At 70.3% G+C, this 57068-nt stretch carries 48 protein-coding genes (2 of these 48 running past the window's edge); 31 read left to right on the top strand and 17 right to left on the bottom strand.

Annotated features, from left to right (window positions below):
* The 3 genes from E5N76_RS14425 to E5N76_RS14435 form a co-directional block, all read left to right on the top strand.
* On the top strand, window positions 1-331 hold the end of the coding sequence (locus E5N76_RS14425) for an NCS2 family permease (RefSeq protein ID WP_149538012.1). 956 nt of this gene lie to the left of the window's left edge; the window shows 331 of its 1287 coding nt (coding positions 957-1287); the start codon falls outside the window, past its left edge; its stop codon occupies window positions 329-331.
* A 141-nt stretch (window positions 332-472) separates the two neighbouring features.
* The gene (locus tag E5N76_RS14430) at window positions 473-1129 is read left to right on the top strand and encodes a polysaccharide deacetylase family protein (RefSeq protein WP_149538013.1); all 657 of its coding nucleotides are present in this window, start codon (window positions 473-475) and stop codon (window positions 1127-1129) included.
* Entirely contained in the window at window positions 1126-2091 is a 966-nt protein-coding gene (locus tag E5N76_RS14435; RefSeq protein ID WP_187830172.1) for a Bug family tripartite tricarboxylate transporter substrate binding protein, read from the top strand. Before E5N76_RS14430 ends, E5N76_RS14435 begins: the two co-directional genes overlap by 4 nt.
* Window positions 2092-2221: 130 nt before the next feature.
* Here the strand turns inward: E5N76_RS14435 and E5N76_RS14440 are convergent, their stop codons facing one another.
* The 5 genes from E5N76_RS14440 to E5N76_RS14460 all read right to left on the bottom strand — a co-directional run bounded on the left by E5N76_RS14440 (window position 2222) and on the right by E5N76_RS14460 (window position 8616).
* On the bottom strand, window positions 2222-2773 hold the full coding sequence (locus E5N76_RS14440) for a nucleotidyltransferase family protein (protein WP_149538015.1): 552 nt from the start codon (window positions 2771-2773) through the stop codon (window positions 2222-2224).
* Entirely contained in the window at window positions 2770-3654 is an 885-nt protein-coding gene (locus E5N76_RS14445; RefSeq protein WP_149538016.1) for an amidohydrolase family protein, read from the bottom strand. The genes E5N76_RS14440 and E5N76_RS14445 overlap by 4 nt, the downstream gene beginning before the upstream one ends.
* Before the next feature lie 211 nt (window positions 3655-3865).
* Window positions 3866-5119, bottom strand: coding sequence for an MFS transporter (locus E5N76_RS14450; RefSeq protein WP_149538017.1), 1254 nt, complete (start codon window positions 5117-5119; stop codon window positions 3866-3868).
* A gap of 246 nt (window positions 5120-5365) precedes the next feature.
* Complete coding sequence (gene trpE / locus E5N76_RS14455) at window positions 5366-6868, bottom strand: anthranilate synthase component I (RefSeq protein ID WP_149538018.1); 1503 nt, start codon at window positions 6866-6868, stop codon at window positions 5366-5368.
* Window positions 6869-7161: 293 nt separating this feature from the next.
* Window positions 7162-8616, bottom strand: a complete 1455-nt coding sequence (locus E5N76_RS14460) for a 4-hydroxyphenylacetate 3-hydroxylase family protein (RefSeq protein WP_149538019.1) — start codon at window positions 8614-8616, stop codon at window positions 7162-7164.
* A 102-nt stretch (window positions 8617-8718) separates the two neighbouring features.
* Between E5N76_RS14460 and E5N76_RS14465 the strand changes: the two genes are divergently transcribed.
* The 3 genes from E5N76_RS14465 to E5N76_RS14475 all read left to right on the top strand — a co-directional run bounded on the left by E5N76_RS14465 (window position 8719) and on the right by E5N76_RS14475 (window position 12846).
* A complete protein-coding gene (locus E5N76_RS14465; protein WP_149538020.1) occupies window positions 8719-9633 on the top strand; it encodes a LysR family transcriptional regulator in 915 nt (304 codons plus the stop codon).
* A 151-nt stretch (window positions 9634-9784) separates the two neighbouring features.
* Window positions 9785-10360: a GTP cyclohydrolase I FolE gene (gene folE, locus E5N76_RS14470; RefSeq protein ID WP_149538021.1), complete on the top strand. Its 576-nt coding sequence runs from the start codon at window positions 9785-9787 to the stop codon at window positions 10358-10360.
* 299 nt (window positions 10361-10659) lie between these two features.
* Complete coding sequence (locus E5N76_RS14475) at window positions 10660-12846, top strand: TonB-dependent siderophore receptor (RefSeq protein WP_149538022.1); 2187 nt, start codon at window positions 10660-10662, stop codon at window positions 12844-12846.
* Window positions 12847-13087: 241 nt separating this feature from the next.
* Here the strand turns inward: E5N76_RS14475 and E5N76_RS14480 are convergent, their stop codons facing one another.
* Window positions 13088-14044, bottom strand: a complete 957-nt coding sequence (locus tag E5N76_RS14480) for a tripartite tricarboxylate transporter substrate binding protein (protein ID WP_187830173.1) — start codon at window positions 14042-14044, stop codon at window positions 13088-13090.
* Between the two features lie 144 nt (window positions 14045-14188).
* Between E5N76_RS14480 and E5N76_RS14485 the strand changes: the two genes are divergently transcribed.
* Entirely contained in the window at window positions 14189-14935 is a 747-nt protein-coding gene (locus E5N76_RS14485; RefSeq protein WP_149538024.1) for an enoyl-CoA hydratase, read from the top strand.
* 5 nt (window positions 14936-14940) lie between these two features.
* The gene (locus E5N76_RS14490; RefSeq protein WP_149538025.1) at window positions 14941-15561 is read left to right on the top strand and encodes a glutathione S-transferase family protein; all 621 of its coding nucleotides are present in this window, start codon (window positions 14941-14943) and stop codon (window positions 15559-15561) included.
* Between the two features lie 108 nt (window positions 15562-15669).
* Here E5N76_RS14490 and E5N76_RS14495 read toward each other — a convergent pair whose 3' ends face one another.
* The 4 genes from E5N76_RS14495 to E5N76_RS14510 form a co-directional block, all read right to left on the bottom strand.
* Window positions 15670-17199 carry a DHA2 family efflux MFS transporter permease subunit gene (locus E5N76_RS14495; RefSeq protein WP_235907711.1) on the bottom strand — a complete coding sequence of 510 codons (1530 nt, stop codon included), beginning with the start codon at window positions 17197-17199 and terminating at the stop codon, window positions 15670-15672.
* A gap of 157 nt (window positions 17200-17356) precedes the next feature.
* Entirely contained in the window at window positions 17357-18457 is a 1101-nt protein-coding gene (locus E5N76_RS14500; protein ID WP_149538026.1) for an HlyD family secretion protein, read from the bottom strand.
* A 17-nt stretch (window positions 18458-18474) separates the two neighbouring features.
* Window positions 18475-18924, bottom strand: coding sequence for a MarR family winged helix-turn-helix transcriptional regulator (locus E5N76_RS14505; RefSeq protein WP_149538027.1), 450 nt, complete (start codon window positions 18922-18924; stop codon window positions 18475-18477).
* Between the two features lie 361 nt (window positions 18925-19285).
* Window positions 19286-21070 (bottom strand): aminopeptidase P family protein, encoded by a 1785-nt coding sequence (locus E5N76_RS14510; RefSeq protein ID WP_149538028.1) that lies wholly within the window; start codon window positions 21068-21070, stop codon window positions 19286-19288.
* Between the two features lie 173 nt (window positions 21071-21243).
* Between E5N76_RS14510 and E5N76_RS14515 the strand changes: the two genes are divergently transcribed.
* The 7 genes from E5N76_RS14515 to E5N76_RS14545 all read left to right on the top strand — a co-directional run bounded on the left by E5N76_RS14515 (window position 21244) and on the right by E5N76_RS14545 (window position 28154).
* Window positions 21244-21513, top strand: a complete 270-nt coding sequence (locus tag E5N76_RS14515; protein WP_149538029.1) for a DUF1127 domain-containing protein — start codon at window positions 21244-21246, stop codon at window positions 21511-21513.
* 209 nt (window positions 21514-21722) lie between these two features.
* Window positions 21723-22556, top strand: a complete 834-nt coding sequence (gene cysE / locus E5N76_RS14520; RefSeq protein WP_149538030.1) for a serine O-acetyltransferase — start codon at window positions 21723-21725, stop codon at window positions 22554-22556.
* 479 nt (window positions 22557-23035) lie between these two features.
* On the top strand, window positions 23036-24013 hold the full coding sequence (locus tag E5N76_RS14525) for an NADPH:quinone reductase (protein WP_149538031.1): 978 nt from the start codon (window positions 23036-23038) through the stop codon (window positions 24011-24013).
* Window positions 24014-24300: 287 nt separating this feature from the next.
* Window positions 24301-25278 (top strand): Bug family tripartite tricarboxylate transporter substrate binding protein, encoded by a 978-nt coding sequence (locus E5N76_RS14530; protein ID WP_149538032.1) that lies wholly within the window; start codon window positions 24301-24303, stop codon window positions 25276-25278.
* Between the two features lie 266 nt (window positions 25279-25544).
* Entirely contained in the window at window positions 25545-27209 is a 1665-nt protein-coding gene (locus tag E5N76_RS14535) for an NAD+ synthase (RefSeq protein ID WP_149538033.1), read from the top strand.
* Between the two features lie 253 nt (window positions 27210-27462).
* Entirely contained in the window at window positions 27463-27849 is a 387-nt protein-coding gene (locus E5N76_RS14540) for a hypothetical protein (protein WP_149538034.1), read from the top strand.
* The gene (locus tag E5N76_RS14545) at window positions 27846-28154 is read left to right on the top strand and encodes a hypothetical protein (RefSeq protein WP_149538035.1); all 309 of its coding nucleotides are present in this window, start codon (window positions 27846-27848) and stop codon (window positions 28152-28154) included. The genes E5N76_RS14540 and E5N76_RS14545 overlap by 4 nt, the downstream gene beginning before the upstream one ends.
* 151 nt (window positions 28155-28305) lie before the next feature.
* Here E5N76_RS14545 and E5N76_RS14550 read toward each other — a convergent pair whose 3' ends face one another.
* Window positions 28306-29247 (bottom strand): Bug family tripartite tricarboxylate transporter substrate binding protein, encoded by a 942-nt coding sequence (locus E5N76_RS14550; RefSeq protein ID WP_187830174.1) that lies wholly within the window; start codon window positions 29245-29247, stop codon window positions 28306-28308.
* 142 nt (window positions 29248-29389) lie between these two features.
* Between E5N76_RS14550 and E5N76_RS14555 the strand changes: the two genes are divergently transcribed.
* The 3 genes from E5N76_RS14555 (at window position 29390) to E5N76_RS14565 (ending at window position 31479) form a co-directional block, all read left to right on the top strand.
* Window positions 29390-29833: a cupin domain-containing protein gene (locus E5N76_RS14555; protein WP_149538037.1), complete on the top strand. Its 444-nt coding sequence runs from the start codon at window positions 29390-29392 to the stop codon at window positions 29831-29833.
* A 3-nt stretch (window positions 29834-29836) separates the two neighbouring features.
* Window positions 29837-30559 (top strand): hypothetical protein, encoded by a 723-nt coding sequence (locus tag E5N76_RS14560; protein WP_149538038.1) that lies wholly within the window; start codon window positions 29837-29839, stop codon window positions 30557-30559.
* 65 nt (window positions 30560-30624) lie between these two features.
* Window positions 30625-31479, top strand: coding sequence for a phytanoyl-CoA dioxygenase family protein (locus E5N76_RS14565; protein WP_149538039.1), 855 nt, complete (start codon window positions 30625-30627; stop codon window positions 31477-31479).
* Window positions 31480-31832: 353 nt separating this feature from the next.
* Here E5N76_RS14565 and E5N76_RS14570 read toward each other — a convergent pair whose 3' ends face one another.
* Together E5N76_RS14570 and E5N76_RS14575 are read right to left on the bottom strand one after the other, a co-directional pair.
* Entirely contained in the window at window positions 31833-32831 is a 999-nt protein-coding gene (locus tag E5N76_RS14570; RefSeq protein WP_149538040.1) for a phosphotransferase enzyme family protein, read from the bottom strand.
* Complete coding sequence (locus tag E5N76_RS14575) at window positions 32828-34099, bottom strand: aspartate aminotransferase family protein (RefSeq protein ID WP_149538041.1); 1272 nt, start codon at window positions 34097-34099, stop codon at window positions 32828-32830. Before E5N76_RS14575 ends, E5N76_RS14570 begins: the two co-directional genes overlap by 4 nt.
* A gap of 329 nt (window positions 34100-34428) precedes the next feature.
* On the opposite strand from E5N76_RS14575, the gene E5N76_RS14580 reads away from it, so the two are divergent.
* The 4 genes from E5N76_RS14580 to E5N76_RS14595 all read left to right on the top strand — a co-directional run bounded on the left by E5N76_RS14580 (window position 34429) and on the right by E5N76_RS14595 (window position 41049).
* Window positions 34429-35433, top strand: coding sequence for a VOC family protein (locus tag E5N76_RS14580; protein ID WP_149538042.1), 1005 nt, complete (start codon window positions 34429-34431; stop codon window positions 35431-35433).
* A 1-nt stretch (window position 35434) separates the two neighbouring features.
* Window positions 35435-36631, top strand: coding sequence for an FAD-dependent monooxygenase (locus tag E5N76_RS14585; RefSeq protein WP_149538043.1), 1197 nt, complete (start codon window positions 35435-35437; stop codon window positions 36629-36631).
* A gap of 310 nt (window positions 36632-36941) precedes the next feature.
* A complete protein-coding gene (locus tag E5N76_RS14590) occupies window positions 36942-37532 on the top strand; it encodes a PEP-CTERM sorting domain-containing protein (protein ID WP_187830175.1) in 591 nt (196 codons plus the stop codon).
* A 133-nt stretch (window positions 37533-37665) separates the two neighbouring features.
* Entirely contained in the window at window positions 37666-41049 is a 3384-nt protein-coding gene (locus E5N76_RS14595; protein ID WP_149538045.1) for an SdrD B-like domain-containing protein, read from the top strand.
* Window positions 41050-41355: 306 nt separating this feature from the next.
* Here E5N76_RS14595 and E5N76_RS14600 read toward each other — a convergent pair whose 3' ends face one another.
* From E5N76_RS14600 to E5N76_RS14615, 4 genes are all read right to left on the bottom strand, one after another.
* Window positions 41356-41781 carry a cupin domain-containing protein gene (locus E5N76_RS14600; protein ID WP_149538046.1) on the bottom strand — a complete coding sequence of 142 codons (426 nt, stop codon included), beginning with the start codon at window positions 41779-41781 and terminating at the stop codon, window positions 41356-41358.
* Window positions 41782-41959: 178 nt separating this feature from the next.
* A complete protein-coding gene (locus tag E5N76_RS14605; RefSeq protein WP_149538047.1) occupies window positions 41960-43180 on the bottom strand; it encodes an MFS transporter in 1221 nt (406 codons plus the stop codon).
* A 317-nt stretch (window positions 43181-43497) separates the two neighbouring features.
* Window positions 43498-45693 (bottom strand): amylo-alpha-1,6-glucosidase, encoded by a 2196-nt coding sequence (locus E5N76_RS14610; RefSeq protein ID WP_149538048.1) that lies wholly within the window; start codon window positions 45691-45693, stop codon window positions 43498-43500.
* A gap of 13 nt (window positions 45694-45706) precedes the next feature.
* On the bottom strand, window positions 45707-46813 hold the full coding sequence (locus E5N76_RS14615; protein WP_149538049.1) for a glycosyltransferase family 4 protein: 1107 nt from the start codon (window positions 46811-46813) through the stop codon (window positions 45707-45709).
* 496 nt (window positions 46814-47309) lie between these two features.
* Here E5N76_RS14615 and E5N76_RS14620 point away from each other — a divergent pair, with 496 nt between their 5' ends.
* From E5N76_RS14620 to E5N76_RS14660, 9 genes are all read left to right on the top strand, one after another.
* Window positions 47310-47717 (top strand): lysozyme inhibitor LprI family protein, encoded by a 408-nt coding sequence (locus tag E5N76_RS14620; RefSeq protein WP_149538050.1) that lies wholly within the window; start codon window positions 47310-47312, stop codon window positions 47715-47717.
* Window positions 47718-47721: 4 nt separating this feature from the next.
* Window positions 47722-48150, top strand: coding sequence for a hypothetical protein (locus E5N76_RS14625; protein WP_149538051.1), 429 nt, complete (start codon window positions 47722-47724; stop codon window positions 48148-48150).
* A gap of 28 nt (window positions 48151-48178) precedes the next feature.
* Complete coding sequence (locus E5N76_RS14630) at window positions 48179-48808, top strand: trimeric intracellular cation channel family protein (RefSeq protein ID WP_149538052.1); 630 nt, start codon at window positions 48179-48181, stop codon at window positions 48806-48808.
* 49 nt (window positions 48809-48857) lie between these two features.
* Window positions 48858-49121, top strand: coding sequence for a hypothetical protein (locus tag E5N76_RS14635; protein ID WP_149538053.1), 264 nt, complete (start codon window positions 48858-48860; stop codon window positions 49119-49121).
* A gap of 10 nt (window positions 49122-49131) precedes the next feature.
* Window positions 49132-51597 carry an MFS transporter gene (locus E5N76_RS30525; RefSeq protein WP_235907712.1) on the top strand — a complete coding sequence of 822 codons (2466 nt, stop codon included), beginning with the start codon at window positions 49132-49134 and terminating at the stop codon, window positions 51595-51597.
* Between the two features lie 2115 nt (window positions 51598-53712).
* Window positions 53713-54009, top strand: a complete 297-nt coding sequence (locus E5N76_RS14645) for a hypothetical protein (RefSeq protein WP_149538054.1) — start codon at window positions 53713-53715, stop codon at window positions 54007-54009.
* Window positions 54006-54296 (top strand): PIN domain-containing protein, encoded by a 291-nt coding sequence (locus E5N76_RS14650; protein ID WP_149538055.1) that lies wholly within the window; start codon window positions 54006-54008, stop codon window positions 54294-54296. The genes E5N76_RS14645 and E5N76_RS14650 overlap by 4 nt, the downstream gene beginning before the upstream one ends.
* A gap of 411 nt (window positions 54297-54707) precedes the next feature.
* The gene (locus E5N76_RS14655) at window positions 54708-56885 is read left to right on the top strand and encodes a DUF1156 domain-containing protein (protein ID WP_149538056.1); all 2178 of its coding nucleotides are present in this window, start codon (window positions 54708-54710) and stop codon (window positions 56883-56885) included.
* On the top strand, window positions 56869-57068 hold the start of the coding sequence (locus E5N76_RS14660) for a hypothetical protein (RefSeq protein WP_149538057.1). Its footprint extends 841 nt past the window's final position; the window shows 200 of its 1041 coding nt (coding positions 1-200); its start codon is at window positions 56869-56871; its stop codon lies beyond the right edge, outside the window. Before E5N76_RS14655 ends, E5N76_RS14660 begins: the two co-directional genes overlap by 17 nt.

The following is a 57068-nucleotide window of genomic DNA, read 5'->3' on the forward strand; positions in this document are numbered from 1 at the left end:
GCTGGTGGTGGCGGCGCTGTTCCTGGCGATGCTGTTCCTGGCGCCGCTCGCCACCGCCATACCTGGCTTCGCCACGGCGCCGGCGCTGCTCTTCGTCGCCTGCCTGATGGCGCAGGCGCTGCGGGATGTGGCGTGGGAGGAGCCGACGGAGTACGTGCCGGCGGTGATCACCACCCTGGCGATGCCGCTGACCTTCTCCATCGCCACCGGCATCGGCCTGGGCTTCATCACCTTCGCCGTGCTGAAGACGGCTTCGGGCCGCGCCGGGGAGGTTTCTGGCGCGGTGTGGCTCCTGGCGGCGTTGTGCGCGGTGAAATTCGCCCTGGGCTAAGCTTATGTAGCTCGGACCGGACGGTTGAGCTTGCCGACTCACGGCGGGGTCCGGGGGGAGCCTTCCCCCCGGCGGAGGTGCAGGAGGCAGCGCCTCCTGCTGGGGGTTTGGGGGCGAAGCCCCCATTCAAAGGAGCGTCTCATGCAGCCCATATGCCTCAGCTTCGACAACGGCCCGGAGCCGGAGGTGACGCCTTTGGTGCTGGAGGTGCTGGCGCGCCGTCGCATCCCGGCGATGTTCTTCGTCCTCGGCAAGCACCTGGCTGACCCTGCGCGCTTCGCCCTGGTGGAACGGGCGCGGGCGGCGGGACATCCGGTGGGCAACCACACCTTCAGCCATGGCGTGCCGCTCGGCCGCCGCCCGGGCGCCGAGGCGGTGGCGGAGATCGCCCGCACCGACGAGCTGCTCGGCAGGCTGCGCCTGCCGGAGCGGTATTTCCGCCCGAATGGCGGCGGCGGCGCGCTCGGCCCGCATCTGCTGAACCGCAGCGCCGCGCGGCATCTGCAGGCGGGCGGCCATACGGTGGTGCTGTGGAACGCCATTCCGCGCGACTTCGCCGAGCCGGCGGACTGGCCCGCCACCGCCCGCGCCCAGCATGCGGCGGCGGCCGCGCCGGTGCTGATGGTGCTGCACGACCTGCCGAACGGCGCGATGCGGCATCTGGACCGCGTGCTGGGGGAATGGCAGGACCAGGGCGTGGAATTCCTGGCCGAGCCGCCCGCCGCCTGCGTGCCCCTGCGCGCCGGCCTGGTGCAGCCGGGCTTCGCCGATTGCGTCTCGGAGGACAATGCCCCATGAACCGCCGCGCCCTGCTGGCCAGCCTGCTCGCAGCGCCCGCTGCCGTCCCCCTTGCCGCCCGCGCCCAGGGGTGGCCGGACCGGCCGATCCGCATGATCGTGCCCTTCGCCGCCGGCACCACCACGGATATCCTCGGCCGCATCGCCGCCACGGCCATTGCCAAGGGCATCGGCCAGCCGGTGGTGGTGGACAACCGCACCGGCGCCGGCGGCACGGTAGGCACGGCGGCGGTGGCGCAGGCGGCGGCGGATGGCAATACGCTGCTGTTCGGCACCAGCGGGACCATGGCGACCAACCCGCTGATCATGCCGGGCATCCCCTATGACCCGGTGAAGCATTTCGTGCCGGTGGCGAGCTTCTCCCGCACCTCCGTGGTGCTGGCGGTGCGGCCGGCGCTGGGCGTTGCCAGCCTGGCGGAATTCCTGGCGCTGGCGCGGCGGCGGCCGGTCTCCGTCGGCACCGCCGGCACCGGCACCACCGGGCATCTCACCACCGCGCTGATCGAGCTGCGGGCCGGCGTGAAGCTGACCCATGTGCCCTATCGCGACGGGGCGCGGGCGGTGACGGATCTGCTGAACGGCACGCTGGACGCCATGGTGTACCACCCGCTGGGCTTCCTGACGCATATCCAGGCCGGCGCGCTGCGGCCGCTGGCGGTGACGGGGGAGGCACGGCACTTCCTCTTCCCCGAGGTGCCGACGCTGGTGGAATCCGGCCTGGCCGGGGCGATCGTCGAGGGGTGGTGGGGCATCTTCGCCCCGGCGGGCACGTCGGTGCCGGTGGTGGCGCGGGTGAATGCGCTGGTGAATGGCGCGCTGGAGGACCCGGCGACGAAGGCGGAGCTGCAGCGCCAGGGCATGGAGACCATGGGCGGCTCGCCGGAGCAATTGGCCGCGCAGCTGGCCTCCGAGATCGCCCGACAGAAGGAGGTGGTGGAGGCGGCGACGATCACCGCGGACTGAGGTTCCCCGCCAGGCTGCTGCACGCCGTGGCAGGAGCGCGTTCCCGGCCGCGATGTCGCCGGGGCTCCGGCGTGGGCGCGGCCTGGCACGGCCTGTCGCGGCACTGCCCCGGACCGGCAGCGAGAAGCGGTCAGGCGAGCTGCAACAGGGGCCACCGGGCGAGCCAGCCCTTGTCGGCGACGCGCTGGCGGAAGATGGCGTGCTTCGGCCCATCGGCGAAGCCGGGCGTGGGGCGCAGCAGCAGGGCGAAGAGGTCCTCCAGCCCGTACGGGGCGAGGATCTCGCAGGCCTCGCCTTGGCGGCGCGCGGCGACCGCCGTGGCCGTTTCCGGCCAGTGCCGCATCGCCTCCGCCACCGAGGCATAGGGCGCGTCGCCATTGCGGAGATGCATCCGCGCCTGGTTGCGCACGGACCAGTCCAGCGCCGGGTCCAGGGTGCGCAGGGCAGCCTCGGCGGCGGCATCCGCCTCGGGCGTGGCCTGGGCGGGGGCGTGCCAGAGCACGTCCACATCGCCCCGATGCGGCGCGGCGCGGCCATGCAGCGCATCCCACGCCGCGTTGCGCAGGAAGCCGGCCCCGATCCAGCCGCCGCCGGGCAGGTCCAGCGCGGCCACCTGCCTCAATGCCTGCCAGCGCGCGGCGTCCGCCCGCAGCAGGGCTGCCAGCCGGGCTGCCGGCGTCACTCGGGCCGGATGGGCGGGCCGAAGCCGTAGAGGCGGGCGGGGTTATCCACCAATACCGCCTGGCGCTGCGCCTCGCCTGGCGCCCATTCGCCGAGGGCATCCAGCAGCACGCCGTCATCCGGCACCTGCAGCGGCGGCCACATGGAGGGGTGCGGCCAGTCCGTGCCCCAGACGCAGCGATCGGGCGCCGCGGCGAGCATCGCCCGGGCCATGTCCTGCACGTCCCGGTAGGGCGCGCCGGCAGAGGAGCGGTAGCCGCAGAGCTTCGCCCAGGCGCCCTTTTCCAGCAGCCGCAGCATGGCCTTGAAGCCGGGGTTGTCCACGCCGCCCTCGCTGGCCTTCACGCCGCCCATATGGTCCACCACCACGGGGATGGGCAGGCGCGCCAGCACGCTTTCCAGCGCCACCAATTCCTTGTCATGGGCATAGAGCTGGAGGTGCCAGCCGAGCTTGGCCAGCGTCTCGCCCAGCGCCTCGAGCTGCTCCAGCGGCGTGCCATTGCCGGAGACGGCGTTGAAGCGCACGCCGCAGGCGCCGCGCGGGGACATGGCTTTCAGCGCCGGCAGGTCGAAGCTCTCATCCACCACCACCACGGCGCGGGCGCGGTCGAGGCCCATGGCCTCCACGGCATCCAGCGTCACGGCGTTGTCCGTGCCGTAGATGCTGGGCTGCACGATGACGGTGCGGGAGAAGCCGATGGTGTTCAGCATGTCGAGATACATGCCGATGGAGGCCTCGGGCGGGGTGTAGCCGCGGCCGGGCGAGAGCGGGTAGCGGTGATAGGGGCCGAAGATATGCATGTGGCAGTCGGTGCTGCCGGGCGGGGCCTTCCAGCCGGGTTTTGACGTGACGGGCAGGGGGCCGGGGCAGGGGCGGGTCATGACGTTCCTCCGGTGCCGAGAGGGGCGTCGCGCCGTGAGGCGCGCCAATAGGGCAATCCCTCTCGGGCTCACCCCGCCAAAGGCCGAAAGGCCTTTGGAAACCATGAGTTTTAGAGCGAGCAGGTTGGAACAGCAGACTCAAGGGGGCCAGGGGCCTTTCGGCCCTTGGCGGGTGGGAGCTTGAGGGAGGGCAGAGCCCTCCCTCAACACCCTATTCGGCCGGCGCGATCGCCGCCACCTGCCTGCCGCGCGTCTCCGGCAGCAGCAGCAGCCCGATCACCATCACGCCGTAAGCCGCGAAGGCGAAGATCGCGATCGCCGTGCCCAGCGGCAGCTTCTGCGACAGGAACCCCACCATCGCCGGGAACAGCGCGCCGAAGGCCCGGCCGACATTGTAGCAGAAGCCCTGGCCGGTCCCCCGCACCTCGGTGGGGTAGAGCTCCGTCATGAACGGCCCCATGGCGGAGAACATCATGTAGAGGATGAAGCCGAGCGGTGCCGCCAGCACCAGCATCAGCTCGTTGGAGATGGGCAGCGTCACATAGGCCACGACGGAGATCGCCGAGCCGATGGCCGAGATCAGGAAGGTGCGCTTCCGCCCGATGGCATCCGCCAGATAGGCGCCGGCGAGGAAGCCGATCCAGGCGCCGAGGATGTGCACCAGCAGGTAGCTGCCCGTGTTCAGCACCGAAAGCTGGCGTTCCGTGCGCAGGAAGGTGGGCAGCCAGACGGAGAGGGCGTAGGAGCCGCCCTGCGCGCCGGTGACCATCAGCGCCACCTTCAGGGTGGTGCCGAGATAGGGCGGCCGCAGCACGGCGAAGAGCTGGCCGAAGGGCGAGCCGCCCGGTGCCGCGCTGCGCTGCCGGGCGGTGAACACCTCCGGCTCGTCCACATGCTTGCGGACGTAGAAGACCAGCAGGGCCGGGGCCAGGCCGATCCAGAACATCACCTTCCAGGCCGTCGCATCCGGCAGCAGCGCGAAGATGACGGTGTAGAGCAGCGCCGCCGCACCCCAGCCGAGGGCCCAGCCGCTCTGCACCAGGCCGACGGCGCGGCCCCGGTACTTGTCGCGGATCACCTCGCCCATCAGCACCGCGCCGGCCGACCATTCGGCGCCGAAGCCGAGGCCCTGCAAGGCGCGGAAGATGAAGAGCTGATTGAAATCCTGGGCGAAGCCGCAGAGGAAGGTGAAGCCGGCATACCAGAGGATGGTGATCTGCAGCACCCGCACCCGGCCGTAGCGGTCCGAGAGCGCGCCGGCCAGCCAGCCGCCGAAGGCCGAGACCAGCAGGGTGACGGTGCCGAGCAGCCCGGCATCGGCGCGGGAGATGCCCCAGAGGGTGAGCAGCGTCGGGATGACGAAGCTGAAGATCTGCACGTCGAGCGCATCGAGCGACCAGCCGCCGAGGCAGCCGATCATCGTCTTGCGTTCCTTGTCGGTAAGGTCGCGTAGCCAGCCGAACATCGCGGCGTGGTCCCTTTCCTGCGCGGAGCTTCCCCCCGGCAGGGCGGCCCGCTGACGTTTCCCCAGGGCGGTTTGCCCGCTTCGGGCCAGCCTGCGCAGCGCGGCTGGGCTTGTCAAATCAGGGGAGGGGGTACTCCCCCAGCCGCGTTGCGGGGGAGGGTCGGGGCGGGGGACCGCCCCGCGCAATCCGGCCGCACCCTCACCGCAGCCCGCCCCCGCCCTGCGGGGAAGGGTGTCCGCCGGGGCCTATTTCCGTCCCGCCGCGAAGCGCACGGCCTCTTCGGCCGCCCGGAACAGGGCGCGGGCTTTCTGCCAGGTCTCCTCGTATTCCGCCTTCGGGTCGCTGTCCGCGACCACGCCCGCGCCCGCCTGCACATGCATCACGCCGTCCTTCACCAGCGCCATGCGCAGGCCGATGCAGGTGTCCATCCCGCCATCCACGCCGAAATAGCCGAAGCCGCCGGCATAGATGCCGCGGCGGGAGGGTTCCAGCTCCTCGATGATCTCCATCGCCCGCACCTTCGGCGCGCCGGTCAGCGTGCCGGCCGGGAAGCCGCCGGCCAGGGCATCGATGGCGGTGAGGCCGGGGCGGAGGCGGCCCTTCACCTCGCTGCCGATATGCATCACCTGGCTGTAGCGCTCGATCTGGAATTGGCTGGTGACCTGCACGCTGCCAATGGCGGCGACGCGGCCGACATCGTTGCGGCCGAGATCGAGCAGCATCAGGTGTTCCGCCCGTTCCTTCGGGTCGGCCAGCAGCTCGGCTTCCAGCGCCCTGTCCTCCTCCGGCGTGGCGCCGCGGCGGCGGGTGCCGGCCAGGGGGCGGATCGTCACCTCCCCGTCGCGCAGCCGCACCAGGATCTCCGGCGAGGCGCCCACCGCGGCAAAGCCGGCGAAGTCGAAATAGAACAGGAAGGGCGCCGGGTTGATCCGCCGCAGCGCGCGGTAGAGGGCGAAGGGCGGCAGGGCGAAGGGCGCCGAGAAGCGCTGCGAGGGGACGATCTGGAAGCAATCCCCGGCGCGGATGTATTCCTTCGCCGTCTCGACCGCCGCGATGAAGCCTGCTTCGGTGAAATTGCTGCCGGGCGCCGGCGGCGGGGGCAGGGAAACGGGCGCCGCCGGGCGGGGCAGGGGGCGGTCCAACGCCGCCTCCGCCTCGTCCAGCCGGGCTTCGGCGGCGTCATAGGCCGCCCTGGCGTCAAGCCCGGGCGAGGGCCAGACGGTGGTGAAGAGGGAGAGCGCGTCCCGCACATGGTCGAACACCGCGACCAGGGTGGGGCGCACCAGCACCGCCTCCGGCACGCCGAGCACATCGGCATTCTTCGCCGGGATGCGCTCCATCAGACGGACCATGTCGTAGCCCAGATAGCCGAACAGCCCGGCGGCAATCGGCGGCAGGCCGGGCGGCAGGGGCAGGTGGTTGGCGGCCAGCAGGCGGCGCAGGCTGTCCAGCGCCGGCTCGCCGGCGGGCTCGAAACCGTGCGGGGCGGCGAGGGCGTGGCGGTTCAGCTCCGCCTGCCCGTCGCGGCAGCGCCAGATCAGGTCGGGCTCCAGCCCGATGGCGGAATAGCGGCCGCGGGCGGCGCCGCCCTCGATGCTCTCCAGCAGGAAGGCGTTGGGCTTGCCCTGGGCCAGCTTCAGGAAGGCGCCGACCGGCGTGTCCAGATCCGCGACCCGCTCCCGCCACAGCACCTGGCCCTGCCCGGCGGCAAGACCAGCGCTGAAGGTGGCGAAATCGGGGCTCGGCATGGGGTGGTGTCCTTCTCGGGAAATGCGGAGGGTCCGCACCCCTGTCATGGCGGGGGCGGGGGCGGGCATCAAGGCCAAGGCGCGCGAAAAGCCGGTTCGGAAGGGGGCTGTCGCCCCGGAGCCGCCCCGCCGGGGGCCGCGGAAAGGTCCGACATTGCCGGTGGGATCCCCCTGCGGCTGAAGCGGGGGTGGGCTTCGCGGTTCGAAGCAGGCCCTTCCACGCGGCGGGGAGCGCCGCGGCCTCCCGCACCCGTCCCGCAAAGGAAGGCGCCCCCGGCGCCGTACCGGCCTGGCTATTTCGGCCTGCCCAGCACCTGTTCCGACAGCCCGGCGCTGCGGCGGACGAAATCCAGCGGGCCGGAGAAATCGAAGTTCCGGTACACCGCCGCCAGGTGGTTGAAATGCGGCGCCTGGGCGAATTGCACGAAGGCCAGGCGATGCCCGGCGTAATCGCTGTTCAGCAGGTCGCGGGAGAAGGCGAGCAGCCTGCGCCGGTCCTCCGCCGCCCATTCGGCGTTCAGCGTGTAGAATTTCTGCAGCCATTCGCCGCTGCCGGCATTGCGGAAGGCGGCGGCATTCGGGGTGACGCAGATCTGCCCGCCGATCAGCTCCCGCGCCGCATGCATCATCACCGGAAGCTGCGAACAGGCCAGGACCCGTCCCGCATAGAGCAGCGACTGGTTCGGCATCAGCAGCCCGGCCGGGGAGCGCTCCGCCAGGGTGATGGAGGCGACCAGATGCGCCCTGATGCCTTCCCGGTAGCAGGCCAGGTCGGCCAGCTTCTCCTGCACCGCCTGCAATTTTTCCAGGCCGGTCTGCTTCGCGCTCCACATCGCCGCGCCGATCATCAGGTCGGCGTTGTGGAGCAGCCGCAGCACATAGGGGAATGCCGAGTAGCGGTGCAGCGTCGCCCGCACCTGCTGCGCCGCCTTCGTGTAGCGATAGAAAAAGACATCCTCCCAGGGGATGAGGACATCGTCGAACACCACCAGCGTATCCACCTCGTCGAAGCGGTTGGCCAGCGGGTAATCTGCAGGATCGCCCCGCCCCGCGAAGCCGCCGCGGCAGATATGCTTCACGCCCGGCGCGCCCATCTTCACGATGCACCCCACCGCGTAGTCGCTCTCCTTCTCGTCGGTCCAGGCGCCGACCGTCGGCTTCAGATAGGCCTGGTCGGCATAGGCCGCCGCGGTCTCGTACTTGGCGCCGCGGATGACGATGCCGGCGCTCGTCTCCTTCACCACATGCACCATCATGTCGGGATCGCGCTCGGTGATGGGTCGGCTGCGATCGCCCTTCGGGTCGGTGTTGGCGGAGACGTGGAAAGGGTCCAGCTCCACCACCCGGCGGATATGGCTGCTGATATTGTCGGCGAAGCGCGGGTCGATCTCGTTCAGGATGTCCTTGCCATCCTGCAGCGACCACATCTCGCCGACCGTCTCATCCCCGACGCGGGTGACGACGCCGCCCACGTCCTGCAGCAGCAGGTCGACGCTGCGCCATTTCCGCCACCAATCCTCCTGGGTGGTGGGCGGCTGCTGGAACAGGCTGTGCCGCTCCCCGCCCTCCACGTAGGTCAGATCGGCCTGGTAGGCCGCCTCATGCTGCATGTCGTACATGCGGGCCTTGGCGGCGGCGATCGGGGCGAAGGCCCGGTGCCGGGCGACATCCGTCACCTTCTCGCCGTCGATCCAGACCTCCCGCCCATCCTTGATGCCGTCGAGGTATTGCGCGCCGGTGCGGATCATGCGGAGCGGCCCTCCTTGCCTGTGCCGCAGGCAGGATGCCCCGCCTAGATTCATCGGGGAAATATCTTTTGCCGGGCTTCGGCATCGGCCTAGCCTATGCTGATGGACCTTTCCCTCCGCGCCCTGCGCTATCTGGTCACGGTGGCGGACCAGGGCAGCGTCACCGCCGCCGCCCGCCGCCTGCACGTCTCCCAGCCCGCCATCTCCGAAGCCCTGGCGGCGCTGGAGGCGGAATTCGGCTTGCCGCTCTTCCTCCGCCACCATGCCCGCGGCGTCACCCCCACCCCGGCCGGGGCGCGGGTGGTGGCGGAGGCGCGGCAACTCCTCGCCCATGCCGCGGATGTGGCGCGCACCGCCCGGGCGCTGGGCGGGGCGCCGGCGGGGGAGATCACCCTCGGCTGCTTCCTCACCGTCGCGCCGCGCTTCCTGCCGCGGCTGCTGGCCGCCTTCGCTGCCCGCCACCCTGCCATCGCCGTGCGGCTGGAGGAGGGGGACCAGCAGGAGCTGCTGACCCAGCTCGCCCTCGGCCGCACCGAATTGGCGCTGGCCTACGACTTCGCCCTGCCCGAAACCGTGGAAGCCGAGACCCTGGCCGAGCTGCCGCCCCACGCCGTGCTGCCGCTGCACCACCCCCTGGCGAAGCGCCCGCGCCTGAAGCTGGAGGAGCTGGCCGGCGAGCGCCTGCTGCTGCTCGACCTGCCGCATTCGCGCGACTACTTCTATTCCCTGTTCCGTGCCAAGGGGCTGGAACCCCGCATCGGCTTCGCCTCCCGCAGCCAGGAGCTGATCCGTGGCATGGTCGGCAACGGCCATGGCTTCGCCATCCAGAATGCGGTGGCGCAAAGCGCCCATGCGGTGGATGGCAGCCGCGTCACCACCCTGCCGCTGGACCCGGATCTGCGGCCGGTGCGGCTGATGCTGCTCTCGCCGCGCGGGCTGCCGGCGCGGCCGGCCGTGGCGGCCTTCGCGGGGTTCGTGCGGGAGGCGTTCGCGGTGGGCGGGCTGTTCGACGAGTGAAGGTGGGTTTGCGGTTCAACCTGCCGATTCGGACCGGGGTCCGGGGACCGGTCCGGTCCCCGGCGGGGTCCAGGGGCAGCGCCCCTGGCGGGGTCTGGGGCGGAGCCCCAGCCGCCCCCCGGCGTTCTCCTCCCCCGAAAGGAGATCCGCCATGCCCCGTCCCAGCCGCGCCGAGGCCGAATCCGCCATCCGCACCCTCATCAGCTGGGCCGGCGACGACCCGCATCGCGAAGGCCTCCTCGACACCCCCGCCCGCGTCGCCCGCGCCTATGAGGAATTCTTCGCCGGCTACGCCATCGACCCCGTCGCGCTGCTGGAACGCACCTTCGCGGAGACCGAGGGCTATGACGAGATCGTCCTGCTGAAGAACATCCGGCTGGAAAGCTATTGCGAGCACCACATGGTGCCGATCATCGGCAGCGCCCATGTCGCCTATCTGCCCGCCCAGCGCGTCGTCGGCATCAGCAAGCTGGCGCGGGTGGTGCAGGCCTATGCCAAGCGCCTGCAGATCCAGGAAAAGCTGACCGCGCAGATCGCCAACACCATCGAGGCGGTGCTGCAGCCGCGCGGCGTCGCCGTCATCATCGAAAGCGAGCACCAGTGCATGACGACGCGGGGCGTGCACCAGCACGGCGCCGCCATGGTCACCAGCCGCATGCTTGGCGCGTTCCGCGACGATGCGAATACCAGGCGGGAGCTGCTGGCGCTGATCAAGGCACCGGCCTGAGCGTCCGGCCGGGCCGGGCACACCGCCCCCGGCCCGGCCGCTGAGGCGCCCCAGCCCCGCCGCCCTGAGTCCCCGGCAGCTCGCCAGCGGATGTAACTCTCTTTTTCTCTCCACATCCCCGAAACGGCGGGCTATCTGAAAATGCGAGTCATTCGCATTTATACGCAATTCCCGTGCCGGGACGGAATGAAATGGTAAGAGCACCGAAGGAAATTGGCCTGTCCCATGGCGGGCCGGGCGGCAGCGCGCGGCGACCCGGGACCCTGTCCCTGATTGCGGCTCTGCTCATCGGCCCGGCGATGCTTGCGCCCCCGGCCAGGGGCCAGACCGAGCCCGACCAGGCACCGGGCGGCGCCGTCGCCCTGCCGGAGGTGCGGATCGATGCCGGGCTGCCGCGCGGCTGGGCGCCGGTCCGCGGCTTCGTGGCGGAGACCGCCGCCACCGGTACCAAGACCGACACGCCCCTCATCGAGACGCCGCAATCCATCTCGGTCGTCACCCGCGACCAGATCGAGGCGCAGGCAGCGCAGGGCCTGAACGCCATCATGCGCTACACCCCGGGCGTGGCGGTGGAGACGCGGGGCGTCGTCGGGCGACTCGATCAATTCACCATCCGCGGCTTCCAGGCGCCGCAATTCCTCGACGGCATGCGCACCTTCGGCGGCCGCGACGCCAACCCCAGCGTCGATCCCTACCGGCTGGAGCGGGTGGATGTGGTGCGCGGCCCGGCCTCCGTCATGTTCGGCCAGGCCGGCCCCGGCGGCCTCGTGAACCTCATCAGCAAGCGCCCCACCGACCAGCCCTACCGCGAGCTGATGCTGCAGGGCGGCAGTTGGGACAGCTTCCGCGCCGGCATCGATCTCAGCGGCGCGCTGAATGAGAACCGCACCCTGCTCGGCCGCATCGTCACCTCCTACTCGCGTTCCGACACCCAGATCGACCACGCCAAGGAGGAGCGCTACTTCTTCGCCCCCTCCCTGACCTTCCGCCCGACGGCCGACACCACCATCACCCTGCTCGGCCTCTATCAGCGGGATCCCTGGGGCGGCACCTATGGCGCCGTGCCGGCCTATGGCTCGGTGCTGCCCAACCCCTATGGCCGCATCTCCACCAGCTTCTGGGATGGCGACCCGAATTTCGACCGGCTGGACCGTACCCAGTACCAGATCGGCTATCTCGCCGAGCACCGCTTCAACGACTCCCTCGCCGTGCGGCAGAATTTCCGCTACGCGCGGTCCGAGGGCTATTACCGCCAAGCCAACGGCACCACCCCGCCCGCCTTCCTCGACTACCGGACCTTCGCCCGCGGCGTTTCCGCCAGCGACGTCACCTTCGACACCATCACCCTCGACAACCAGATCGAGGGGAAGCTGGAGATGGGGCCGATCCACCACACCCTCCTCGCCGGGGTGGACTACTACAACGTCAACAGCGACACCTACGCCAACACCTTCACCACCTCCGGCGTGCCGCCGATCGACCTCTTCGCGCCGGTCTATGGCGTGCGCATGCCGGGCACGCCCTACACCTCGCGCACGCGGCAGGAGCAGAACGGCGTCGGCCTCTACGCTCAGGACCAGATCCGGGTCGGGCCGCTGCTGATCACCCTTGGCGGCCGGCGCGACTGGTACAATTCGGATACCCGCAACGAGAACCTGGTGACGCGGAGCTCGACGCGCGCGATCCTCGACACCGATGCCTTCACCGGCCGCGCCGGCATCGTCTACGTCACCCCCTGGGGCGTCGCGCCCTACTACTCCTACACGGAGAGCTTCGAGCCGCAGACCGGCACCCTCTCCCCCGCCCGCGGCGGCGCGCCCTTCCAGCCCACCACCGGGCAGCAGCACGAGATCGGCATCCGCTACCAGCCGCCCGGGGTGAATGCCCTGTTCTCCGCCGCGGTGTTCGACCTCCGGCGGCAGAACATCACGACGCAGGACCCGCAGGACTCCCGCTACTCCATCCAGACCGGCGAGGTGCGCACCCGCGGCGTGGAGCTGGAGGCGCGGGCGAGCCTCGCGGCCGGCTTCGACGTGGTCGCCAGCTACACCTATCTCGACAATGAGGTGACGAGCAGCAACTCGACCGTCACGGCGGACCGCCTGCTCGGCACCCCGACCTCCACCAGGCCGCAGCGCGGCACGGTGCCGACCGGGGTGCCGAGCCACATGGCCTCGCTCTGGGCGAACTACACCTTCCAGGAGGGCTCGTCCCTCGCGGGCCTCGGGATCGGCGGCGGCGTGCGCTATGTCGGCAAGAGCTGGGGCGATTCGGCGAACACCTTCCGGGTGCCGGACTACACGCTGGTCGATCTCATGGCCCGCTACGACCTCGGCCAGCTCAGCCGGACGCTGGAGGGCACCTCCCTGCAGGTGAATGTCAGCAACCTGTTCGACAAGGACTACGTCTCCTCCTGCCTCAGCTATGCCTGGTGCTGGTACGGCTACCGCCGGACTGTGCTGGCGACGCTGCGGCACCGGTTCTGAGGGCGGAGCGGCGGGCCTGGAGGGGCGATGCGCTCGCCGCGGCGCGCGCATGACGCTCCGGGCCGTTGCCGGATCGCGCGACTGGCGCGCCTGAGGTTGATTCAGCCTCGGGCGGTCACGCCCTGGCCGGGGCTGCCTTACCGGGGGCTGCCTTGACCGGGGGCTGCCTCGACCGGGGCTGCCCGGCGCGGTGCGGCGGCGGGGCCGCATCGCGCCGGACACTCCGCCCCGGCGCGCCGGCCTACTCGATCTGCAGGTTCATCTTCGCCAGCACCGGCCGCCACCTGTCCGCCTCCACCCGCATGAAGGTGGCGAATTCCTCCGGTCCGCTGCCCATCGCGAATTGCCCCTCGGCCAGCAGCCGCTCGCGCAAATCGGGCGTCTGCAGCGCGGCGGCAGCGGCGGCGGCCAGGCGCTCGATCGGGGCACGCGGCGTGCGCGCCGGCACCACCAGGCCGAAATAGGTCTGCGCCACCGTCCCCGGCACCTTTTCCTCGAAGGTCGGGATCTCCGGCGTCGCGGGCATGCGCCGGTCGCCGGTCCAGCCGATGATCCGCCCCTGGCCGTTGCGATGCGGCTGGATGGCCGAGGCCCCGCCCACCACCAGCAGATCCAGCGTGCCGGCGAGGAAGGCGGCAAGCTGCTGCGCATCGCCGCGATAGGTCACGTCCTGCATGCGGATGCCGAGCGCCTCCGCCACCAGCACCGCGGCGATGTTGTTGAAGGAGGAGGGGCCGTTGGTGCCGTAGTTCAACTGCCCCGGCCGCGCCTTCGCGTATGCGACGAAGCCGGCGATGTCGCCCGGCAGGCCGGGCTTCAGCAGGAAGGCGAAGGGCAGGGTGGAGAGCAGCGAGACGGCGGCGAAATCCTCCGGCTTGTAGGAGAGGGATTTCATCAGCAGCGGGTTCAGGGTGAGCGTGGTGCCGCTGTTCACCAGCGCCGTCATGCCGTCCGGCGCGGCGCGGGCCACGGCCTCGGCCCCCACCACCGTGGCGCCGCCCGGGCGGTTCTCCACCACCACATTCACGCCGAGGGCCGGCGCCATGCGGTCCGCCAGCAGCCGGGCGATGACATCGGTGGAGCCGCCGGGCGGGAAGGGGACCACCAGCGTCACGGCCCGGCCCTGGGCCAGGGCCGGCGCCGCCAGCAGCGGCAGGGCGCCGAGGGCGAGGCGGCGGGGAATCGCGGTGAACGCCATGCTTTCCTCCCGGATGGTTTTGCCGCCAGCCTGCCACCCGCCGCGCCGCGCCGCCACGGCCGATTGCACCGGGCCGCGCCCCCGGCGCGAGGGCATTCCCGCCCGGCCCCGATCTGCCCTACCTTCCCGGCGCAGGAGGAACCCATGTCAGACCAGATCCGCACCGAGATCGCCGAAGGCGTCTGCACCGTCTGTTTCACCCGGCCGGAGAAGAAGAACGCCCTGACGCGCGAGATGTATGCCGGCCTCGCCGACGCCATCGAGCGCACCGAGGCGGATGATGCGATCCGCTGCCTGCTCATCACCGGCAGCGAGGATGTCTTCTGCGCCGGCAACGACATCGCGGATTTCCGCAGCCGCCCGGCCGAGCCCGGCCCGCGCCCCAGCCGCCGCGTCTATCAGGGCCTGGCGCGGCTGGACAAGCCGGTGGTGGCCGCCGTGCCCGGCCTCGCCATCGGCATCGGCTTCACCATGCTGCTGCATGCGGATCTGGTCTATGCCGCGCCGGAGGCCCGCTTCCGCATGCCTTTCGTCGATCTCGGCCTGGTGCCGGAGCTCGGCTCCTCCCTCCTGGTGCCCTGGATCGTCGGCCGGCACCGGGCGGCGGAGCTGATGCTCCTCGGCGAGTTCTTCGACGCCGCGACGGCGGAGCGCCTCGGCTTCGTCAACCGGATCATCCCGCGCGAGGAATTGCTGCCGAACGCCATGGCGACGGCGCGCGTTCTGGCGCAGAAGCCGATCGAATCGCTCCGCGCCACCAAGCGCCTGCTGCGGCCGGACCAGCCGCGGCTGCTGGCGCGGATGGAGGAGGAGCTGGAGATCTTCGCCGAGCGCCTGGCCTCCGCCGAGACCCAGGCCATCATGGCCAAGGTGCTGAAGCCGAAGGGGTGACCGACATGCCGGAGCTGGTCCTCTACACCCACCCCATGTCGCGCGGCCGCATCGCCCGCTGGATGCTGGAGGAGGTGGGCGCGCCCTATGAGACGGTGGTGCTGGAATATGGCGCGCCGATGAAGGCGCCCGACTACCTGGCGATCAACCCCATGGGGAAGGTGCCGGCCATCCGCCATGGCGGGGTGGTGGTGACGGAAACGGCGGCGATCTGCGCCTATCTGGCCGATGCCTTCCCGGCGGCCGGGCTGGCGCCGCCACCGGCGGCGCGCGCCGCCTATTACCGCTGGCTGTTCTTCGCCGCCGGGCCGCTGGAGCAGCTCGTCACCTTCAATGGCTGCGGCATCGCCGTGCCGGCGGAGAAGGAACGTACGGTGGGCTTCGGCAATCAGGCAGCGGTGCTGGCCGCGCTGGAGGCCGCGCTGGCACATGGCGGCTACATCGCCGGCGAAAGCTTCACCGCGGCGGATGTCTATCTTGGCGCGCAGCTCTGGTGGGGGACGCAATTCGGCATGTTGCCGCGCCGGCCGGTGCTGGAACGCTATTGGGAGAAGCTGGAGGTGCGGCCGGCGCATCGGCGCGCGACGGAGCTGGACGACGCGCTGATATCCCCCGCGGCCGGCTGAGCGCTGCCTGCTGCCCCTCCGTGGCTTCGGCAGGGAAGGCCGTGCGAAGCGCCGCACATGGAGCAAGCTCCGGGTCCCCGCGGCGCTGCGCGGCGGCGTCGTGGGGCATCAGTCCATCGCCGCATGCCCCGGCTCCGCCGCCACGCCCCGCGCCGGCCGCCGCATCAGCGGCAGCAGCGCCAGCATGGCCAGCGCCAGGAACATCAGCACGCGGAAGTCGTTGCCATAGGCGATGATGGTGGCCTGCCGGGTCACCTCCTCATTCAGCGCCGCCGCGCCGGCGGCGGTGCTCGGGTCCCAGAAGCGCTGCACCCAGGGCAGGGTGAACAGCCGGTTCAGCGGCGTCACATGCACTGCCAGATCCGCGTGCATCGCCTGGGTGTTCCGCGTCAGCAGCGCCGACATGGCGGAAATGCCGATGGCGCTGCCGAGGTTGCGCAGCAGGCTGATCAGCGCCGCACCGTCGGTGCGCAGCTTCGGGTCCAGCGTGGCGAAGGCAACGAGGTTCAGCGGGATGAAGACGAAGCCCAGCCCCATGCCCTGCAGCACCGTCGAGGTCACCAGCCGCGACATCGAGACGTCGGGCGTCCAGCCCGTCATTTCCCACAGCGTCCAGGCCAGCAGCAGCACGCCGCCCATCATGACCAGGCGCGGGTCGAAGCGGGAGGCAAGCCGGCCGGCCATGAACATCGCCGCCATGGTGCCGAGGCCGCGCGGCGCCATGGCGAGGCCGGCCGTCAGCACCGGGTAATCCGCCAGGGTCTGCAGATAGGGCGCGAGCAGGGCGGCGGTGGCGAAGAGGATGGCGCCCACCGCGAACATGATGCCGAGGCCGGCGGCGAAATTCCGGTCGCGGAAGATGCGCGGCGGGATGAAGGGCTTCGGCGCCAGCATGAGATGCACGAGGAAGAGGTAGATCCCGAGCGCCGCCAGCACCGCCTCCACGATGATCTCGGTGGAGCCGAACCAGGCCTTCAGCTCGCCGCGGTCCAGCATGATCTGCAGCGCGCCGAGGCCGAGCGCCAGCACGCCGAAACCCAGCCAGTCGAAGCGGCGGTCGCGTTCGGGATTGTCCTTCGGCAGGAAGATCAGCAGGCCGAGGAAGGCGAGCAGGCCGAAGGGCAGGTTCACGTAGAACACCCAGCGCCAATTCCAATTCCCCGTCAGCCAGCCGCCGAGGGTCGGGCCGAGGATCGGCCCCACCATCACGCCCATGCCCCAGATGGCCATGGCGGAGCCGCGCTGCTCCGCCGGGTAGATATCCAGCATGGTGGATTGGCTGAGCGGCACCAGCGCCGCGCCGAAGGCGCCCTGCAGCAGGCGGAACACCACCATCTGCGGCAGGCTCTGCGCCGCGCCGCAGAGCAGGGAGGCGAGGGTGAAGCCGCCGACCGAGCCGAGGAACACCGCCCGGCGCCCGAAGCGCGCGGCGAGGAAGCCGACCGGCGCCGTCAGGATGGCGGCGGCGGTGATGTAGCTGGTCAGCACCCAGGTGATCTGGTCGGAGGTCGCGGCGAGGCCGCCCTGCATATAGGGCAGGGCGACATTGGCGATGGTGCCGTCCAGCGCCTGCATCAGCGTCGCCACCATGGCGCAGACGGTGATGATCCCGCGATGCGGGACGGACTCCTGGGTCACGATGTCACCTGACGGGATGGGTTATTGGGGGAAGGGAGGAGGTGGCGGCATCCTCCCCGCCAGCGGGGAGGGGGCGGTCGGTCACGTCTCCCTCCCCCGCCCTGCGGGGGAGGGCCGGGATGGGGGTGGAGCAGGGCTGCCCGCATCCCCCACCCCCTCAGAACAGGTCGCTCAGATGCCGCTCATGCCCGGTGTCGATCGAGACCACCGCGCTCATCCCGGCGCGGAGCTGCGGCATGCCCGGCTTCTGCTCCACCCGGATGCGCACCGGGATGCGCTGCACCACCTTCACCCAATTGCCGGAGGCATTCTGCGCCGGCAGCACGCTGAAGGTGGACCCCGAAGCCGGGCTGATGCTCTCCACCCGGCCCTGCCAGGTCACGCCCGGATAGGTGTCGATGGTGACGCTCACCGGATCGCCGGGGCGGACATGCGTCAGGTCGGTCTCCTTCGGCAGCGCATCCACCCAGAGATGCTCGGCCGAGACCAGGGCGAAGGCCGGCGTCGCCGCCGCCAGGTACTGGCCGGGCTGCAGGGTGGAGACCTGCGTCACCACCCCGGCAAAGGGCGCCCGCAGCACGGTGTGGTCAAGCTGGCGCTGCGCCTCGGCGACGCGGGCGGCGGCTTCCAGATAGTCCGGGTGCTGTTGCACCGGCGCCTCGGCATTGCCGCCCAGCTTGGCAAGCTGGACCTGCGCCTGGGCCTTCAGCGATTCGAGCTGCTGCTTCGCCTGCGCCAGGCCGAAGCGCGCCTGGTCGTAATTCGCCCGCAGCGCGGCGCTGGTGCCGACGAGCTGCGCCTGGCGCTCGAACTGCACCTGGGCGAGCTGCACGGCGGCTTCCTGCGCCGCGATGTCGCGCTGGATGCGGAGATAATCCGCCTGCATGGAGGTGAGGTTCAGCGCCACCTGGTGAAGCTGCGCCTGGGCCTGGTCCAGCGCGTGGCGGAAGGGGGCGGAATCCAGCTCCACCAGCACCTGGCCGGGCTGGACGCTGTCGCCCTCCCGCACCGCGATGCGCTGGACGATGCCGGCGACATCGGTGGCGAGCAGCAGCTTGTCGGCCTGGACATAGGCGTCATCGGTCCCGGCATAGCGGCCGCCATGCAGCCAGGCGGCGCCGGCGCCGAGCAGCACGACGAGAACGCCGCCCAGCATCAGAACGGGGCGCAGCCAGCGGCGGCGGCGTTTGGGGGCTTCGGGCGGGGCAGGGGAGGCGGCATCGGCCGCCGCCGGGTTGCGGAGGGAGCCTTCGGGCATCTTCTCGGTCCTTGGAGTCAGGCGGCCGTGCCGGTCTCGGTCTCGGCGGCCAGGAGGTTGGCTTTCATGGCTTGCAGCGCAGCGGCGGCGGCCTCGCAGAGGGCGGGGTCCAGCCCCTGGAGCGCCTCGGCCGAGAAGGCGGCGCGGACAGCGTCAATCTCCGCCAGCACCGGCGTCGCGGCCGGGGTGAGATGGAGGCGCCAGATGCGGCGGTCGGCGGGGTCGGCGCGGCGCTCGATGAGGCCGCGGGCGGCGAGGCGGTCCACCAGGCGGCCGGCGGAGATCGGCTCCACCTCCAGCAGCTCGGCCAGCTCCCGCTGGGTCATCCCGTCCCGCTGCTGCAGCTTGACCAGGGCGATCCACTGGGCACGGCTCATCCCCTGGGCGCGGGCCAGGCGGTCCGCCCGGGTGCGGCTGAGATGGGCCACTTCATGCAGCAGGGTGAGAAGGGTGTCGGGCATCGGCATGGGCGGTGACGGGGCGTGGCGGGTGGCACGCCATCCGGGAACGCACCCGCGGGAGAATCAGCGGAGTGAATATAAGCCTGCTAATCATTCGTGCAAGACGGGGCCGGGCGCCAGACCCGGTGGCATTCTCTCTGACGGCTGACGGGGCGTCCCATGGCGGGCTCGACGCTTCGGCGGTCTGCCATTCGGGCCCCCGCTCGCCTTGGCTCCCTGGGCGCCGGCGCCGTCCTGAACCGCCGGCTGACGCAGGGCGGGGGACTCAGGGCGGGGTCGGGGGAAGCGTTGGCGGCAGTGCCGCCAACCCCGTCCGGCGGGGCCCGGGCAGAGCCCCTGCCGGGGGCTTCGGGGCGAAGCCCCATCCCTACGTCAGCGCCGCGCAGGCCTGTTGCAGCCACGCCGCCGTCGCCGCGCCGCAGCTCGGCCCCACCTCCGCCAGCACCCGCGCATGGTATTCATCCACCTGCGCCCGCTCCGCCGGCGTCAGCAGCGCCGGCGCGATCAGCGCGCGATCATAGGGCGCCAGGGTCAGGGTCTCGAATTCCAGGAAGGGCTTCACCTGGTCCGGCTGTTCCGGCGCTTCCCGCACCAGCAGCAAGTTCTCGATCCGGATGCCGTAGTGGCCCGGCAGGTAGTAGCCCGGCTCGTCGGAGAGGATCATCCCCGGCGCCAGCGGCACCGGCTTCGCGGCCCGGCTGAAGGCCACCGGCCCCTCATGCACGGAGAGGAAGCTGCCGACGCCATGGCCGGTGCCGTGGTCGTAATCCAGCCCCACCGCCCAGAGCGCCCGCCGCGCGATCGCATCCAGATGCGGCCCGGCGACGCCCTTCGGGAAGCGCAGCGCCGCCAGCGCCAGATGGCCTTGCAGCACGCGGGTGTAGCGGTCCTTCAGTTGCTCCGGTGCCGGGCCGGGGCCGGTCCACAGGGTGCGCGTCACGTCGGTGGTGCCGTCGTGGAACTGGCCGCCGCTGTCGATCAGGTAGCACTCATCCGGGTGGATCGCCCGGTCGCTCTCCGGCGTCACGCGGTAATGCACGATGGCGCCATGCTCGCCGGCGCCGCTGATGGCGGGGAAGCTCTCGCCGTGGAACAGCGCCAGCTCCCGCCGGAATTCCAGCAGCTTCGCCGCCGCGCTCAGCTCCGTCTGCCCGCCCGCGGGCGCTGCCTTGGCGAACCAGGCGAGGAAGCGGGCCAGCGCCACCGCATCCCGCCCATGCGCGGCGCGGGCGCCCTGCTGCTCCACCGGGTTCTTGCAGGCCCGCGGCAGGCGCACCGGGTCGTCGCCCGCCACCACGCCGGCGCCGGCCTCGCGCAGCGTGGCGGCAAACCAGGCGGGGGTGGTTTCCGGGTCCAGCCGCACCTTGCGCCCCGCCAGCCCTTGCAGCGCCGCGGCGATCTCCCCCCGCGGCCGCACCACCACGTCATTGCCCAGATGGGCGCGGGTTTCCGGCGGCACCTTGCCGGGATCCAGGTAGATCTCGGCGCTGGCATCGGCGCGCAGCAGGGTGAAGCCCAAAGCGAGGGGCGTGTTCTCCAGATCCCCGCCGCGCAGATTCAGCAGCCAGGCCAGGGAATGCGCATCGGCGAGCACCGCCGCATCCTCCCCCGCCGCCCGCAGCAGGGCAGCCGCTTCCTCGCGCTTCTCCGCGGCGGATTTGCCGGCGTATTCCAGCGGATGGGGCAGGGCAGGGGCGGCAGGGGGGGCCGGACGGTCCGCCCAGATGGCGTCCACCGGGTTGCGTGGCAGGGGTACGAAGGTCACGCCCGGGCGTTCCAGCCGTTGCAGCCCGGCCTCGCTGTGCAGCCAGGGATCGTAGCCGATGCGCTTGCCCGCCGCGTGCTCCGCCAGCCAGTCGCCCGGCGGGTTCTCCGTGATGTGCCGCTGCTCCCATAGCGAGGTGTCGGTCTGCTGCGCCGCCTGGGTGGTGTAGCGGCCATCGGTGAAGAGCGCGGCCCGAGGGGGCGTGCCGTCGGCGAGCACCACGGCCAGGCCGGCGCTGCCGGTGAAGCCGGAGAGGAAGGCCAGGCGCTCCCCGGAAGCCGGGACGTATTCGCCGAGATGCTCATCCGCCCGCGGGACGAGGAAGCCGTCCACCCCGAGGCGGGCAAGTTCGGCGCGGAGGGCGGCGAGGCGTTCGGCGGGGCTCATCGAGCATTCCTTGCAACAGACTTAACGTTTTTGCTGGCTTCCACAGGAAGGAATGCGCTACGTGCATGTCTTCCCTGTTACATTCGCGCTGATCCCGCGCCGGTTCCGATCCTAATTGCTGAGGCACAGCGAAACGGCCAGCCGGCCGACGCAGGACATTCGGAACGCTACCCATGGACGCCCGCATTACCAAGTCGGAGGCCGCAATCCTCCTCCCCCGCAGCCCGATGGCCGAGCAGGTGGAGGCCCTCCGCCTCGCCGCCGGCCGCGCGCATGAGGCCGCGCTGGGCCAGCGCATCGTCCACTTCGCCGACCGCCTCCTCTCCTGGCCCGCCCGGCGGCGGGCGCGGGAGGAGCTGCGGCGGATGACGACGCGGGAACTGGCCGATATCGGCCTCACTCCCGGCGATATCGACCGCGTGGTGGACGGCACGGCGAACTGAACCGCGGGGCGCCCAGGCGCCCCGGGATCGCCCGCGCCGCTTCCCCCCAATCCGGCGGCGCGGGCTTGCGCCAGGGGGCGTGCACCCCCCGCACGCCCCCTGGTGCCCTCCATTCCTCCCTCCCTGCCGATGAATATCGCGGCGCCGGCCTTTCCCTGCGCCGCCCGGCCGCCGATATTCTCCCCACCGCGCGGCGGAGGAGGAGCAGGATGCAGCAGCCACCGACGCCCGGGGGAGAGGCCCGCCTGGCGGAAGACCCCTGGGCCAGCCTGCACCGGGAAGCCCTGCGCACGCTGCAGGCGGAGCCGCTGCTCGACCGCCACCTCTACGCCACCATCCTGCGCTGGCCAGGCCTGCCGGACTCCTTCGCCGCCGTGCTGGGGGACCGGCTGGGCACGCCGGAACTCGGCGCCGAGCGCCTGGCCGGGCTGGTGCTGGAAGCCTGGGCGGCGGAGCCGGCGCTGGAAGCCGCGCTGCGGGCCGATTTGCTGGCGATCGGCGCCCGCGATCCGGCGGCCGCGGCGGGGCTGCTGACCCCCTTCCTCTACTACAAGGGCTTCCACGCCCTGCAGCTCCACCGCGTGGCGCATTGGCTGTGGGGGCGGGAGCGGCGGGCGCTGGCCTATTTCCTCCAGGCCCAGGCGGCGCGCGGCCTCGGCATCGACCTGCATCCTGCGGCGCGCTTCGGCATCGGCGTCTTCATCGACCACGGCACCGGCGTGGTGGTGGGGGAGACGGCGGTGGTGGGGAATGACGTCTCCATCCTGCAGGGCGTGACCCTGGGCGGCACCGGCAAGGAAGCGGGGGACCGCCACCCCAAGGTACGGGACGGCGTGCTGCTGGGGGCAGGGGCGAAGGTGCTGGGCAATGTGGTCATCGGCCGCGGCGCCAAGGTGGGGGCGGGCAGCGTGGTGCTGCGGGACGTGCCGCCCTGCGCCACGGTGGCGGGCGTGCCGGCGCGGATCGTCGGCTGGTGCCCGGAGGCGATCCCGGCGCTGGTGATGAGCCATGCGCTGCCGGAGGCCGGGACGGAGGGGTGCTGAGAAGGATCCTGGGGAAAGGGTAAAGGGCAGGGGCTTCGCCCGGGGCAAGGCCGCCAGGCCTGCCGGGCCGGGACTATCGGCCTGCGCGGCTTCGGCAATTTCACCGACAGTCTCGGCAGCGGCCGCGCGTCGCCCGCCTATGATCTGCGGCAGCTTCCGGCGCTGATCTGCTTCCGCCTCAGCGGCGGGACCATGGCGCTCGGCAGCTTCGCCTCCAACACCATCCGCATCCCCGAAGCCGATCTGCGCGCCGCCCTCGCGCAGGCCGGCCTGGCAGGCGGCTAGAGCGGGATCGGTTGAGCTGCGCTCACCCGCCCCGCTCTAGCTCATTGTTCGGTCGCGTGATTCACGGTTTCGGTCGATGCGACCTCAACCGATCACGCTCTAGGGCCGCGTCCCCTGCGACCGGCGATTGCACGCCTCCGACCGCGCGTGCAGGCTGCAGCCTCGGGGGAATCCGCGAAAGGCCGAGGCGCGACATGAAGGCGATCTGGTACGAAAAGAACGGTGACAGCAGCGTCCTGACCTATGGCGACCTGCCCACCCCCACCCCCGGCCCCGGCGAGGTGCTGGTCCGAATCGCCGCCTCCGGCGTGAATCCTTCGGATTGGAAGACCCGCCGCGGCTCCTCCCGCCCCATGGCTTTTCCCCGCGTCATCCCGCACAGCGACGGCGCCGGAATTATCGAGGCGGTGGGGGAGGGGGTGCCGCCCGCCCGGATCGGCGAGCAGGTCTGGCTATGGAACAGCCAGTGGAAGCGCGCCTTCGGCACCGCCGCCGAATACATCGCCCTGCCGGCGATCCAGGCCATGCCCCTGCCGGAGGGCACCAGCTTCGCCGAAGGCGCCTGCCTCGGCATCCCTGCCCTAACCGCGCTGCACGCGCTGGTGACGGATGGCGGCTGCACCGGCCAGCGCGTGCTGGTCACCGGCGGGGCGGGCGCGGTGGGGTTCTACGCCATCCAGTTCGCCCGGCTGCTCGGCGCGGCGCAGGTGATCGCCACCGTCAGCTCCCCCGCCAAGGCGGCGCATGCCATGGCGGCCGGCGCCGATGCCTGCGTGAATTACCGCTCGGAGGACGTCCCCGCCCGGGTGATGGCGCTGACCGGCGGCGAGGGCGTCGGCCGCATCGTCGAGGTGGACCTGGCCGGCAACGGCCCGATGCTCCACAAGCTGGCAGCCCATGGCGCGGTGGTCGGCGCCTATGGCTCCAACACCCAGGAGGCCATCTTCCCCTTCTCCCCCACCATCGTGAAGGGCATCGGGGTGCGCTTCTTCATCGTCTATGAGCTGACGCCGGCGCAGCGCGCGGCGGCGGTGGGGGCGCTGCAATCCTGGCTGGCGCGCGGCCTGGTGCGGCATGCGGTGGCGGCGCATATGCCGCTGGCCGAATGCGCCGCGGCGCATGACGCGGTGGAGGCGGGCAATCTGATGGGCAATCTCGTCCTGGATTGCTGAGCCGGGCGGCCGCGCCGGGCCGTGCTGCCGCCGGCTGAACGGCTGACGGCGCGCATTGCGCGGCGCGGCGCTGCCTATCGCCCCGGGTGAGGTGGGCGGCGTGCTGCCATCGACCGGACGGGCGGCGGCGCGCCGTGCCCCGGCTGGTTCGCCGGCCCGGCCTGCCGCCCGGGCGACGCCGGCCGCCGCCCTGCGGCCGTAGGGACGCGCCGGCAGGAAAGGGCTTCCGCCCTGGGGCGCATGGTGTCATCTCCCCCCCTGTCCAAGATCGGGAGAAGCCCAGCCCCATGCTGCCTCGTCGTTCCCTCCTCGCCGCGCCGCTACTCGGCCTCGCCACGCCGGCGCTGGCGCAATCCGCCGGCGACTGGCCGAACCGCCCCATCCGCGTCATCGTCCCCTGGCCGCCGGGCGGTTCCACCGACGTGCTGGCGCGCCTCCTCTGCGAGCAGCTCACCCAGAAGCTCGGCCAGAGCTTCGTGCTGGAGAACCGGCCGGGCGCCAGCGGCAATATCGGCATGGAGGCGATCGCCAAGGCGGCACCGGATGGCTACACCCAGGGCCCGGCCACCATCGCCAACCTCTCCGTCGCGCAATTCCTCTACACGCGGCTGCCCTTCGACCCGGAGAAGGATTTCTCCCTGGTCTCGATGCATTGGGAGCTGCCGAACGTCGTCGTCGTTTCCGCCCAGCATAACCCGACGAACAGCCTGCAGGAATTCATCGCCTGGGCGAAGGCGCAGCCGCGCGGCGTCAGCTATGGCTCGCCGGGGGTGGGGACCACGGCGCATCTCTGCGGCTCCTCCTTCTGCGACCGGCTGAAGATCGACGGCCAGCACGTGCCCTTCCGCGGCGCGGCGCAGATCATCCCGGCCATGCTGGCGGGCGACCTGACCTTCGCGATCGACAACCTCGCCAGCTATACGCCGGTGATCGCCGAGGGGCGGGTGAAGGCCTTCGCCGTCACCAGCCCGCAGCGCTGGCCGAGCCTGCCGCAGATCCCGGTGATGGCGGAGGCCGGGGTGCCGGATTTCGTCGTCACCTCCTGGTGCGCCTGGGTCGGCCCCGCAGGCATGCCGCGGGCGGTGGTCGACAAGGTGAATGCGGCGATGAAGGAGGTGGCGGCCGATCCTTCCGTGCAGCGCCGCTTCGAGCAGACCGGCGCCCGCTGCGTCTGGAGCACGCCGGAGGACGCCGAGCGCCATGCCGCCGCCCAGCGCCCGATGCTGAAGGAGATGGTACGCATCTCCGGCGCCCGGATGGAATAACTCAAGGGCCCTAAGGGCCTTTCGGCCCTTGGCAGGGGGTTTCCAAAGGGGGACGGCGTCCCCTTTGTGGCCGGGCTGCGCCGATGGGGCAGGATCGCCCCTTGCCTTGCGCGCCCTAGAGCGGGATCGGTTGAGCTGCGCTCACCCGCCCCGCTCTAGCTCATTGTTCGGTCGCGTGATTCACGGTTTCGGTCGATTCGACCTCAACCGATCACGCTCTAGGTTGCGTTGACCCCCGCCAGCCGCCTCCCTAGCTTGGTAGGACCATGGCCGAAACCCTCCGCATCGCCCTCGCCCAGATCAACCCGCATGTCGGCGACATCCGGGGCAATGCCGAGCGCATCCGTCGGGCGCGGGCGGAGGCGGCGCGGCTCGGGGCCGATCTTCTCGTCACCCCGGAATTCTCCATCGGCGGCTACCCGCCCGAGGATCTCGTCCTCAAGCCCAGCTTCAACGCCGATGCCGCCGCCGCCATCGAGGCCCTGGCGGCCGAGACCGCCGATGGCGGGCCGGGCGTGGTGCTGGGCGGCCCCTGGGTGGCGGAGGGGAAGCGCCATAACGGCCTCTTCGTCCTGGATGGCGGCAAGATCATCGCCCGCCGCGCCAAGCACGAGCTGCCGAATTATGGCGTCTTCGACGAGAAGCGGGTCTTCGAGCCCGGCCCCGCCCCCGGGCCGGTCGCCTTCCGCGGCTTCCGCCTCGGGCTGATGATCTGCGAGGATTGGTGGTTCCCGACCGTCTCGGAAACGCTGGCGGAGAGCGGCGCCGAGGTGCTGATCAGCATCAACGGCTCCCCCTTCGAGGTCGGTAAGGCGCAGCTCCGCATCGACCTCGCCGTGCCGCGGGTGGTGGAGACGGGGCTCGGCTTCGTCTTCCTCGGCCAGGTCTGCGGCCAGGATGAGTTGGTCTTCGAGGGGGCGAGCTTCGTGCTCAACCCCGACCGCAGCCTGGCCGTGCAGATGCCCCTGTTCGAGGAGGCGATCACCCTGACGGAGTGGACCCGGCGGGATGGCCGCCTGGTCTGCACCCCGCAGAAGCTGGCACCCATCCCCTCGGCGGAGGAGCAGGTCTACCGGGCGATGATGCTCGGCCTGCGGGATTACGTGAACAAGAACCGCTTCCCCGGCGTGGTGCTGGGCCTCTCCGGCGGCATCGACAGCGCCATCTCCGCCGCCGTCGCCGCCGATGCGCTGGGGCCGGACCGGGTGCGGGCGGTGATGATGCCCTCGCCCTACACCTCCCGCGAGAGCCTGGAGGATGCCGCCGCCTGCGCCGAGCTGCTCGGCATCCGCTACGAGACGATCGGCATCGGCCCGGCCATGGAGGCCTTCGGCGCCATGCTGGCGCCGGCCTTCGGCAACCGCGCCCCGGACATCACCGAGGAGAACATCCAGTCCCGCGCCCGCGGGCTGACGCTGATGGCGCTCTCCAACAAATTCGGCGACATGGTGCTGACCACCGGCAACAAGAGCGAGATGTCGGTCGGCTACGCCACGCTCTATGGCGATATGTGCGGCGGCTATTCGGTGCTGAAGGACATCTACAAGACGCTGGTCTTCCGGCTCTGCCGCTGGCGCAACGCGCATGTGCCGGCCGGCTCGCTGGGGCCGGCCGGGCCGGTGATGCCGGAACGGGTCATCACCAAGCCGCCCTCCGCCGAGCTGAAGCCGGACCAGACGGACCAGGACACCCTGCCGCCCTATGAGGTGCTGGACGCCATCCTGGAAGGGCTGGTGGAGGGCGAGCGCGGGGTGGAGGCGCTGGTCGCCGAGGGCCACGACCGCGCCACGGTGCTGCGGGTGTGGCGCATGCTGGACCGGGCGGAATACAAGCGCCGCCAGGCGCCGCCCGGGGTGAAGATCGGCCCGCGCGCCTTCGGACGGGACCGGCGGTATCCGATCACCAACGGGTACACCAACCTGATCGCGTAGCGGGAAACGCCCCTGGGGGATCAGGAGCTCCGCCCCAACCCCGGCAGGGGGCGCTGCCCCCGGTGAACGCAAGCGTTCGATCCCACGGGGCCGGGACCTGGCCCCGGACCCCGGTCTGAGTTTCGGATCCGGGAGTTGAAGCTGCCGGCTCGGCAGGAGCCTTCCGGCGGATGCCGGCCGGCGCGGCCATGGCAAGTCTCCCCTCCGCCTCGCCGCCGGCCTATAGGGCGCAGCCACAGAGAGGGAGGCCGCCATGGCTGCTACTTTCGATTCCGGCCTGTTCGGGCGCGAGGGCGGCTATTCCGTCCGCATCATGGACCTCTCCGGCGGCAATGGCGCCGACCCGGTGGAGACCATCCGTGGCTTCCAGACGCTGGAACATGCCAACGCCTTCGCCCGCCGCTACGTGCGGGACAGCATGGACCGCTGCCGCAACCGCGGCATGACGCCGGACCAGGTGCTGGCCGCCTGGTTCGCCTTCGGCGAGGATGCCGAGGTGGTGGGCGGCGCCGAACAGGCCTGGCGCAGCGCCGCCGAGCTGAACGACTTCGCCGCCCGCCCCGCCCGGGACACCGAGGAGCGCAATTGGCGCGCCCTCGACCCCCGCCGCGACGGGGAGGATGAGGAAGAGGAGGAATGAGCCGCCACCGCGTCCTCTGCGGCGATTTCGCCAGCGGCGAGGACCCGGAGGAGGAATGGGAGGTGACGGGCTTCGCCTCCGCCGAGGCGGCGGCGGAATACGCCCGCCGCTTCATCCGGGCGCAGATCGAGGATCTGCGGCGGGAAACCCCGGACCCGGCGGCGCTGAGCGAAGCCTATTACGCCTTCGGCGAATACGCCGCGGCGGAGGGGTTCGACAGCGAGGCCTGGGTGGAGCACTGCATCGCCACGCCGGCGGCGCGGAAGGCGGAAACGGACTACGCGGCGCTCGATCCGGGGCGGTGATTCCAGGAGGGGCTCTGCCCCTCCCGGACCCACCCCGCCAAAGGCCGAAGGGCCTTTGGAAACCTTGAGTTTGGCGTCTCGACCGTCGGGTCCAAGATGCAAGGGTTCCAAGGGCCTTTCGGCCCTTGGTGAGGGCGGGCAAAGCCCTCCCTCAACGCGTCGCCGCCGTCACCGCATCCAGCACCTGATCCATCGCCTTCTGGAACCCCGGCCCATCCAGATAGCCATCGCCCTCACCGGCGCGCTCCACGAAGGCCTGCCAACTCGGCTTCGCCATGGCGGCGCGGAAGCGGTCATGCAGGTAGCGCACCGCCGCATCCGGCGTGCCGGTCGGCACCACCCAGCCCTTCATGTTCTCCAGCGCCATTTCCAGCCCCAATTCCACCAGCGTCGGCACCTCCGGGAAGGAAGGCGCCCGCTCGGCGGAGCAGCAGGCCAGCACGCGCAGCAGCCCGCCATCGGTCAGGCCACGGAATTCCTCCGGGCTCGCCACCATCAGATCCACCTGGCCGGCCGCCACCGCCTGCAGCCCCGGCGCGCCGCCGGCAAAGGGCACGTGCAGGAACTCCACCCCCGCCCGCTTCTCCAGCACCGCGAAGACGGCGTGGTAGATGGAACCGATGCCGGAGCTGCCATGGCTCACCGCCTGCGGCTTCGCCCGCGCCGCCAGCAGCGCCTCCTGCATCGTGCGGTAGGGGCCATCCGCCCTGGCCAGGATGAACATGCGCTGCCGCAGCAGCCGCATCACCGCGCGGAAGCTGGTGCGGGCGTCGTAGGGCAGGGCGCGGTAGGCGGGGATGCTGGTGCTCTCGCTGCCGCCGCCCATCAGCAGCGTATGGCCGTCCCCCGGCAGCCCGGCCACGTACTGCGCCGCGATGGTCCCGCCGGCGCCCGGCCGGTTCGCCACCACCAGGGGCTGCGGGAACAGCGGCTGCGCCGCCTCCACGATGGCGCGGGCGATGAGGTCCGCCCCGCCGCCCGGGGCGAAGCCGATGATGCATTGGATGGGTCGCGTCGGCTCCCAGCCCTGCGCCCGGGCGGGCATGGCGGGCAGCGCGGCCAGCCCCGCGAGCACCGCGCGGCGTTGCGGCATAGGCGTGTCCTCCCCTTGGTTTTGCCGCCAGCTTGGCCCAGGCGAAGGCCTGGCGCTAGGCTCCTGGCCTCGGCAGGCCGGGACCTTGCCCCGGGCGTGAACAGGCCACCGGCCCCGAAGCCGATGGCGAAGGAGGAACCGCATGCGACCCCGCCATCTGCTGCTGTTGCTGCTGCTGCTCGCCCTGCCGGCCCGTGCGGCGGAGCTCGATCCGCGCGCCATCGCCTTCCGCCTGCCGGAGCAGATTCCCTGGGGCCCGGTGACGGCGAGCGGCAACCAGCAGGCGGTGCTGGTGGGCGACCCGGCGAAGCCCGGCTTCTATGCGGTGATGGTGCGCTGGCTGCCTGGCCATATGAGCCGCCCGCATTTCCACCCGAATGACCGCTTCATCACCGTGCTCTCCGGCACCTGGTGGATGGGCAACGGCCCCGAATTCAAGCCGGAGGAGACCGTGCCCATGCCCGCCGGCAGCTTCGTCACGCATTTCGCCCGCGGCGTGCATTATGACGGCGCCAAGGAGGACCCGACCGTGCTGCTGATCGTCGGCGAAGGCCCTGCCACCTCCACCCCGGTGGAGCGGCGCTGAGGCATGGAAGAAGCGAGCATCGCGGCGCGATTCCGCGGCCCGGACGGCATCGGCAATGGCGGCTATGTCGCCGGGCTGATGGCGGAGCGCCTGGGCACCCAGCCGGCGGAGGTGACGCTGCGCCGCGGCTGGCCGCTGGACCAGCCCCTGCGGATCGAGCGGGAGGACGGCCTGGTGCGCGCCCTGGATGCCGAGGGCGCGACCATCGCCGAGGCCCGCCCCACCGATCTCGACCTGGCGCCGCCGCCGCCGCCCAGCCTGGCGGAGGCCCGTGCCGCCACGCGCTGGTTCCTCGACGGCCCCTTCACCCATTCCATCGGCCGCTGCTTCGTCTGCGGCTCCGCCTGGGCGGAGGGGGTCGGGCTGCGCGTCTTCACCGGGCGGGTCGCCGGCCGCCCCGGCATCGCCGCCGCCGCCTGGACTCCGCATGCCGCCTTCGCCGGGCCGGATGGGAGGGTGGCGCCGATCTATCTCTGGGCCGCGCTGGATTGCGCCGGCTCCTTCGCCTTCACCGTGGGGGAGGCGCCGCAGCGCATGCTGCTGGGCCGCATCGCCGCCCGGCTGCTGGCCCCGGTCGCGCCCGGGGAGGAGTGCATCGTCCTCGGCTGGCAATTGGGGCGGGAGGGGCGGAAGCTTTCCGCCGGCACCGCCATCTTCGGCGCGGATGGCGGGTTGCGGGGCGTGGCGCGCGCCCTCTGGGTGACGCCGGCCATTGTGGCAAGCTAGTTGCAAAAATCCCCGAATTGGGGCCAATTGGCGCCGTCGCACAGCCCGGGAAAGGATGGCGTTGCATGGGTAAGCTGCTCAGCGCGGCTCAGGTCGAGGCCTATCGGCGGGACGGCTTCGTCACCCCCTTCCGCGCCGTGAGCGCGGCGGAGGCGGAGCGTTGGCGGCAGGAGATGGCGCGCACCGCTGCGGCCTTCGACCTCGCCTATCCGAAGCCGCCCGGGCAGCGGCAATCCTTCTCCCGCATCAAGCCCTATCTGCTGTTCCGCTGGGCGGCGGAGATCGTGCGCCACCCCGCCGTGCTGGATGCGGTGGAGGATGTGATCGGCCCGGATATCCTCGTCTATCACACCACCCTGTGGTGGAAGGAGGCGGGGACGGATGGCTTCGTGCCCTGGCACCAGGACGGCACCTATTTCGGCCTGGCGCCGCATGAGCATGTGACGGCCTGGGTGGCGCTGACGCCGAGCACCGAGGAAAGCGGCTGCGTCACCATGCTGCCCGGCACGCACAAGGTGGGGCAGTTGCCGCATACGGACCGCTCCGACCCCGGCATCATGCTGAGCCGCGGCCAGACGGTGAAGGCGGAGATCGACCCGAGCAAGGGTGTGCCGGTGCCGCTGCAGCCCGGCGAATTCTCCCTGCACGACACCATGGTGCTGCATGCCTCGGCGCCCAACCGCTCGGCGGTGGACCGCATCGGGCTGGGCATCAGCTATATCCCGGCGCGCTGCTACCACACCGGGCCGACGCGGCTTTCCGCCACGCTGGTGCGCGGCGAGAACCGCTTCGACCATTTCGACCTGGAGCCGGCGCCGCAGGCGGATTTCGATGCCGCGGCCGTGGCGGCGCATCAGGACAGCGTCGGCCGGTTCTTCCGTGCCAGCCAGCTCATGCCGGAGATGGCGCTGGTGCACTGATTTCCCCACGACGTTGCTGCGCAACGCCGCGGGGGCCCCATGTTCGCCGGGTAAGCGGCGCTTCGCACAGCCTGCCGTGGCGAAGCCACGGCAGGGCAACGGGCGGCGCGGGTTGAGGCGGGGCGTCCTTCTTCTGCCGTGGGCGAGGGCGCTGAAAAGCGCCTTCGACCCGTCGAAGGCGATCATTCGCCAGGGCCATGGTGCCGTTTGCGAGTCAAGGCTGCGGCTTCGCCGCACCGCGCGAAGCGCGGCTTCGGCCTTGACTCGCAAACGGCACCATGGCGTGGGCTTGAGGTGCGCTCGACGAGGTCGAGCGCGCCGAGGCGCGCCTCTCCCTACCGAATGGCGGCCTGCTAAAGCGGCGGCGTGAATAGCGCCGCACGGCGCAGCACATGCTCCTTGAGCTGCGGCAGGTCGCGCGAGGTGGGCAGTTCCGGCCGCTGCAGATACCAGCCGATCTGCGCCATGTCCCGGATGAGCTGGAACATCGGCAGCAGCGCCGCATCCGCCTCGGCCAAGGGCCGCAAGCTGCGATAGCCTTCCAGCACCGCCTCGCGCAGCGCCGCCGCCTCCGGGTGAAGCTGGTAGTCGATCAGCGCCACGGCGAGGTCGTAGAGATGCCAGCCATGGCCGGAATCGTCGAAGTCGATCACCGCGAGTTTGCTGCCATCCACCAGCACGTTGCGCGGATGCAGGTCGGCATGGATCAGGCTGAACCGCGCCGGCGCCTGGCCGTAGCGCAGCAGCACGCCGCGCAGCGCATCGCGCGTCGCCAGCAGCAGGCGGCGTTCCTCAGCGGAGAAGATCGGGTGGTCCCAGAAAGGGCCCCAGAAGGGCGTCTCGCCCATCAGCCCCTCCGCATCCAGCGCATGGCGCCGGAAGCCCGCCGGCGGCATCCAGCCTGTCGCCTGGTTGTGCATGGCGGCGATCAGCGCGCCGAGGCCGCGGAAGCGCGCGAGATTCGCCGCGGCATCGGTCTCCCGCGCCACCACCTCCGCCAGCAGCTCGCCTTCCACCCAGCGGGCGAGGCCGGCCCAGCGCTGTTCGCCGGTCGCCGCGATCTCCACCTGGGCGAAGGCGTCGCCCGAAAGCGTCACCAGCGGCTCCGGCGTCGCCACCCCGGCCTGCACCAGGGCACGCGTCCAGAGATGCTCGGAGCGCAGCTCCTCGATATGGTGATACCAGGGGCGGTGCAGCCGCAGCACCAGCTTCGCCCCGTCCCGCGCATCCACGGCGAGGAAGGTGACGTTCTCGCTGAGCCGGACGAAGCGCAATTCCGCCGGCACCACGCCGAACGCCGCCAGCGCCTGCCGCGCCGCCGGCAAATAGGCGTCGGCCGCGGCTGCGCTCATGCGGCGAGTTCGGCGATGGTCTCGTCCCAGGCGACGAGGAAGGCCTCGGCATGCTCATGGCCGAAGACCAGCGGCGGGCGGATCTTCACCACATTGGCGAAGATGCCGGCATTGCTGGTGAGGAAGCCCTTCTCCTTCAGCCGGTTGATCACCGCCTTCGCCAGCTCGACATCCGGGCTGCCATCAGGCGTCACCAGCTCCACGCCGATGAACAACCCATGCCCGCGCACATCGCCGATCGCCTCGCTGGCGCCCTGGCGCGCCCGCAGCCCGGCCTTCAGCGCGGCGCCCACGGCGGCGACGCTGCCGCGCAGATCGCGCTGCTCGATTTCGTCCAGCACCGCCATGCCCACCGCCGCCTGCAAGGGCGAGGAGGCGAAGGTGTTGAAGTAGCGCGTCTTTGCCCGGAACCCCTCCACCAGCGCCCGGCTGGCGGCGGTGGCGGCCAGCGGCAGCCCGTTGCCCATCGGCTTGCCGGTGACGACGATGTCCGGCGTGAAGCCCGTCACCTCATAGCCCCACCAATGGCCGGTGCGGGCATAGCCGGCCTGCACCTCATCGGCGATGACATAGCCGCCCGCCGCGCGCACCATCGCCGCGGCGCGTTCCATGAAGCCGGCGGGGATGTCGGGCAGTCCCTCATTGGCCAGGATGGAGCAGACCAGCATGGCGGCGACGCCCTCGCCGCTGCGCTCGAGATCCTCGATGGCGGCGGCGAGCTGCGCCAGATAGGCCTCGCAGAGCTGCGCCTCGTTCAGGTTGGGCGCGATCGGGCGGTAGGTCTCCGGGAAGGGGAAGGCGCGCACCGCAGGGTTGGGGCTGGGCTGGCTGCCGAGCCGCGTCAGGGCGCTCACCAGCTCGCTGTTGCCGTGATAGGTGGCGTTGGTGCAGAGAATGCCGCGCCTGCCGGTGGCGAAGCGCGCCATGCGCAGCGCCACCTCATTCGCCTCCGTGCCGCTGCAGGAGAGGATGACGCTTTCGATCTGCTTGCCATGCAGCGCCGCCAGCCTTTCGGCGAAGGCGATCGCGCCTTCATGCAGGTAGCGGCTATGGGTGTTCAGCGTCGCCTGCTGCCGCGCCATCGCCTCCACCACCCTTGGGTTGGCGTGGCCGACGCAGGGGACGTTGTTGTACATGTCCACATAGCGCTTGCCGTCGGCGCCGTAGAGATAGACGCCCTCGCCGCGCACCAGGTGCAGCGGGTGCTCGTAGAAGAGCGGGGCGCCGGCGCCGAAGGCGGCGTTGCGTCGCGCGAGCAGCTCGGTCATGTCCTCGATCCCTCTCGGCCGTGGCGCGCCGCGCCCTGCGGCGGTGCAGCATAGGGGGCGGGCTTCGCCGGCTCAATTGCGGCGCCAGCGGGCGGTGGCGCCGCTTCCACCCGGCCGGGCGGAAGCTGTGTCACCGCCCGCTGGCGCCGGGTCTGGCGGCTGCCGAAGCCGGGCGGCCCGCCGCCGCGGCATTTGCGCAAATCTCGCGCTGGCGCGCAAGCCATGCCGCATCCGCGGCCATGCCGGCCAAGCCATGTCGGCCAAGCCAGGGCGCGACAAGCCCGGCGCGGGCTGGTAGCGTCAGGCCAAGCGAAGAGGGAAACGGTCCCATGGCGATCCAGGCGCTCGGCTATGTCGGCATCGCGGCGAAGACGCCCGAGGATTGGGTGGGCTTCGGCACGAACCTCCTCGGCCTGCAGCTCGCGGAGCGCAGCGCCCACCAGCTCCGCTTCCGCATGGATGACCGCAAGCAGCGCCTGCTGGTGGTACCGGACAGCAGCGACGGCCCCCGCTTCTTCGGCTGGGAGGTGGCGGACGCCGCCGCCCTCTCAGCCCTGGCGGCGAAGCTGGAGGCGGCCGGCCACCCCGTGGTGCCGGGCGATGCCGCGTTGGCGGCGCAGCGCCATGTCGCCGGCCTCATCGTCACCCAGGACCCGATGGGCAACCGGCTGGAAATCGTCCATGGCGCGGAGAGCACGAGCGAGCCCTTCCAGCCCGGCCGCTGCCTCAGCGGCTTCCGCACCGGCGCGCTGGGCATGGGGCATGCGGTGCTGAACGTGCCGGACATGCAGGCGGCGCTCGGCTTCTACCGGGACCTGCTGGGCTTCCGCGTCTCCGACTACGTGACCAACCCCTTCCATGCGTACTTCATGCACGTCAATCCGCGCCATCATTCGCTGGCGCTGATCGAACGGCCCGGCCCCGGCCTGCACCACATCATGATGGAGCTGTTCAACCTGGACGATGTCGGCCAGGGCTATGACCTGGCGATGCTGGAGGAAGGCCGCGTCGCCACGACGCTGGGCCGCCACACCAACGACTTCATGACCAGCTTCTACGCCACCACGCCGGGCAATTTCCTGGTGGAGTATGGCTGGGGCGGCCGCGCCGTGGACATGGCAAGCTGGCAGCCGGTGGAGATGACCTCCGGCCCCAGCCTCTGGGGCCATGAGCGGAATTGGGGCAGCGCCGAGATGCGCGCCGAGGCCCGCCGCCTGAAGCTGGACGCCGCCGCCCGCGGCGAGCGCCAGCCGGTGCAGGTGCTGCCCGGCAACCACAATCCGATCCGCGGCGAATGCGCCTGGTGGGACCAGCTCTCCGCGGCGGCCGAGTGAGATGGCGGCGCAGCCCAAGGTTCTCATCCTCGGCGCCGGCATCGGCGGGCTGACCGCGGCGCTTTCCCTGCTGCGCCGCGGCTTCGCGGTGGAGGTGCATGAGCAGGCCCAGGCGCTGCGCGAGGTCGGCGCCGGGGTGCAGATCAGCTCCAACGGCGCCCGGGTGCTGTATGAGCTGGGCGTCGGCGAACAGGTGGCGGCGGTCTCCTCCGAGACCAAGGGCAAGGAGATCCGCCTCTGGAATACCGGCCAGGCCTGGCCCATCGCCGATGTGCTGGCGGAGGCCAAGGCGCGCTACGGCTACCCCTATTTCACCGTCTATCGCCCGGACCTGCTGGCGGCGCTGGAAGCGGCGGTGCGGGCGGCCTCGCCGGGGGCGATCCGGCTGGGCCACAAGGCGGAGGGCTTCGAGGCCACCGCCCAGGGCGTCCGGCTGCGCTTCACCAATGGCGACACCGCCGAGGGCGATGTGCTGGTCGGCGCCGACGGCATCCATTCCGTGGTGCGGCGGCAACTCTGGGGGGAGGGGGCGGCGCGCTTCACCGGGCTGCTCGCCTGGCGCGGCGTGATCCCGATGGAGAAGCTCCCCGCCCATCTCGACCGGCCGGTCGGCAGCAATTGGGTCGGCCCCGGGCGCCATGTGGTGCACTACCCGCTGCGCCGCGGCGAGCTGATGAATTTCGTCGGCGTGGTGGAGGGCGTGGACTGGCAGGTGGAAAGCTGGACCGCCCAGGGCACGCAGGCGGAGCTGCACCGCGACTTCGCCGGTTGGCACCCCGACATCCATGCAATGATCGACGCCATCGGCACCCCCTTCCGCTGGGCCTTCCTGGCGCGGGACCCGCTGCCGCGCTGGGGGCGGGGGCGCGTCACCCTGCTCGGCGATGCCTGCCACCCGACGCTGCCCTTCATGGCCCAGGGCGCGGTGATGGCCATCGAGGACGGCTTCATCCTCGCCCGCGCCCTGGCGGAGATCGAGGGGCCTGAGGCCGCGCTGGTGCGCTACGAGGCGGCGCGGCGGGACCGCACGGCGCGGGTCGTCATCGGCTCCTCCGCCAACACGAAACGCTTCCACAATCCGGAACTCGCCCATGCCGAGGGGGCGGCCGCCTATGTCGCCCGGGAATTCGCCGTGGAGGCGATGCTGGAGCGGACGGAGTGGCTCTACACCCATGACGTGACGCGGGTGGCGCTGTAGCGCCACCACGCCGCGGGGTGGGCGCCGCCCGGCTTCGGCCGGGGTGCCGGAAGCCTGCCCCTATGCGGAATTGCGCGGTTCCGGAACATCGTCCCACCTCACGCCGCGATGTTGCGCCGGAGTAGCGTGAGTCGGAATTTTTTACACGGAGATATTGTCGAAAATAACGCCCACCCTAAGCCCCTGAAAGTCCAAAAAATCGTACCGCGGTACGCCATTTGCTCCATCGCCTTCACGCCCGGTTCATCCACGCCCGGTGTCGGGCTGCGGCGTGGTCAACCGAGGACGTCAGGGCGAAGAGGGCTGGACGGTGGTGAATCTCAGGAAGGGCTGCAAGGCGCTGCTGCGCGGCGTGGCGGTGGCCGCGGGAATGATGGCGGCCAGCGCCGGCCTCGCCCGGGCGGATGTGCTGTCGCTGGATGTCGGCGGCTATAACTCCTATCTGGATACCGAGACCTGCCACAGCACGGCCGGCGCCTGCCCCGCGCTGAGCCTCTCGGCCTACGGCCCGGCCGGGGTGATCCTGACCGCGGCGCCCGCACTCGCCACGGGCAGCGACCTGACCTTCATCCTCTACATCATGCCGCAGGGCGGCCCGCCCATCGCCAGCCTGACCGCCATCCTCAACGGCAGCTCAGGCGTGTCCTTCGGCTCGCAGATCGATGGCGGTACCGGCTCCGGGCTGGCCTTCATCAGCGGCGTCGCCGGCGCGACGCCGGCGAGCTTCGACCCGCAGGACCTGTACGTCCAGCTCAGCCCCGACCTGAATGCCGAGAACGGCACGATCACCAGCTTCATCATCACCCTGGTGCCGGTCCCGGCGCCCGGGGCGCTGATCCTGTTCGGCCTCGGCCTGGCGGGCCTCGCCGGGCTGCGCCGCGGCCAGAACGCCGCCGCCTGAGCCAAGCGGCGGGCGCGCCGCCCGCGCCCGCCTTGCCTGGCCATGACCGACCCGCTTCGCCGGGCCGGAAACGGCCGCGCGCCTACACATTACCATAACAGTTGCAACGGCTGCTTCCATCAGGACCGATCCCATGCCGCTCGACCGCGCCTTCGCCAACATCACCGATGACGGGCTGCTCTTCAGCAACATCCATGCGACGGAGGAATCGGTCGGGGCCGTGAATTCGGTTCTCGGCGATGCGAGCATGGTGGCGACGGGGGCTTCCAACCCGCCGGTCGGCGCCCCCGTGGCCGGGCTGCGCTGGGCAGGCTTCGTCGGCGGCACCACCGGCCCCGGCCAGACCCTGACCCTGACGCTGGAATACGACGTCACCAGCACCACCGCCGACCTCATCACGGCGATCCGCACCAATTCCTTCACGCCGGACAGCGCCATCCCGGTCGGCTCCACCCTCTCCCTGGTCGAGGAGATCTACAGCGCGGACGGCACCCTGGTCGGCCGCAGCAGCCTGACCCGGGCCCAAAGCGTCACCGACACCGCCGACCCGCCCTTCGAGGCCGGCGATGTCCAATTCTCGATGGGCTATGCCTCGCTGCATGTGAAGGTGACGGTGGTCATCTCCACCGGCGAGACGGCGGCGGGCGGCTCCACCTTCAGCCTGATGAACCAGAACTACGCCACCGCCTCCAGCGCCGGCCTCGCCTCGCTCGGCGACGTCGTCTTCGAGGATGCGGATGCCGATGGCATCCAGGATGCGGGCGAGACCGGCATTGCCGGCGTGACGGTGCAGTTGCTGAACAATGCCGGCGCGATCATTGCCACCACCACCGCGGCGGATGGCAGCTACCATTTCAGCAACCTGATCCCCGGCACCTTCGCCGTCCATGTCGTCTCGCCGGAGGGCTACCTCGCCAGCCCCGCCAACCAGGGCGGGGATGACGCGGCGGACAGCGATGCGGTGGGCGGCACCACCCAGCAGGTCACGCTGGCGGCCGGCGAGAACAACCCGACGCTCGATGCCGGCTTCTACAAGCTGGCGGGCCTCGGCGATGTCGTCTTCGCGGACGCCAATGCCGACGGCATCCAGGATGCGGGCGAGGCCGGCATCGCCGGCGTGACGGTGGAGCTGCTGGACGCCCAGGGCCAGGTGGCGGCCAACACCGCCACCGCGGCGGATGGCAGCTACAGCTTCACCGGCCTGCCGCCCGGCACCTACAGCGTCCGCTTCGTCACCCCGGCCGGCTATGAGGCGAGCCCGGCCAACCAGGGCGGCAATGACGCGAAGGACAGCGACGCGGTCGAGGGCGTCACCCAGCAGGTGACGCTGACCTCCGGCGAGTACAACTCCACCCTCGATGCCGGCTTCTTCAAGCCCGCCCCGGTCAGCCAGCCCGTCTCCCTCGGCGATGTCGTCTTCGAGGACAGGGATGCCGACGGCATCCAGGATGCCGGGGAGAAGGGCATCGGCGGCGTGACGGTGGAGCTGCTGGACGCCGCCGGCGCGGTCATCGCCACCACCACCACGGCGGCGGATGGCAGCTACCTCTTCGAAGACAAGGCGCCCGGCACCTACAGCGTGCATTTCGTCGCGCCGGAGGGCTATGTGGCGACCGCCGCCAATCGCGGCGCCGATGACGCGAAGGACAGCGACGCGGTCGATGGCACGACCCAGCAGGTGACGCTGACCTCCGGCCAGACCGACCTGACGCTGGATGCCGGCTTCTACAAGCTGGCCGCGCTGGGCGACAAGGTCTGGTTCGACGGCAACAGGAACGGCATCCAGGATGGCGGCGAGGCCGGCTTCGGCAATGTCACCGTGCAGCTCCTCGACGCCGGCGGCAGCGTCATCAGGACCACGGTGACCGACGGCAACGGGAATTACGGCTTCACCGGGCTGGTGCCCGGCACCTATAGCGTGAAATTCGTGGCGCCCAACGGCTACAGCCTCACCGGCGCCAATCGCGGCGGGGATGACGGGCGGGACAGCGACGCGGCCAGCAACGGCGCCACCCAGCAGGTGACGCTGAGCTCCGGCGAGATGAACAACAGCCTGGATGCCGGGCTGGTGCAGAAGACGGTGTACAACCCCTGCCCCTCGCTCTGCATCAGCAAGGTGACGAATGGCTGCGACGGCCCGACCATCCTGGAAGGCAGCGCCGTCACCTGGACCTATACGGTGAAGAACACCGGCAACGTCGCCCTGACCAATGTGGTGGTGAAGGACAACCGGGAAGGCCTCGTCACCGAGGTCACCGGGGATAACGGCAACGGCATCCTCGATGCCGGCGAGACCTGGACCTTCACGGAGACCGGCATCGCCGGCGCCGGCGCCTATTGCAACACCGCGACGGCGACGGCGAAATACACCGACGCCCATGGCAGCAGGACGGTCGGCGACAGCGACAGCAGCTCCTATTTCGGCGCGGCGCCGAAGATCGACGTGGAGAAATACGTCTCCGTCGATGGCGGCTGCACCTGGTACGATGCCGATGGCGGCACCGGGCCGCTGGCCGCCGAGGGCGCCTCGGTGAAATTCAAATTCGTCGTCACCAACACCGGCAATGTCACGCTGAACAATATCGTCCTGGGCGACGACCAGCTCGATCTCAACGGCCGCTCCTCCGGCACCACCGTCAAGATCGGCAGCCTGGCGGCCGATTCCTACGACAAGGGCTGCTATGGCGGCAGCAATGACAGCTACACGCTGATCGTCGACGGCACCTGGCAGGCCGGCCAGCACACCGACACCGCCACGGTCTCGGCGAAGTACACGGACGGCTACGGCAACGCGGTGACGGTGACGGTGACGGACAGCGACAGCGCGAATTTCTACGGCATCCAGGGCCCCGGCGTGCACAGTGCCTGCGACTGGGGCAGCAGCGGCTGGAAGGATCTGTGGGACGGCGATCGCGGCAGCTCTCTCTCCGGCCGCGGCGACAAGCCTTTCGACAGCGACATCCTCTACGAGACCTATGGCGCGAAAGGCGTGCTGGATCCGGTCAGCAAGAGCTACAAGGCGGGCATCCTGGTCGGCGACTTCAACAAGAACGGCGTCACCGATGCCGGCGAGAAGACCTTCTTCTACAGCCAGCCGGAAGCGCTGGCGGCGCTGAACGCCGCCGATAATTGCGGCGACATGCGCCTGCTGCTGGGCCGCGAGCTGGTGGCGAGCTGGCTGAACTACCTGGCCGGCAATGCGATCACCGACCCGGCGGACAGCAGCAGCATCTTCGATGCGAGGGATGCCATGACCCAGGCCATCGCCTGGCTGGGCAAGTACAGCAAGGACGAGAGCCATGACGGCTTCGGCGATGGCAGCCTGACGCTCAACGCCTCGACCTACAAACTCGGGTCCGGCGCCGCCGCCTGGACCAAGGCCAGCGGCGGCCTCGCGGCCGGCAGGACCATCGAGGGCTGGCTGGAGGAGTATAACGACCATGGCAGCGTGACCAATGACGGGGTCACCACCAAAGCTCGCCTCGGCCGATATCTGGTAAGACGGGTGATCCGGTAGGGCGGCCGCCGGCCTGGCTGGCGCCCGGGGAGGTTTGCCGGGCCGGCCAGCCGGCCCGATCGGGGCGCTGCTCCCCGAGCTCCCGGCCTCCATTGCCGCCCATGCCGCCGCCGACCAGGGCATGGCCCCGGCGCAGTGCGTCGCCGGAGCCGGCCGCGTCGCCAGGGATGTCCCCCGGTGGCCGGCAAGGCCGCGCTGCCTGCCCACCCCGGAGGACGGGGAGCTGGCGCCGCCGCGGATCACCGCCGGAGGCGCGGTGGCGAGTAGCGGAAGGGGCAGGGCAGGGCGCGGCAAGCCGCGCTGCGGCTATGCTTTCGGTGCGACCGCCACCTTCTGGTAATGCGCCTCGTCCACCGGCTCCATCCAGGTGTTGTTGTCCGGCCCCTCGATTTCGAGGAAGGAAATATGCGCGAACAGATGCCCTGCCACGGCGCCATGCCAATGCACCACGCCCGGCGGCACTTCGGCGACATCGCCGGCGCGCAGGATGCGGGGCGGCTTGCCGCGCACCTCCACCATGCCGGTGCCCAGCGTGGCCACCAGCACCTGCCGGGTCTTGTGGGTGTGCCAGTTGGTGCGGGCGCCGGGGGTGAAGGTCACCAGCGTGGCGCTGGTGCGGGACGCCGCCGTCGGGGCGGCGTAGGCGTCCTGCAGCACGGTCCCGGTGAAGTTCTCGGCGGGTGCGGCCTTGGTCGCCCGTGCCGCGGCCGGGCGAATCGTCACGTCATCCATCTGCGTCTCCTCGCGGGCTCGGCGGCCCGCCTTGATTGTCGCGGCTAGCCTGGTGTCCCGATTCCGCAGTCCTGCGGACTTCGTTCTCGGGCCACTGGCTTGTGGTTTCAGTGGCCTGCTTGTCCGCTGCGTTCGCTGGACATCCAGCGAATTTCGCGGGCAGGACACTAGAGCATTTTCAAGTCCGGCGGACAGCCCCGCCCTCCTCGATGCGGGGCAGGAACCAGGCGAGAAGCCCGGCGAGCGGCAGGAAGGAGCACAGCCGGTAGACGCTCTCGATGCCGATACTGTCCGCCAGCCCGCCGAGGAGGGCTGCGGCGATGCCGCCGAGCCCGAAATTGAGCCCGTAGAACAGCCCGCCGATCAGCCCGATGCGGCCCGGCAGCAAATCCATGGCGTAGATCAGGATGGAGGCGAAGGCGCTGGCCATGATCAGGTTGATCAGCGTCGTCAGCACGCCGGTCCAGAAGAAATCGGCATAGGGCAGCAGCAGCGTGAGGGGCAGCGGGCCGAGTACGGAAATCCAGATGATGCGGTAGCGGCCGATCCTGTCGCCGATGATGCCGCCCCCCAGCGCGCCCAGGGCAGCGGCGACCAGGAAGACGAAGAGCATGAGCTGGGAGGCCTGGATCGACACCCCGAACCGGTCGATCAGGTAGAAGGTGTAGAAGGAGCGGAAGCTCTCGCTATAGGCGTTCTTCGAGAACATCAGCACGGTCAGGATGACGAGGCCGAGGGCGATGGTCGCCGGCGCATGCGCAGGGCGGCCCGCCGCGGCCGCGGCAGGTGACGCCTTGGCCGCCGCCTGCCGGCGGATGGCGGTGTGCTGCCCCGCCGTCCAGACCATGAGCACCATGGCGAAGAGCGCGAGGGAGGCGAACCAGACGAGGCTTCCCTGCCCCCGCGGCACGATGATGAGGGCGGCGGCCAGCGGGCCGAGCGCGCCGCCTGCCTGGCCGCCCACCTGGAAGATGCCCTGCGCGAAGCCGTGCCGGCCGCCCGAGGCGAAGCGCGCCATGCGCGTCGCCTCCGGATGGAAGATCGAGGAGCCGATGCCGATGCAGGCCGCCGCGGCGATGATGAGGCCGTAGCTGGAGGCGAAAGCGAGGCCCAGCAGGCCGGCGAGGGTGAAGGTCATGCCGATGACGGTGGAATGCGGCATCGGATGGCGGTCGGTGTAATAGCCGACGACGGGCTGCAGCAGCGAGCCGGCCACCTGGAAGGTCAGGGTGATCATCCCGATCTGCACGAAGTCGAGCCCGTAGGAGGCCTTGATGATCGGGTAGACGGCCGGGATCAGCGACTGGATCAGGTCGTTCAGCAGATGCGTCAGCGCCAGGATGAGCAGGACGGCGAGATGCGTCCTGGGTGGCGCGCTGGCGGTCAGGGCAAGGGTCATCTTCGCGTCTTCTTGGCCTTGGCGGGTTGGCTCGCGGCATGCCCGGGGGCGCGCCCGGTCCAGGATGTGGAGCATCGCAGCGATCGGGGGCAGGGCGATAGCCCACCAGGGCGAATGGCAACACGGCGCTCCACGCATGGCACCCGGGGCATGGCACCCCGGGGGGCTTCGCCGCCGCCGGCCGCCCCGGCGGGGTGGCGCCGTGCCTGCCCGCGGTGGCATGCTGTCGCCGGAGGCCGGGCCTCCGGCCCTGACCAATCGACGTCCGCCGGCCACCCGGGCGGGCTGCACAGCCCGGCCGCGCGCAGAGGCCCCGCTCAGCTTGTCGTCAGCACCCGCAGCGGACCCTGGCGGTCGACTACATCGACCACGACCTTGGCGCCGGAGCGGCGCAGCGCGACATCCGCCGCGCCGCCGTCGAGCCGGAGATTGCGCAGCATGACCATGTCGAGGAACTCCGGCAGCGTCGGCTCCTCGAAGGTGATGTGCAGTTGCGCAAGGTCGAAGCCAAGCCCGAGGCAGGCCTGCAGCATGAGGAGCGGCGCCGCGGCGGCCCAGGCCTGCGGCGAGCAGGCGACGGGATAGAAGGTCGGCCCGCGCCTGTGCTGGCGGGCGAAGCCGCAGAACAATTCCGGCAGCCGGCGCAGGTCGATATAGGTGGACGCGGCGAACAGCCCCTCGAAGATCCGGGCCGCCTCGCGCTTGAAGCCGTAGCGGGCCAGGCCGGCGGCGATCAGCGCATTGTCGTGCGGCCAGACCGAGCCGTTATGGTAGCTCATCGGGTTGTAGCGCGCCTCGGTGCTGGCGATGGTACGCACGCCCCAGCCGCAGAACAGCGTCGGCGTCATCAATGTGCGCACCACCGGCGCGGCGCGCTCGGGCAGGGCGAGGCCGGTCAGCAGCGCATGGCCGGCATTGGAGCTCCTGACCCGGCAGGGCCGCTTCTCCCCGTCCAGGGCCAGCACATAGGTGCCGAGCGCCTCGTCGAAGAAGGCCGCGTCGAAGGCCTGGCGCAGCGTCTCGGCGCGGCTGTCGCAGCCGGCGGCGCGTTCCTTGCGGCCGAGGGCGCGGGCAATGGCCGCGGCGGCACGCCAGGCGCCATAGGCATAGGCCTGCACCTCGGCGAGCGCGATCGGGCCGGGCGCGAGCCTGCCATCGGCGTGGAAGATGGAATCCTGGCTGTCCTTCCAGCCCTGGTTGATCAGCCCCTCCTCGGTCCGCCGGCCATATTCCACGAAGCCGTCCCCGTCGCGGTCGCCATGGCGGACCAGCCAGGCGAGCGCGGCCTCCACATGCGGCCAGAGCCGGCGCAGGGTGACGAGGTCGCCGGTACGCTCCAGATAGGCGCCGGCCAGGACCACGAAGAGCGGGGTGGCATCGACGCTGCCATAGTAGCGGCGGAACGGCACCTCCTTCAGCTCCGCCATCTCCCCGTAGCGGACCTCGTGCAGGATCTTGCCCGGCTCGGCATCGGCGGCGGGGTCGTGATCCGTCGCCTGGTTGGCGGCGAGATGGAGCAGCACGCCGCGGGCGATGGCCGGGTCGAGCCAGAGGGTCTGCAGCGCGGTGATCAGCGCGTCGCGGCCGAAGACGGTGCTGAACCACGGGATGCCGGCGTAAGGGTAAGGCCCTTCCGGCGTGTCGGTGACCAGCATGTAGAGGTCGGAGACCGAACGGCGCACCGCCTCGTTGAAGATCTCGTTGGAGGAGACGATGGCGGCGGCGCGCGAGGCGGAGGATCTGAGCGCGCGGCGCGCATCCCGCAGCGCCTGCCCGAAGGCGCGGCGCACCGGCACCTCGCGGGCATCGTCGCAGGCGATCTCCAGCACCACGGTCTTCGCCTCGTGCGGGCCGAGCTCGAAGACGAAGCCTGCGCGGTCGGCGGTCAGCTCCTGCGGCGCCGGGTCGAAGCGCAGCGTGGTCTGCCGCCGCCGCCCGTCGAGGCCGAGATAGGCGAGCCGGACCCGGTCCCGCGTCACTTCCGGGAGCTGCAGCGTGCCGCGCCGCTCGCGGACCGTGCCGCGGACTTCGAACAGGTCTGCGAAATCGGCGGCAAAGCTGAAATCCAGGCGGATCCGATGCGGCCGGCCATCGAAATTGCGCAGCGCGAGGCGCTCATGGCAGGCACCGCTCCACAGGAAGCGGGAGCGGCGGAGATGCACCAGGTCGTGCTCCAGCACGATCCGGCCTTCGGCATCGAACAGGTCCGGGTTGGTGAGGTCGCAGGTCAGCGCCGCATTGTCGTCGCGCAGCGTCGAGGAAAGCAGCATCGGCCGCTGCCCCGCGATGGTGAGGCAAAGATGCGAGAGATGGCGGGTGTCGCGATGGAAGAGGCCCTCCGGGCTGCCCGGCCCGGAGAGCACATCGCCATTGTGGTCGAATACGGCGAAGGTGTCGCCATGCTTCAGGGTGCGCGGCCGCCGCTCCTGCAGCGAGGCGGCGGCCGGGATGAAGAATTGCGCCGGCGGCATCCCCGGCCCGGTCGGGGCCGGCGCGCTGGTGGTGCCCTGCATGCGAGCCTCCCGCCTAGGCGACCGCCCGCAGACCGATGGCCTCGATGGCAGCGCCCTTCTGCATCGCAGGGACGCGCATGGCGGCGCGGTGCAGGCCGGGCAGGTCGCGATAGATGGCGAGGTAGTCGAGCGCCATCCGTTCGGCGGTGAAGCGCTCCTCGAAGACGGCGCGCACCCCCGCGCGGTCGAGCCGGTCGATCCCGCGCAGGATGGCGACGGCCTCCGCGACGTCGTCCACGATGAAGCCGGTGATGCCGTCATCCACCACTTCCGGCACGGAGCCGTTGCGGAAGGCGATCACCGGCGTGCCGCAGGCCATGGCCTCGATCATGACGAGGCCGAAGGGCTCGGGCCAGTCGATCGGGAAGAGCAGCGCGCGGGCATTGCCGAGGAACTCGGCCTTCCGCTGCTCGTCGATCTCGCCGATGAACTCGACATTCGAGTGCCGCGCCACCATCGGGCCGACCACCTCCTCCCAATAGGCCTGGTCGGCCTTGTCGATCTTGGCGGCGATCCTGAGCTTCAGCCCGGCGCGCGCAGCGATCTCGATGGCGCGGTCGGGCCGCTTCTCGGGGGAGATGCGGCCGAGGAAGGCGAGGTAATCGCCCTTCGGCCTGGCGGTGAAGGGCAGGAGGTTCTTCGGCAGGCCGTGATGCACGGTGCCGGCCCAGTTCACCGGCGGCATCGGCCGACGCTGGTCGTCGGAGATGGAGACGAGCGGGTAATGCGGAAAGGCGGCATAGAAGGGCTGCAGATCGGGCAGGTCGAGCCGGCCGTGCAGCGTCGTCACCATGCGGTCGGCGAAGGCGCTGGCGAGCGGGTAGTGCAGGAAATCGATGTGGAAATGCAGCACGTCGAACTGGTGGGCGCGGCGGCGCACCTCGTCCAGCATCATCATCTGGTAGGGCAGGGGGTCCCTGACCGCGGGATTGAGGCGCAGGGCCATGGCGCAACCGGGCACGAGGTTCGCCTGCGTCGTCGAATCGCCGCTCGCGAACAACGTCACCTCATGGCCCAGCCGGACCAGCTCTTCGGTAAGATAGGATACGATGCGTTCGGTGCCGCCATAGAGCCGCGGCGGGCAACATTCCGCAAGCGGGGCGATCTGGGCGATCTTCATCGGCAAAACCTCCTCGATCTGAGCAAAGCGTTGACAATGAGCGCGCATCGGAGGGCCCGGGCCGCCCGCTCGGGGCGCGGCCGTCACTCCTCTCGGGTGGAGAACCACGGGCTCGCCGCCGGGGGCGGGTAGCACCGCGCCCCGCGACAGGACCTGGCCGGCGAGACGCCGCGACAGGCCAATGGCGAGAGTGGCCCTAGGGAACGGACCCTCCTTCTGCCGGTGATGCCATGAAGATGCGCCCGGGCAGCCCGGGCGCATCGTGCAGGAGCTAGGAGCAGGCGCTGGCCGTTCAAGCCCCAGCGGCAAGGGGAGGGGCGGGGACTCTCGCCGGTTGCCGCCCGCCGGCAATCCTCCGCCGGTTCTCCGCTTGATTCCCCGACAGCCCCCATAGGTGGTCGCAACGTTTTCAATTCCAATGGCATGGACATGCGCATCGGCCCTGCGCATTCTGGCGGGAGTTCGGTGCGGTCTTTTGCCGCTTTGGGGGAACGCCATGATACGCATTGTTCTCGCCGTGGCGCTGACTGGCTTGCGGCTTTCGGCCGCCCAGGCAGCGGAATGCGCGGACGGTGCGAGAACCCAGGCGGACATGACCGCATGCGCCGAAAGGGCCCACAGGGCGTCCGACGGCGAGCTCAATGCGCTCTACCAGCAAATAGAACGCCGGCTCAGCGACGACGCCGACACCAGGCGCCGGCTCGTCGCCGCGCAGCGCGCCTGGGTGGCCTTCCGCGACAGCGAGTGCCAGTTCATGGCCTCGCCCGCCCAGGGCGGCACCGCCTATCCCATGGTCTATTCCGGGTGCCTCGCCGACCTGACGCAAAAGCGCGTCGGCGACCTCAGGCGTCTCCTGCAATGCCCCGAGGGCGACCTCGCATGCCCTGTCCCACGCGGGGGCTGAGCGCATGCCGAAGCGGCAGGATGCGAGCTGGATGCTTCGATGGGTGGCCGCTCTCGTGACGGTTGCCCAGGCGGCCGCCGGCGCCTGCGCCGCCCGGCCCTGCGACGGCGTCGACACCGCGCTTTCCCCGGGACGGAGGCGGGACTACGCGCGGCTGGTCGCAAGCGCCGTCACGACCCACGTCGACCCATCTGCCGTCCACTTCCGGACCTTCATGGCGAGCGGCTCCTGGAGCGCGATCTACGCCGCGATGCCCGGCAGCGAGGATGGCGTCTTCTTCTTCCAGGACAGCAACGGGCAGCAGCGCTTCCGGGAGGTCTGGGGCGGCTGGGCGGACCCATCCGACAAACCCGAACTGACCCGCCGGGCCCGGCAGCTCGGCGCCCCCGCAGACCTCGCCGCGTGTTTCGCGGACGTCGTCACGCGCCATTAGCCAGGCCGAGTTCGGGACGAACACCGGGATGGAAGCGGCGCAGCCCCTGCATGTCCTCTATCTCATTGCCATCATCGCCGAGGCCATGACGGCGGCGCTTGCCGCAGGCCGGCGCGAGATGGACTGGGTCGGCGTCTGCCTGCTCGGCTGCGTCACGGCGCTCGGCGGCGGATCCGTGCGTGACCTGCTGCTGGGGCGGTATCCGCTCTCCTGGGTGGAACATCCCTCCTACCTTCTGATCACGGGGGGAGCGGCGCTCGCGACGATCGCCATCGCCCGCCACATGCACCATCTGCGCCGCGTCTTCCTGTTTCTCGATGCCGTCGGCCTCGTCGTCTTCACCGTCATCGGCTGCAACCTCGCCGCGGGCCTCGGCATGCCGGTCGTCGTCGTCATCGCCAGCGGCATGATCACGGGCTGTGTCGGCGGGGTCCTGCGCGACATTCTCTGCGCCGACATCCCGCTCCTGTTCCGCGCGGAGCTCTATGCCACCGCGTCCGTCGTGACCGGCGGGCTCTACGTCGCCGGGCAGCGGGCCGGCCTCCCGCATGATGCGGTCATGGCGGCCGCAATGGTCATCGGGCTCGGCCTTCGCCTCCTGGCCCTGCGCTTCGGCTGGAGGATGCCGAAATTCGTCTACACGGACTCGCTGCACTGATGCCGGCAGCGTGCCTCCCTCTCCCCCCTCAACTGAAGGAGATCGATACATGAAGGGGCCTGTTCGTTCCGAGGGGGTGTCCCTCTTCGTCGGCCTTGCGCTGATGGCTGCCATGCTCGCCGGCTGCGGCATGCTGGACGAGCTGGACCGGCAGGAATACGAGCGGGCCTGCAACAACCTCGGCATCACCCGCGGGACCCCGAGCTGGGACCAGTGCATGCTGCAGCAGCAGGCCCTGGACAAGGAGGGCACGGAGCGCTTCCTCGACCGGACCGCCGAACGGGAGGCGGTGGAGAGGCTTCGCCGCCGCTGAAGGCCGTTCCATGATCCGGCTCATCCTCCTCCTGCTCGGCGCCCGGCCCCTGCGGACGTACTGGTGGGTCTTTGCCGTCGCGTCGCTCCTGTCGCTGGCCCTCGGGCTGGTCTTCATCACCGATCTGTTCGATGCGGCGATCGTCGTCACCACCGACGTCATCGGCATCCTTCTTATCCTCGAAGGTGCCGTAAGGCTGTTCGCCCTGGCGGCGATCGGCTTCCCGAACGCGACGATCCCGGTCCTCAAGGCGCTAGGCTTCTTCGCCCTTGGCCTGATGGCCATCGACGTGCCCTGGGATGACAATATCGTCGCCACCATCGTGCTGGGCGCCGCCCTGGTCCTGGACGGACTCTTCCGCTGGGCTGCGGCGGCGCTCATTCGGTCGGCGCGCTGGCGCCACGCCGTGATGGTGGGCCTCATCGAGATCATCGTCGGGGGGCTCGTCTGGGCGCCCTGGCCCGTGCCGCATCGGCATACGGTGCCGTTCTGCATCGGCGTGGCGCTGTTCGCGGCGTCCTGGAACCTGGCTCGGCTCAGCCTGCAGCTAAGGCGGCTGAAGCCTGGCGCGTCGGTGACCGACCTGCCGCTCTTCGCCGGACCGAACTGGCATGCGCGAGGGCTCCTCCATCCATCGCAGGAGGAAACGGCTTCGTGGGACAACAGGGACGCCCTGACCGTCCATGTCTGGACGCCGGTCGGCTCGGCCGTGAACCCGCAGCGCCGGTTCCTGGTCGACCGCTACATCGCCGCCATCGACCAGGGCGGCGTCATTTCGACCGGCCATGCCGCAATGTCGCTGCCGCCGGATACCTATGTCAGCCTTTGCCCGGCCGACGATATGGATCACGCGCCGGATGAGTTCGTCCGCCTCCTCCGCGCCGGTCCGGAGAACGATGTGCCGGGGCGTTTCCGGCCATCCTTCGAGGAGGAATGCGCCGGCTGGCGGCCGCCGGACCGCGAGGTCGTCTTCCGCCGCTACAATGCCGCGGCGGTCCGTGCTTTCCTGGACGTCTACCGGGCCAGGCCGATCTACAACCTGACCAGCCGCAACTGCTCCTCCACCGTCGCCCTGTCCCTGGACGCCGCGGTGGAGGGGGCTCTCGGGCAGGAGCGGCCGTGGAAACATCTCTTCCTGCTGGTGACGGACCCGGCCATGTGGCTGCTCGCCCTCTGGCGCGCCCGCGCCGAGGCGATGACCTGGACCCCGGGCCTGATCCTCGACTACGCGCAGACCTTGCAGCATATCCTCGAACGCCGGCGCGAGACATGGCTCGTCCGCCTGCGCGAGACCCGCGCGCGCTACCAGCAGCAGCGCCGCGCCCAGGTGGCGGAAGGTCAGCCGACCCGTTCCAACCTGCCGGCCGTCGCCTCGCTGATCGCCACCGGCACGATCTTCGGGCTCACCTACGGGCTGAGTGCTCCCCTCCTGGCCCTGGCCATGACGCGGATGAGCCTCGGCGAGAGCATCATTGGCGCCAATGCGGCGATGCATGCGGTCGGCGTGCTGCTGATCGCGCCCCTGCTGCCGCGGCTCGCCTACCGGGTGGGGCCGAAGCTGCCGATCACCGCCGCCCTGCTGGCCGCCGCGGCCATACTGGCCCTGTTCCCCATCATGCCCGCGGTCTGGCTTTGGTTTCCGCTGCGGCTCGCCCTGGGCGCCGCCTCGGAGACCATGTTTGTGATGTCCGAGACCTGGCTGAACCAGCTCAGCGACGAGTCCCGCCGCACCCGCACGATCGCGACCTACACGGCCGCGCTGTCGCTGGGCTTCGCGCTGGGGCCGCTGATCCTGGCCGTGGTGGGGACGGAGGGGCTGGTGCCTTTCCTGGTCGCCGGCGGCATCGCCCTGCTGGCCCTGCTCTCCGTCGCCATGCCCTGGGTCCGGGCACCCGTCTTCGCGCGGCCGAGCCATCCCAATCCGCTTCGCTACCTCGCGCTTGCGCCAGTCGCCCTGGCGGCCACGCTGGTGAACGCAGCGCTGGAGACGGCGGGCATGTCCTTCCTGCCGCTCTATGCGATGCGCGTGGGCTGGGACGAGCAGACGGCGACGCTGCTGCTGTCCGTGCTGCTGCTGGGCGCGATCGTCATGCAATTGCCCATCGGCTGGCTCGGCGACCGGATGGACCGCCGTAGGCTCGTCATCGGGCTCGGGATCGCCTCGACGGTGGGTGCCCTGGCCTGGCCTTACGTGATCGGCTCGCCGCTTCTCGCCTATGCGCTGCTCTTCGTGTGGGGCGGCCTGTTCGTCGGCATCTACACGGTGATGATGGCGCTGGTCGGCAGCCGCTTTCAGGGGGGCGACCTGGTCTCCATCTACGCCGTTCTGTCGGTGGCTTGGGGGGCGGGGGCTTTCGTCGGCCCGAGCATGGCCGGCCTCGCCATGGATCACATGCTGCATGGCCTGCCCTATTTCGCCGCCATCGCATGCGCCGCTTTCACGGTCCTGGCCCTGCTTCGCAAGGGAGGTACGTGAGGCGTGGGATATGGATTTCGCCGGAGCATAACCGGTCCGGACCGTCACGGCAGCCCCGCCGCCATCGCCGGCGCCGCGGCGATGCTGAGGGCCGGCATGATCGGAAGGGCATCTATCGGCTCAACGCCATGGCGGTACCGTCGCGCTGGCCTGCACCGTCACCGGGCTCACCACCGGCGGGAATGCCTGAGGCGCTACCGGACCGTGGCGGGCGGCAAGATGCTGACGCTGAGCCGTCCTCGATTCAGGGCATTCGCTCCGACCCGGCAACGGGGCTCCAACCTTCCGGCCATCCCGGGCGCGGCGCCCAATGCCTTCGGCCGACCTGGCGATGCTGCCGAACGGCCGGCTCATTCCGGCGGCCCTGCGAGCGGCCTACCCCCAACCGGGTGGTGCCGCCATGCCGTGCATCTGGTGGGCGCGGCACCCTCGCCGGGAAGAGTCGGCGCGCCGCCGCCATGCGGGCGGCCGGCCCGAGCTGCGGCCGGATCAGCGGCTGGGAGTCGGGCAAACCCTGGCGCTGCGCTGGCCGTTCCCGCGGTGCGGCTGAACCGCGCGGCCGGGCAGGCCGCATCTGGTCCTTATGCGCCAATAGCATCCTAGTGCCTGCTCAGCAGCGACCCCGGTGGATTATTGAGCGGCGCACCAGTCTCCGAGTCGGATGCCTCCGATACCAAAGATGCTTGCTCCAACAGTAGCTTTTGAACATCTGCCGGGATGAGCTCCCAGTATACGGCTGTCGCCAACCCCAGGTCCAAAAGCAACCTCTTGTCGGCGGCGCTGCATGTCAAGATAACCGATGAAGTTGCGGTCATGATGTCCTCCACAACCTAAACGAGAGAATGACCGAAATATTCGCGCGGAGAGGCATCGATAATTTCACGAGTGCGTTAGTCCCGCCAGGGGCTCCTGGCCGAACGGCGTGCGGCACAGTGCTAATCGCCGGGAATCAACGATGGCGGCGGCGGCGTCGAACCGACTGGGAGTCACATAGGCGGCCGTTCCATCTACCAGTGATTGAAAAACGACCGGCTGTTCGTTGCTGCCTGTCACGAGGAGATGAACTCTGGCTGCATCCGCGTGATCCCTGGCGAGGTGGCTGGGCCCTGTCGCATGAAGCCGCCCGCCGTCCAGATTGGGTTGCCGGAGGCGCCGAAGGCCAAGGGCGAATCGGAGCGCGGATTCCCGGAGGCTAGGCGCCGGGACCGAAGCCAAGGACAGCACCCCCGGGAAGCCGTGCTGGACAGCAGCCCGCCCGACTGAGCCGGAAGAGAGGATGGGCGAGGTGCCGGCCGCGGCGGGCAACCTCACGCACCGTTTCCACCTGGCCGTGGAGTTCCTTGGGGGAGATTGCCGTGCTGGATGTCCGGGACGGCCGTCGAATATCGCAGGGAGATGTCCCTCCGGAGCGCCGCCCACCGCCGCATGTCGGAGCCGAACCTGCTCGATGCAGTCGCGGACGGTGGCAGGGCCGTGGGCCGGCGGAGGCTCGCGGCGAAACTCCGCGCCCCCCGGGCCTCGCGGATGAATATCGTGCCTCCGGCACCGGACTTACGGGGAAGGGTAGGTTGAAGATCCTAGAAGAGCCGATCGCGGTGACGGCAACGGGCTTGGCACCTTGGGGCGTCCGCCGTCCGGTCGATCCAGAGTTTGCATGCAGACATCGCTCAGGATGACGGGAGGACCCTTTGGCGAAGGCGACAAGTCGCTCCCGCGACGTTGTCGGAAAGCCCGCGCTCGCCGAGCGAAAGCCGCATTCTGGCGCCACGCCATCCGTGCTACCGCTCAGAAATCGCATAGTATTCGCCTGTACTGATTCGGCCAGGTCAGGAACGCCGAAGACAACGGCCACCGAAGAGCGACTTCCGACTCTCGCCGCTCGACAGGTCTGCTCAGGAAATCCCAGGAACCTGCCGCCCAGCGCGGGGGTCGGTCAGTCGGAAAGCCCGACGCTCAAGGGAACTGGCGGAGGAAGTGCAACCGGATTCGAACCCGCGCCGACCTGTTGCCTTGGAGAGAGGCGTCGCCTCCGATGGCGCCGAGACTGCTCCCCTGTTTCCCTTGAGCATCGCCGGTATTTCCGGATAGATTTCCGGAAACTGGCAAGAATGCTCCATGCCCTCGAAGCCCACGCCCAAGCCCCCCTCTGCCGTCGCCGAGCACCGGCGTCGCCTGCGCAGCCGCGGCCTGCAGCGCGTTGAGGTGCAGGTACGGGGCGAGGACGCTCCCCTCGTCCGGGCGGTAGCAGCGGCGCTGACCGACCCCGACCAGGCCAGCGAGGCCCGCGCGCTGCTCCGGCGGCGCTTTGGACCCGAGCCGGCGCGGAGCCTTAAGGACCTGCTCGCCGCGGCGCCGCTCGACGACGTCGACCTCACGCGGTCCCGCGATACCGGGCGTGCAGTCGACCTGTGACTTGGCTCGTCGACACCAACATCATCTCCGAGGTCCGGAAGGGCCCGCGCTGCCATCCTGGCGTCGCCGCTTGGTGGGCGGCGGTCGAGGACCGGGACCTGTTTCTCAGCGTCTTGACGCTGGGTGAGATCCGCCGAGGGATCGAGGGCATCCGCCAGCGGGATCCGGCGAAGGCAGCCACTCTGGAACGCTGGCTCCGCGACATTTCCGAGGCCTTCGGAGCGCGCATCATCGGTGTGGATTTGGCAGTGGCCGAAGCGTGGGGGCGGATGTCGGTTGCGGGCTAGGCCAGTCAACAGGTTGGCCCCGAAAACCCCAGGAAACGTGCCACCCAGCGCGGCAGTCGGTCTGTCGGAAAGCCCGACGCTCAAGGGAACTGGCGGAGAGGGTGTCCGCCCGGACCCAAGGTTTATGGCCCTCCTGGGACGGGCGAGCAGGCCGCATCCCCTAATCGGTTCCCCAATGGACCGTTTGTCCAGTTGATGGCCCGTTCTGTCCGGGCCAGCCCTCGCGCCGCTTCCGCATTTTGTCCATGCTGTCCCGTCGAGCCGCCATGAGGCACAATGGAAGAACGAATCGCGGATCGGCGGGTAGCATAGCGCAGCGTCCAGGCTCAGGGTGCACGCGCCACCCCGGCCGCGCGCTCGCCCGCTACCGCAATCCGGGAGGCTACCCGGACAACAGGACGATCCGCGCCGATGGGCATTGAGCACCGATTTGATATCCCGTTCATCGCGGCCATGGCGCTCCGCGAGAAGCAGATACAGCAGAACTACCGACCCATCATCGCAGTGCACAAATGGTTCGCCCGCCGGCCCGGGACACTTTTCCGGGGGCTGACGCTCGCGGAGTTCGGCGACCGGCCCCTTCGTGATGCGTTCTTCACCGCCAACGATTTCCCGGGCCGGGTAGTGTGCGACCCCTTCATGGGAGGGGGCACGCCGCTCTTGGAGGCGAACCGCGTCGGCTGTGATGTGCTCGGGTTTGACATCAACCCCATGGCCGCCTGGATCGTCCGCGAAGAAATCGAGCATCTCGACCTAGGCGCCTATCGCCAGACCGCCGACAGGTTGCTTGCGACCCTCACCACGGAACTTGGCGACCTCTACCTCACAGACTGCCCGTTGTATGGCGACCGCGACGTGCCGGTGAAGTATGCGCTTTGGGTGAAGACGCTGGATTGCACGAACTGCGGCAAACAATTCGATCTCTTCCCGGGCTACCTGATCGGCGACGACACGCGGCATCCGCTTAACGTCCTTGCATGCCATGCGTGCGGCGAACTGAACGAAGTCGCGGACCTCGACAAGCCCGGCGCGTGCCATGCATGCGATGCGGCCCTTCGCGTGGAAGGGCCGGCGAAGCGAAACCGCTGCGCCTGCCCAAGCTGCGGCCACGTGAACCGATATCCGCTCGGCGAAGGCCGCCCGCTCGGGCATCGTCTCTTCGCCATCGAATACACCAACCCGAAGCGCCGCGCGAAGCACAAGGGCAGGTTCTTCAAGAAGCCCGACGCGCGCGATCTTGCCCGCATGGCCACGGCAGAAGCGCGATGGAACGCGATCACGCCGCGCTTCGCGCCGGAGACGGAAATCCTGCCGGGCGACGAAACCGACCGCCTCCACAAATGGGGCTTTCAGCGTTACCGTGATCTCTTCAACGCACGACAACTACTCGGCCTGGAACGAAGCTGCGAACTCATCTCCGCTGTCAACGATGAGCGCGTGCGGCATGCCCTTGCGACGAACCTCTCCGACCTTCTGCGCTACCAGAACATGCTTTGCCGCTATGACACGATGGCGTTGAAGTCTCTGGACATCTTCTCTGTGCACGGCTTCCCGGTCGGACTGGTGCAATGCGAGTCCAACCTACTCGGCATCGTCAGTGAAAGCGGCGCAAGCGTGGGCTCGGGCGGCTGGACGAACATCATTGAGAAATACGCGAAGGCAAAACGCTACTGCGACGCGCCATTTGAGGTAAGGCAGAACGGCAAGGGGAAGGTGACGGTCCCCGTGCATGGCGAGTGGATCGGCGAGACGAAGCCCGGATCGCGTTCACGGAAGGTCACGATCCGCTGCGCGACCTCGACGGAAGCGGACCTCGCGCCGGGGTCACTCGACGCGGTGTTCACCGATCCGCCCTACTTCGGGAACGTCCAATACGGCGAGTTGATGGATTTCTGCTACGCTTGGCTCCGCAGCTTGGTGAGCCATGACGCGGAGGGCTTCGACCGGATCAGCACGCGGTCGCCGAACGAACTCACAGGCAACCAGACGCAGGAACGCGGCCTAGAGCACTTCGCCGCAGGGCTCGCGCAGGTCTATGCGAAAGCCGCCCGCGCATTGAAGCCGGCCGGGCCACTTGCGTTCACGTTCCACCACAACAAGCTTGAAGCCTATCACGCTGTCGGCGTCGCCATCCTTGATGGCAACCTCACATGCACGGCCGCGCTTCCGTGTCCCGCCGAGATGGGCGGCTCAATCCACATTCACGGAACCGGGTCGTCCATCGTTGACACCGTATTCGTGTGCCGAGTGCTCCCGGAGCACGTGCCAGAGGTGCCGGCCTTTGGCGCGCTACACGACATGGTCGCGGCCGAACTCGACCAGCTTCGGGCGGCAGGCATGAAGCCGACAGCCGGCGACGTGCGGTGCATCGTCTATGGACATGTTACACGCCTCGCGGTGCTCACGCTTCTCCCGGATTGGGATGTCTCGGCGAGCATGCGCGACAAGCTCACGCTGTTCGGCAAGGTCGTTGATGGGCTCGGCGACACCGCCGCGCTCATTGGCCGCCTCTCGCCCGCGCCAGCAACGAAGAAGGACAGCGGCAAAGACCGCACGGGAGTGAAGACCGCCGATGGCGCATCCGTTTGAAGTTCCGTTCGCGGACATCGCCGCGAACATGGACCACTACATTGACGAAGTGTTCGCGTCGCTCCGGTCGGAGTTCCTGACGATGCCGAAGGGCGCGGGGTTCATTGAGTATCCCGTGTTCGAGGCGGGATACGAAGCACTCAAGCGAACGACGCGAGATTTCCGAGTGCTCGACCCGGAGCA

The sequence above is a fragment of the Siccirubricoccus phaeus genome, from assembly GCF_008360935.1.
Lineage (GTDB): Bacteria > Pseudomonadota > Alphaproteobacteria > Acetobacterales > Acetobacteraceae > Siccirubricoccus > Siccirubricoccus phaeus.

Coding starts and splice junctions, on each gene's coding strand:
- E5N76_RS14550 (WP_187830174.1), bottom strand. CDS start 29,247: ATGCCGCAACGCCGCGCGGTGCTCGCGGGGCTGGCCGCGCTGCCCGCC.
- E5N76_RS14445 (WP_149538016.1), bottom strand. CDS start 3,654: ATGACCCGCCCCTGCCCCGGCCCCCTGCCCGTCACGTCAAAACCCGGC.
- E5N76_RS14500 (WP_149538026.1), bottom strand. CDS start 18,457: ATGCCCGAAGGCTCCCTCCGCAACCCGGCGGCGGCCGATGCCGCCTCC.
- E5N76_RS14610 (WP_149538048.1), bottom strand. CDS start 45,693: ATGCAGGGCACCACCAGCGCGCCGGCCCCGACCGGGCCGGGGATGCCG.
- E5N76_RS14515 (WP_149538029.1), top strand. CDS start 21,244: ATGGACGCCCGCATTACCAAGTCGGAGGCCGCAATCCTCCTCCCCCGC.
- E5N76_RS14480 (WP_187830173.1), bottom strand. CDS start 14,044: ATGGCGTTCACCGCGATTCCCCGCCGCCTCGCCCTCGGCGCCCTGCCG.
- E5N76_RS14645 (WP_149538054.1), top strand. CDS start 53,713: ATGCCCTCGAAGCCCACGCCCAAGCCCCCCTCTGCCGTCGCCGAGCAC.
- trpE (WP_149538018.1), bottom strand. CDS start 6,868: ATGCCGAGCCCCGATTTCGCCACCTTCAGCGCTGGTCTTGCCGCCGGG.
- E5N76_RS14615 (WP_149538049.1), bottom strand. CDS start 46,813: ATGAAGATCGCCCAGATCGCCCCGCTTGCGGAATGTTGCCCGCCGCGG.
- folE (WP_149538021.1), top strand. CDS start 9,785: ATGCCCCGTCCCAGCCGCGCCGAGGCCGAATCCGCCATCCGCACCCTC.
- E5N76_RS14475 (WP_149538022.1), top strand. CDS start 10,660: ATGCTTGCGCCCCCGGCCAGGGGCCAGACCGAGCCCGACCAGGCACCG.
- E5N76_RS14430 (WP_149538013.1), top strand. CDS start 473: ATGCAGCCCATATGCCTCAGCTTCGACAACGGCCCGGAGCCGGAGGTG.
- E5N76_RS14540 (WP_149538034.1), top strand. CDS start 27,463: ATGGCTGCTACTTTCGATTCCGGCCTGTTCGGGCGCGAGGGCGGCTAT.
- E5N76_RS14625 (WP_149538051.1), top strand. CDS start 47,722: ATGCCGAAGCGGCAGGATGCGAGCTGGATGCTTCGATGGGTGGCCGCT.
- E5N76_RS14620 (WP_149538050.1), top strand. CDS start 47,310: ATGATACGCATTGTTCTCGCCGTGGCGCTGACTGGCTTGCGGCTTTCG.
- E5N76_RS14605 (WP_149538047.1), bottom strand. CDS start 43,180: ATGACCCTTGCCCTGACCGCCAGCGCGCCACCCAGGACGCATCTCGCC.
- E5N76_RS14530 (WP_149538032.1), top strand. CDS start 24,301: ATGCTGCCTCGTCGTTCCCTCCTCGCCGCGCCGCTACTCGGCCTCGCC.
- E5N76_RS14600 (WP_149538046.1), bottom strand. CDS start 41,781: ATGGATGACGTGACGATTCGCCCGGCCGCGGCACGGGCGACCAAGGCC.
- E5N76_RS14585 (WP_149538043.1), top strand. CDS start 35,435: ATGGCGGCGCAGCCCAAGGTTCTCATCCTCGGCGCCGGCATCGGCGGG.
- E5N76_RS14490 (WP_149538025.1), top strand. CDS start 14,941: ATGCCGGAGCTGGTCCTCTACACCCACCCCATGTCGCGCGGCCGCATC.
- E5N76_RS14555 (WP_149538037.1), top strand. CDS start 29,390: ATGCGACCCCGCCATCTGCTGCTGTTGCTGCTGCTGCTCGCCCTGCCG.
- E5N76_RS14570 (WP_149538040.1), bottom strand. CDS start 32,831: ATGAGCGCAGCCGCGGCCGACGCCTATTTGCCGGCGGCGCGGCAGGCG.
- E5N76_RS14510 (WP_149538028.1), bottom strand. CDS start 21,070: ATGAGCCCCGCCGAACGCCTCGCCGCCCTCCGCGCCGAACTTGCCCGC.
- E5N76_RS14565 (WP_149538039.1), top strand. CDS start 30,625: ATGGGTAAGCTGCTCAGCGCGGCTCAGGTCGAGGCCTATCGGCGGGAC.
- E5N76_RS14575 (WP_149538041.1), bottom strand. CDS start 34,099: ATGACCGAGCTGCTCGCGCGACGCAACGCCGCCTTCGGCGCCGGCGCC.
- E5N76_RS14525 (WP_149538031.1), top strand. CDS start 23,036: ATGAAGGCGATCTGGTACGAAAAGAACGGTGACAGCAGCGTCCTGACC.
- cysE (WP_149538030.1), top strand. CDS start 21,723: ATGCAGCAGCCACCGACGCCCGGGGGAGAGGCCCGCCTGGCGGAAGAC.
- E5N76_RS14505 (WP_149538027.1), bottom strand. CDS start 18,924: ATGCCGATGCCCGACACCCTTCTCACCCTGCTGCATGAAGTGGCCCAT.
- E5N76_RS14460 (WP_149538019.1), bottom strand. CDS start 8,616: ATGATCCGCACCGGCGCGCAATACCTCGACGGCATCAAGGATGGGCGG.
- E5N76_RS30525 (WP_235907712.1), top strand. CDS start 49,132: ATGATCCGGCTCATCCTCCTCCTGCTCGGCGCCCGGCCCCTGCGGACG.
- E5N76_RS14635 (WP_149538053.1), top strand. CDS start 48,858: ATGAAGGGGCCTGTTCGTTCCGAGGGGGTGTCCCTCTTCGTCGGCCTT.
- E5N76_RS14450 (WP_149538017.1), bottom strand. CDS start 5,119: ATGTTCGGCTGGCTACGCGACCTTACCGACAAGGAACGCAAGACGATG.
- E5N76_RS14465 (WP_149538020.1), top strand. CDS start 8,719: ATGGACCTTTCCCTCCGCGCCCTGCGCTATCTGGTCACGGTGGCGGAC.
- E5N76_RS14595 (WP_149538045.1), top strand. CDS start 37,666: ATGCCGCTCGACCGCGCCTTCGCCAACATCACCGATGACGGGCTGCTC.
- E5N76_RS14580 (WP_149538042.1), top strand. CDS start 34,429: ATGGCGATCCAGGCGCTCGGCTATGTCGGCATCGCGGCGAAGACGCCC.
- E5N76_RS14435 (WP_187830172.1), top strand. CDS start 1,126: ATGAACCGCCGCGCCCTGCTGGCCAGCCTGCTCGCAGCGCCCGCTGCC.
- E5N76_RS14535 (WP_149538033.1), top strand. CDS start 25,545: ATGGCCGAAACCCTCCGCATCGCCCTCGCCCAGATCAACCCGCATGTC.
- E5N76_RS14655 (WP_149538056.1), top strand. CDS start 54,708: ATGGGCATTGAGCACCGATTTGATATCCCGTTCATCGCGGCCATGGCG.
- E5N76_RS14560 (WP_149538038.1), top strand. CDS start 29,837: ATGGAAGAAGCGAGCATCGCGGCGCGATTCCGCGGCCCGGACGGCATC.
- E5N76_RS14630 (WP_149538052.1), top strand. CDS start 48,179: ATGGAAGCGGCGCAGCCCCTGCATGTCCTCTATCTCATTGCCATCATC.
- E5N76_RS14485 (WP_149538024.1), top strand. CDS start 14,189: ATGTCAGACCAGATCCGCACCGAGATCGCCGAAGGCGTCTGCACCGTC.
- E5N76_RS14545 (WP_149538035.1), top strand. CDS start 27,846: ATGAGCCGCCACCGCGTCCTCTGCGGCGATTTCGCCAGCGGCGAGGAC.